Origin of the sequence: Exiguobacterium sp. s127 (assembly GCF_018618695.1) — a bacterium.
Classification (GTDB): domain Bacteria; phylum Bacillota; class Bacilli; order Exiguobacteriales; family Exiguobacteriaceae; genus Exiguobacterium_A; species Exiguobacterium_A oxidotolerans.
This window is the reverse complement of sequence record NZ_JACSMO010000011.1, coordinates 1-57,671: the sequence shown is the minus strand read 5'-3', so window position 1 is coordinate 57,671 and position 57,671 is coordinate 1. Positions and strand designations below refer to the sequence as shown.

General features: G+C 42.8%; 46 protein-coding genes and 3 pseudogenes (1 of these 49 running past the window's edge). 11 read left to right on the top strand and 38 right to left on the bottom strand.

What is annotated here, in order from left to right:
- The 12 genes from KNP98_RS13290 to KNP98_RS13235 all read right to left on the bottom strand — a co-directional run.
- Positions 1 to 494, bottom strand: partial view of a dTMP kinase gene (locus KNP98_RS13290; protein WP_214811827.1) — the 5' portion only. 148 nt of this gene lie to the left of the window's left edge; the window shows 494 of its 642 coding nt (coding positions 1-494); the start codon lies at positions 492 to 494; its stop codon lies off the left edge, out of view.
- Positions 475 to 1,332, bottom strand: coding sequence for a hypothetical protein (locus KNP98_RS13285; RefSeq protein ID WP_214811824.1), 858 nt, complete (start codon positions 1,330 to 1,332; stop codon positions 475 to 477). Before KNP98_RS13285 ends, KNP98_RS13290 begins: the two co-directional genes overlap by 20 nt.
- A complete protein-coding gene (locus KNP98_RS13280; RefSeq protein ID WP_214811821.1) occupies positions 1,313 to 2,086 on the bottom strand; it encodes a hypothetical protein in 774 nt (257 codons plus the stop codon). Before KNP98_RS13280 ends, KNP98_RS13285 begins: the two co-directional genes overlap by 20 nt.
- Positions 2,064 to 3,290, bottom strand: coding sequence for an ATP-grasp domain-containing protein (locus KNP98_RS13275; RefSeq protein ID WP_214811818.1), 1,227 nt, complete (start codon positions 3,288 to 3,290; stop codon positions 2,064 to 2,066). Before KNP98_RS13275 ends, KNP98_RS13280 begins: the two co-directional genes overlap by 23 nt.
- 22 nt (positions 3,291 to 3,312) lie before the next feature.
- Positions 3,313 to 4,512 carry an ATP-grasp domain-containing protein gene (locus KNP98_RS13270; protein ID WP_214811815.1) on the bottom strand — a complete coding sequence of 400 codons (1,200 nt, stop codon included), beginning with the start codon at positions 4,510 to 4,512 and terminating at the stop codon, positions 3,313 to 3,315.
- 36 nt (positions 4,513 to 4,548) lie between these two features.
- A complete protein-coding gene (locus KNP98_RS13265; RefSeq protein ID WP_214811813.1) occupies positions 4,549 to 5,781 on the bottom strand; it encodes a tetratricopeptide repeat-containing glycosyltransferase in 1,233 nt (410 codons plus the stop codon).
- Between the two features lie 108 nt (positions 5,782 to 5,889).
- Positions 5,890 to 6,915 carry an asparagine synthetase A gene (locus tag KNP98_RS13260; RefSeq protein WP_214811811.1) on the bottom strand — a complete coding sequence of 342 codons (1,026 nt, stop codon included), beginning with the start codon at positions 6,913 to 6,915 and terminating at the stop codon, positions 5,890 to 5,892.
- Positions 6,916 to 6,925: 10 nt separating this feature from the next.
- Complete coding sequence (locus KNP98_RS13255; protein WP_188005486.1) at positions 6,926 to 7,816, bottom strand: class I SAM-dependent methyltransferase; 891 nt, start codon at positions 7,814 to 7,816, stop codon at positions 6,926 to 6,928.
- A 15-nt stretch (positions 7,817 to 7,831) separates the two neighbouring features.
- Positions 7,832 to 8,947 carry an alanine--tRNA ligase-related protein gene (locus KNP98_RS13250; protein ID WP_214811809.1) on the bottom strand — a complete coding sequence of 372 codons (1,116 nt, stop codon included), beginning with the start codon at positions 8,945 to 8,947 and terminating at the stop codon, positions 7,832 to 7,834.
- Positions 8,940 to 9,899 (bottom strand): NAD-dependent epimerase/dehydratase family protein, encoded by a 960-nt coding sequence (locus KNP98_RS13245; RefSeq protein ID WP_214811807.1) that lies wholly within the window; start codon positions 9,897 to 9,899, stop codon positions 8,940 to 8,942. The genes KNP98_RS13250 and KNP98_RS13245 overlap by 8 nt, the downstream gene beginning before the upstream one ends.
- Positions 9,896 to 10,984 carry a CDP-glucose 4,6-dehydratase gene (rfbG, locus tag KNP98_RS13240; RefSeq protein ID WP_214811804.1) on the bottom strand — a complete coding sequence of 363 codons (1,089 nt, stop codon included), beginning with the start codon at positions 10,982 to 10,984 and terminating at the stop codon, positions 9,896 to 9,898. The genes KNP98_RS13245 and rfbG overlap by 4 nt, the downstream gene beginning before the upstream one ends.
- A complete protein-coding gene (locus KNP98_RS13235) occupies positions 10,977 to 11,777 on the bottom strand; it encodes a sugar phosphate nucleotidyltransferase (protein WP_214811802.1) in 801 nt (266 codons plus the stop codon). The genes rfbG and KNP98_RS13235 overlap by 8 nt, the downstream gene beginning before the upstream one ends.
- Positions 11,778 to 11,867: 90 nt before the next feature.
- Between KNP98_RS13235 and KNP98_RS13230 the strand changes: the two genes are divergently transcribed.
- The gene (locus tag KNP98_RS13230) at positions 11,868 to 12,746 is read left to right on the top strand and encodes a helix-turn-helix domain-containing protein (protein ID WP_214811800.1); all 879 of its coding nucleotides are present in this window, start codon (positions 11,868 to 11,870) and stop codon (positions 12,744 to 12,746) included.
- Positions 12,747 to 13,369: 623 nt separating this feature from the next.
- Here the strand turns inward: KNP98_RS13230 and KNP98_RS13225 are convergent.
- Complete coding sequence (locus KNP98_RS13225; RefSeq protein ID WP_214811798.1) at positions 13,370 to 13,846, bottom strand: DUF6932 family protein; 477 nt, start codon at positions 13,844 to 13,846, stop codon at positions 13,370 to 13,372.
- A gap of 546 nt (positions 13,847 to 14,392) precedes the next feature.
- On the opposite strand from KNP98_RS13225, the gene KNP98_RS13220 reads away from it, so the two are divergent.
- Both KNP98_RS13220 and KNP98_RS13215 read left to right on the top strand, forming a co-directional pair.
- Positions 14,393 to 16,327: an AAA family ATPase gene (locus tag KNP98_RS13220; protein ID WP_214811796.1), complete on the top strand. Its 1,935-nt coding sequence runs from the start codon at positions 14,393 to 14,395 to the stop codon at positions 16,325 to 16,327.
- Positions 16,324 to 17,628 (top strand): HNH endonuclease family protein, encoded by a 1,305-nt coding sequence (locus tag KNP98_RS13215; RefSeq protein WP_214811794.1) that lies wholly within the window; start codon positions 16,324 to 16,326, stop codon positions 17,626 to 17,628. The genes KNP98_RS13220 and KNP98_RS13215 overlap by 4 nt, the downstream gene beginning before the upstream one ends.
- 67 nt (positions 17,629 to 17,695) lie before the next feature.
- Here the strand turns inward: KNP98_RS13215 and KNP98_RS13210 are convergent, their stop codons facing one another.
- The 9 genes from KNP98_RS13210 to dcm all read right to left on the bottom strand — a co-directional run bounded on the left by KNP98_RS13210 (position 17,696) and on the right by dcm (position 28,567).
- Positions 17,696 to 18,493: a DUF3800 domain-containing protein gene (locus tag KNP98_RS13210; protein WP_214811791.1), complete on the bottom strand. Its 798-nt coding sequence runs from the start codon at positions 18,491 to 18,493 to the stop codon at positions 17,696 to 17,698.
- Positions 18,494 to 18,981: 488 nt separating this feature from the next.
- On the bottom strand, positions 18,982 to 19,470 hold the full coding sequence (locus KNP98_RS13205; protein ID WP_214811789.1) for a hypothetical protein: 489 nt from the start codon (positions 19,468 to 19,470) through the stop codon (positions 18,982 to 18,984).
- Between the two features lie 339 nt (positions 19,471 to 19,809).
- Positions 19,810 to 20,460 carry a hypothetical protein gene (locus KNP98_RS13200; protein WP_188005475.1) on the bottom strand — a complete coding sequence of 217 codons (651 nt, stop codon included), beginning with the start codon at positions 20,458 to 20,460 and terminating at the stop codon, positions 19,810 to 19,812.
- A gap of 761 nt (positions 20,461 to 21,221) precedes the next feature.
- Positions 21,222 to 23,723: a sigma factor-like helix-turn-helix DNA-binding protein gene (locus tag KNP98_RS13195; RefSeq protein WP_214811786.1), complete on the bottom strand. Its 2,502-nt coding sequence runs from the start codon at positions 23,721 to 23,723 to the stop codon at positions 21,222 to 21,224.
- Between the two features lie 48 nt (positions 23,724 to 23,771).
- Positions 23,772 to 24,245 carry a very short patch repair endonuclease gene (locus KNP98_RS13190; RefSeq protein ID WP_251135186.1) on the bottom strand — a complete coding sequence of 158 codons (474 nt, stop codon included), beginning with the start codon at positions 24,243 to 24,245 and terminating at the stop codon, positions 23,772 to 23,774.
- A gap of 86 nt (positions 24,246 to 24,331) precedes the next feature.
- On the bottom strand, positions 24,332 to 25,072 hold the full coding sequence (locus tag KNP98_RS13185; RefSeq protein WP_214811780.1) for an MAE_28990/MAE_18760 family HEPN-like nuclease: 741 nt from the start codon (positions 25,070 to 25,072) through the stop codon (positions 24,332 to 24,334).
- A complete protein-coding gene (locus tag KNP98_RS13180; RefSeq protein ID WP_214811777.1) occupies positions 25,069 to 26,142 on the bottom strand; it encodes a DUF262 domain-containing protein in 1,074 nt (357 codons plus the stop codon). Before KNP98_RS13180 ends, KNP98_RS13185 begins: the two co-directional genes overlap by 4 nt.
- An 18-nt stretch (positions 26,143 to 26,160) precedes the next feature.
- A complete protein-coding gene (locus KNP98_RS13175; protein ID WP_214811774.1) occupies positions 26,161 to 27,201 on the bottom strand; it encodes a DNA cytosine methyltransferase in 1,041 nt (346 codons plus the stop codon).
- 103 nt (positions 27,202 to 27,304) lie between these two features.
- Positions 27,305 to 28,567: a DNA (cytosine-5-)-methyltransferase gene (dcm, locus tag KNP98_RS13170; protein WP_214811772.1), complete on the bottom strand. Its 1,263-nt coding sequence runs from the start codon at positions 28,565 to 28,567 to the stop codon at positions 27,305 to 27,307.
- A gap of 169 nt (positions 28,568 to 28,736) precedes the next feature.
- Between dcm and KNP98_RS13165 the strand changes: the two genes are divergently transcribed.
- The 4 genes and pseudogenes from KNP98_RS13165 (at position 28,737) to KNP98_RS16105 (ending at position 30,615) form a co-directional block, all read left to right on the top strand.
- Positions 28,737 to 29,513 carry a coiled-coil domain-containing protein gene (locus tag KNP98_RS13165; RefSeq protein ID WP_214811769.1) on the top strand — a complete coding sequence of 259 codons (777 nt, stop codon included), beginning with the start codon at positions 28,737 to 28,739 and terminating at the stop codon, positions 29,511 to 29,513.
- A 123-nt stretch (positions 29,514 to 29,636) separates the two neighbouring features.
- Positions 29,637 to 29,867 (top strand): annotated as a pseudogene (locus KNP98_RS16290) (hypothetical protein); the annotation flags it as partial.
- A 7-nt stretch (positions 29,868 to 29,874) separates the two neighbouring features.
- Positions 29,875 to 30,132: pseudogene (locus KNP98_RS16190) on the top strand (hypothetical protein); the annotation flags it as partial.
- 78 nt (positions 30,133 to 30,210) lie between these two features.
- A complete protein-coding gene (locus tag KNP98_RS16105) occupies positions 30,211 to 30,615 on the top strand; it encodes an HNH endonuclease (RefSeq protein ID WP_353048596.1) in 405 nt (134 codons plus the stop codon).
- 97 nt (positions 30,616 to 30,712) lie between these two features.
- On the opposite strand, the gene KNP98_RS13150 is transcribed toward KNP98_RS16105, so the two are convergent.
- The 11 genes from KNP98_RS13150 to KNP98_RS13100 form a co-directional block, all read right to left on the bottom strand.
- Positions 30,713 to 31,450 (bottom strand): site-2 protease family protein, encoded by a 738-nt coding sequence (locus tag KNP98_RS13150; RefSeq protein WP_214811761.1) that lies wholly within the window; start codon positions 31,448 to 31,450, stop codon positions 30,713 to 30,715.
- 214 nt (positions 31,451 to 31,664) lie between these two features.
- Positions 31,665 to 34,238: an SNF2-related protein gene (locus KNP98_RS13145; RefSeq protein ID WP_214811760.1), complete on the bottom strand. Its 2,574-nt coding sequence runs from the start codon at positions 34,236 to 34,238 to the stop codon at positions 31,665 to 31,667.
- Positions 34,222 to 35,436, bottom strand: a complete 1,215-nt coding sequence (locus KNP98_RS13140; RefSeq protein ID WP_214811757.1) for a hypothetical protein — start codon at positions 35,434 to 35,436, stop codon at positions 34,222 to 34,224. The genes KNP98_RS13145 and KNP98_RS13140 overlap by 17 nt, the downstream gene beginning before the upstream one ends.
- 192 nt (positions 35,437 to 35,628) lie before the next feature.
- Complete coding sequence (locus KNP98_RS13135) at positions 35,629 to 36,423, bottom strand: hypothetical protein (protein ID WP_214811755.1); 795 nt, start codon at positions 36,421 to 36,423, stop codon at positions 35,629 to 35,631.
- A complete protein-coding gene (locus KNP98_RS13130; RefSeq protein ID WP_214811753.1) occupies positions 36,420 to 37,196 on the bottom strand; it encodes a ParA family protein in 777 nt (258 codons plus the stop codon). The genes KNP98_RS13135 and KNP98_RS13130 overlap by 4 nt, the downstream gene beginning before the upstream one ends.
- Entirely contained in the window at positions 37,193 to 37,885 is a 693-nt protein-coding gene (locus KNP98_RS13125; RefSeq protein ID WP_214811752.1) for a hypothetical protein, read from the bottom strand. The genes KNP98_RS13130 and KNP98_RS13125 overlap by 4 nt, the downstream gene beginning before the upstream one ends.
- The gene (locus KNP98_RS13120) at positions 37,882 to 38,661 is read right to left on the bottom strand and encodes a ParA family protein (protein WP_214811750.1); all 780 of its coding nucleotides are present in this window, start codon (positions 38,659 to 38,661) and stop codon (positions 37,882 to 37,884) included. Before KNP98_RS13120 ends, KNP98_RS13125 begins: the two co-directional genes overlap by 4 nt.
- A gap of 626 nt (positions 38,662 to 39,287) precedes the next feature.
- On the bottom strand, positions 39,288 to 40,364 hold the full coding sequence (locus KNP98_RS13115; RefSeq protein WP_214811746.1) for a hypothetical protein: 1,077 nt from the start codon (positions 40,362 to 40,364) through the stop codon (positions 39,288 to 39,290).
- A 1,663-nt stretch (positions 40,365 to 42,027) separates the two neighbouring features.
- A complete protein-coding gene (locus tag KNP98_RS13110) occupies positions 42,028 to 42,363 on the bottom strand; it encodes a hypothetical protein (RefSeq protein WP_214811743.1) in 336 nt (111 codons plus the stop codon).
- A gap of 252 nt (positions 42,364 to 42,615) precedes the next feature.
- Positions 42,616 to 44,049, bottom strand: a complete 1,434-nt coding sequence (locus KNP98_RS13105; RefSeq protein ID WP_214811740.1) for a hypothetical protein — start codon at positions 44,047 to 44,049, stop codon at positions 42,616 to 42,618.
- A gap of 1,088 nt (positions 44,050 to 45,137) precedes the next feature.
- Positions 45,138 to 47,129 (bottom strand): hypothetical protein, encoded by a 1,992-nt coding sequence (locus tag KNP98_RS13100; protein WP_214811739.1) that lies wholly within the window; start codon positions 47,127 to 47,129, stop codon positions 45,138 to 45,140.
- A 213-nt stretch (positions 47,130 to 47,342) separates the two neighbouring features.
- Here KNP98_RS13100 and KNP98_RS13095 point away from each other — a divergent pair, with 213 nt between their 5' ends.
- Positions 47,343 to 48,866: a MutH/Sau3AI family endonuclease gene (locus tag KNP98_RS13095; protein WP_214811737.1), complete on the top strand. Its 1,524-nt coding sequence runs from the start codon at positions 47,343 to 47,345 to the stop codon at positions 48,864 to 48,866.
- Positions 48,867 to 48,878: 12 nt separating this feature from the next.
- On the top strand, positions 48,879 to 49,145 hold the full coding sequence (locus tag KNP98_RS13090) for a hypothetical protein (protein ID WP_214811735.1): 267 nt from the start codon (positions 48,879 to 48,881) through the stop codon (positions 49,143 to 49,145).
- Positions 49,146 to 49,228: 83 nt separating this feature from the next.
- On the opposite strand, the gene KNP98_RS16100 is transcribed toward KNP98_RS13090, so the two are convergent.
- Together KNP98_RS16100 and KNP98_RS16095 are read right to left on the bottom strand one after the other, a co-directional pair.
- Positions 49,229 to 49,354: a DinB family protein gene (locus KNP98_RS16100; RefSeq protein WP_353048595.1), complete on the bottom strand. Its 126-nt coding sequence runs from the start codon at positions 49,352 to 49,354 to the stop codon at positions 49,229 to 49,231.
- A 55-nt stretch (positions 49,355 to 49,409) separates the two neighbouring features.
- Positions 49,410 to 49,580 (bottom strand): DinB family protein, encoded by a 171-nt coding sequence (locus tag KNP98_RS16095; RefSeq protein ID WP_251135189.1) that lies wholly within the window; start codon positions 49,578 to 49,580, stop codon positions 49,410 to 49,412.
- 949 nt (positions 49,581 to 50,529) lie between these two features.
- Here KNP98_RS16095 and KNP98_RS13080 point away from each other — a divergent pair.
- Positions 50,530 to 52,476 carry an AAA family ATPase gene (locus tag KNP98_RS13080; protein ID WP_214811733.1) on the top strand — a complete coding sequence of 649 codons (1,947 nt, stop codon included), beginning with the start codon at positions 50,530 to 50,532 and terminating at the stop codon, positions 52,474 to 52,476.
- Position 52,477: 1 nt separating this feature from the next.
- Positions 52,478 to 53,614, top strand: coding sequence for a hypothetical protein (locus KNP98_RS13075; protein ID WP_214811731.1), 1,137 nt, complete (start codon positions 52,478 to 52,480; stop codon positions 53,612 to 53,614).
- A gap of 374 nt (positions 53,615 to 53,988) precedes the next feature.
- Here KNP98_RS13075 and KNP98_RS13070 read toward each other — a convergent pair.
- From KNP98_RS13070 to KNP98_RS13060, 3 genes and pseudogenes are all read right to left on the bottom strand, one after another.
- Positions 53,989 to 55,261 (bottom strand): annotated as a pseudogene (locus KNP98_RS13070) (IS1182 family transposase); the annotation flags it as partial.
- 328 nt (positions 55,262 to 55,589) lie between these two features.
- Entirely contained in the window at positions 55,590 to 55,949 is a 360-nt protein-coding gene (locus KNP98_RS13065; protein ID WP_214811729.1) for a hypothetical protein, read from the bottom strand.
- A gap of 206 nt (positions 55,950 to 56,155) precedes the next feature.
- The gene (locus KNP98_RS13060) at positions 56,156 to 57,172 is read right to left on the bottom strand and encodes a tyrosine-type recombinase/integrase (RefSeq protein WP_214811726.1); all 1,017 of its coding nucleotides are present in this window, start codon (positions 57,170 to 57,172) and stop codon (positions 56,156 to 56,158) included.
- Between the last annotated feature and the right edge of the window lie 499 nt (positions 57,173 to 57,671).

Sequence of the window (57,671 nt, the reverse complement as noted above, 5' to 3'; positions counted from 1 at the left end):
TCCTTCGTTTCCCAGAACTTGAATCCGTCAGTCTGTCTTTCGTTGATTCTTTGGAATGCTATATCAGGAGGGGTATCTAAGAAAACGATAATATCCGACATTTTGACGCCAAGTTTTCGTTGCATGTCATATGTGACGAAAGGGTCAATTCCGAACACCACTTCGTGATATACAATATCACTGACTAAGCTTCTATCGGCAATAATCCACTGATTCTTTTCAATGCTAGGTACAATTGTGCGATCTTGATGTTCTTTCTTATCTAAGGCATAAGATTCTGTGATTTGTTCTTTCGAGTGAAGCCTTCCCTCCCTCACATCTACGATAATTTCTGAATGTTTCGGTAGTAGGAAGGAATGAGGTCCCGTAGAGAGTGCTTTTACATCAGCATCCCAAAAGGATGAGGTGATGTATCTTCTCAAGCTGGATTTACCAGACCCATCAGTTCCTTCCAGACTGATAAATTTTGCTTTTTTATCCTGTTGAGTATACATCAAATCGTCCCTCCCTCGGATAATTTTTCATTAAAATTTCAGTCAACCACTCATTGTCAATATCACCGTTTACGATTTTAGTAAATTTGATTTCTTCACCTTCGAGTACGGATTTTAAGGTATTAATTTTTTTAAAGATCAGCTCAGCGTTTACCGTGTTTGGTGCGAACATTGAATCAGATTCCGAAAGTCTCTCATAGAAAAAATACTTCAGTGATTGACCGAAATGATGTGCCAGATATTCCTTATCTCCCTCATCCACCTTTAACTCCAATCCTTTCAAGAAGAATGATAAGAAGTGGTGAGAACCGTATTTTAGTATCTTATCAATATGACCGAATACAGGATCAGAAATATTTAAATGAATCAATCCAGATATCATCCCTTCCGTAGGGGGGATATTTTGATCTGATTGATTATGAAGCTGAATCAATGATGTACTAATCTCTGGTATCTGAAAATATCGCACTTCATTCAAGTACTTGAATGCTTCCTGTAATCGAAGTTTGAACTTCTCCAGTTCATTTTGACTATGATTTTTCGAATCGATAATGAACCATTTTTTATCCTTATAAGTAATTTGATTGTTTGTGGCGCTAAGCTCTTCAATCAATTTCTCATAGCCCTCCGGGTCTTCAGAAATAAATCTATGAATATATTCAAGCAGGCTATACTTCGTAAGACTTCCACCAGGATTTAGATCATCCAAATCAGCTTGTAGACGAACATGACTTTGGATTAATTCTTCTTGTAATAAATCGGAGCGATTCCGTACGCTAGTATGAGCATACTCGTAATAGAGCTGAATCGTTCTTCCATCAACCATTGAACTCCACATTTTCAAAACCCTCCATTTTTTTCATCTCGATCATGATTTCATGTTGCAATAAGAATATGAACTCTTGCGCCTCGTCCGTGAACGAGGAATCTTTCCCTTCAAAAGGCATGGAGATAATTCTTATGAATTCATCAATCAGAGTATGATCTTTTGTTTTTTTTCTGACCTTCTCCAACTTCTTATAGAACCATTTCTTATTCGGATTCGTTTCACCATGAATGGACATATATGCTAACATCAAATTTTGAAGAACATCCCTTAAAATGAAAAATGCTGATCCATAATCTTCTTCTGTTAGCGAAGCATTGGCATTCTTTAGTTGTTTTGTACCTGAGGTTGAATATCTTAGTGCTAATGAATAGTCGAATCGGCTGAACGATACAGATTGGTGGTAATCAATATTTATTAGTGGACTATAAATCTCCACCGCATACTTTAAGCGATGAAGGAAGTCATAGTCATATTTTTCAAGTTCTGAAGGCTTCTCCTTCAAACGACGAAACATATCACGAAGGAACAATCTGTCGTATATTACAAAATCGAGTGTCATCATTTCAAAATTGATATCCCTGATAATCTCTATCTTTCTTGAGTTATCCAGTTCGGCAATTACGAAAATGTCGAAATCAGAATTACTATTACCTATCCCTTCGATTATCGACCCTGTCACCATGACAGCCTCTAAGTCATACTTGTTTTGTAGATACTCCAGTACTAATGGGATGATTGAGTCAATTCGTTTCAATTTTTTCATAATGATCCATGTAAAATTTACGAATTTTTCTTATCTTATCCTGTAGACCTTCCTGTGTCCTCGATTTGACGACCACTTTACCCACTCGATTCGATGTCGCTTCCGTAATGTCAGGAATAGGTTCTCCAGTCGTCCACTCATGCATCATGGTCACAACACCATCAAGTTTCAGTACATCCTTCTCGGAAGGTAAGAACGTTGATTCCTTTGAAGGCGACGGGAGATAAGTATGTCCATAATAATGAGTGATTTCATCTAGACGAGGAGTTTCCACCGTCTCCCCCACTGAAATTTGTAATAGAACTTCATACAGATCTATATCGAACATCTGCTTGAACGTCTCAGCGATATAATTCCCTGGAATTCGTGAGGCGCATTCCCCGAACACTATGACGTTGGTGAGCGGATCAATGAAGAATTCCATATGGAATACCCCGTTCTCTAAGTTCAAGGTCTGTAAGGTATCCTTTAAATAGATACCGACTTCTTCATATAGAGTGGTATGACTTTCAGGACGTAGCATCGTATCATTGAGTAGCCAACCGTTCCGGATGTTGATACAGGGCTTTTCGTATTTTGATACAGCAAAGAACTTGATTTCCCCATTAGAGACCCAACCATCAGCGTGATACTCTTCCCCACTTATGAAGCGTTCTTCGAACAGCTTCAGGACACCCTTTTTATTAAAATAATTGATTTTATCGGTGTACTCTTCAATATCACGGACGATGAACGTATCCTCCGAGCCACCACCAGCAATCGGTTTTAAGACCAGTGGAAAATCATTAATTTTATGACGCTCATCCATCTCTCTTAGATTAAGAATCCGGAAGCTGTTACTATCTATAGTTTTGGATAGTAGTTTTTTTTGGAGATACTTATTCCTGAACGCCATCGCGGTTAGTGGTGGCATGAAGGGCTTTGACAAATGTTCTCCTAGTAGTGAAGCATTTAGAATGAAATACTCAAAAGTAGAGAAGACACCGTCGAACTTCAACTGACCTTCTCTTGATAATGCTCCTAAAATCAATTCCAGCTTCACATTATTTTGAGTATAGATTCTTGTTTCGTGCGCCTGGCACTCCGGGATTTTATTCGGACGATCCCAATCGTCAATTATTGAAACCAATTCATAGTTCAGTCTTTTGGCAGCATCGGTCACCTCTTTTCGGTATCCAAAGCTAAGAACTTTTTTATGGTACATATTGAAACTCCTCCCTTAAGTATCAAGTTAGTCCTTTGAACTTTAACAGTGCTTCTTCCAGCGTTTTTTCGACATCCTCCACTGACGTCCCCTTTACCATCAGGCTTCCCGTTGATGAAGTCGTGCTCTTAGTAGGGTCAGGCAAATCGCTACCAGGATTCCAATTGTATTCCACACGTTCTACACCAGGTATCTGATATAATTCTTTCTCGTCTGGTAAGATCGCTTTATTTGATGCTAGAGGTGGTAAATCGGTTTCTCCGTAATAAAATGAAGATGCAGCTTCCACTGTCAAAACCTGTTCTCCTAATGCGAACGTCATTGCGATTTCATGTAAGTCCACATCGAACATCGCTTTAATTACTGAAGGAACCGGATAACCTCCCACCCTGGCCCCACATTCTCCAAACACAAACCCTTCTTCGTCACGGAACAGCTCCATGTGAAATACACCGTCGTTCAATTCTAATGTTCGCAACGTACCTTCCACGAACACTCGGGCTTCTTGATATAACGCCTCATTTTCCTCAGGGCGATATGTGATACTACTGTTCATCCATCCATTCTTGGTTTCGATACAAGGCTTCAAGTATCTAGAGACCGTGACGAATTCTAAAACACTCTCTTGCATCCACCCATTGATGTGCCATTCTTCTCCTTTTACATAATCCTCAACTATCAATTGTTGTGGAAGGTTTGTGTTATGTGCATGATGTTGAAGAATTTTCTCTAATCCACTTACATCATGGACCACATGTGTATGCTCCGCACCAGAACCACTTAACGGCTTCACTACTGATGGAAAGCCAACTGCGTCTAGTTCTCTTTTTTTGTTTTGAACGGATATTTTTCTTGAAGATGCCGTTCTATATTCAGACCTGATAAAGTCTTTTTGTAATTGCTTGTCTCTAAAACGGATCAAAGTCATTGGAAAACCTTTGGATTTCGTAAATACACTCGACAAAAACGATGCATTAACGACAAAAGATTCATGTGCCGAATATACCGCATCAAAATTAGTCTCCTCATTCTCGATAAGTGCAGATAACACATCCTCCATACTGGTATTATTTTTCGTAAGAATTCTGGTCTCATTTTGTTTAGGTGAAGGAAGTTGATCTACATCATCCCACGCATCCAGTAATACTACTAGCTTAAATCCCTTATCTTCACAGATGTCTGCTATCTCTTTCCTATAGCCGAACGTTAAAATATTTTTCATTATCGATTAAAACACCTTTCATTTAAAATTGAGATATCACAACAGTTTTTTCTCATCATGAATTTTCTCAGATTGATAGTCTCGGAAAATCCGGTTCCATTTTTCATCCTCTTCGAGAGAATCCAACATGCTCAAACATGAGGCTACATGGCTTTTAAATGTTCTGACCGCACTAATTAATGAGAACTGTTTATCGAATAGACTAGGGGAATCTCCGACCTTATATAAGATGGGATCTAATAAATATGGATTAAGTTGTAATGCAGATTGTAAAAACTCTAAAGCCATTTTTGGAGAAGTTTTTTCTAATAACGAAGCAATATTTATATAAGTATGGGCAGCATTTTTATTAATCTTTAGATTTTTAAGTAATAGTGCCAACGTCTTATCAAGATTTCCTTCTAAATAATGTACTTCTGCTAGAAGCGTAAGCATGGTATCGTCAGAAGTCTGCTCGCTCAATATTTCTTTGACTTCATTCAATCTTTTTTCTGCCAGATATAGCTGTGCTAGGAAAACCTTGCCTAGATACGAGTTATTTCCATCTATTCGAATAGCTTCTAAGAATAATTTTTCCGCTTTTTTTGTTTCGCCGATGACGCTGTATTCGAGTCCTAGAAACAATGTCACGTCTGATAACTCCGATTCTGAGAGTTCCTTCCGAAGGCATTCTTTGTGGAGTTCGCCGCGGTATATCTTTCTTTTGAACTTTGCTCGATTGTAGATTATATTGTCATAATGGTGGATTGATATCCCTGAATCGATGATTTCTCCTCCAAGATTTCTGACGGATGGAAGGATGGACGTGTGGATGTTCACCTGGTTGTATCTTAGTTCACGTTTCTTTCGAATCAATCTTGGAATCTGTCGATTAAACGCCCATCTTCCTAATCCCGTATACTCATATCTAGACAACGTGAATCCTAGCACGTTATCGTGATGCTGATACTTCTCGATTAACGTCTCGATTTTTTCTAAGTCGCTTCTATGTATTCGCTCATCACAATCAAGTATTAAAGACCATTCTGTTCCAGTTTCGTCTAAACAGAGATTCCGTTTTATCGATTCAGAATAATCATTCTTTTTTTCAGGAAATAGTTCATTAAACGGAATCACCTTCGCATTGAATTTTCTAGAGATATTTGAGCATTCCGTGCCATTGCTGCTGTCTACGATGACAAATTCATTCACATACTTTTTCAGATGTTCTAGACAGCCTCTTAACAAGTCCGGTTCATCTTTGACTAGAATACAAGCTGTAATTGACATATTAATAATCTCCTAGAATTTTTTTCTAAAAACGAAAAAACAAATGAATAAACATACGTAACCCAAGAGGAATGTCATTTTCCCCTTGAGCTACACCTACATCATTGATTATGGATTGATTTCCACACCGTTGAATCGTGGAATCATTTGACAATCTCGAATATCATCATGCTTAAATAACCATAAAATAAATCTTTCAATCCCCATGCCGAATCCTGCTGTGTCCATAGGCTTGAGTTTTTTCATGTTCAGATACCATTCATATTCTGCTGCGTCGACATCGAGTGCTTCCATTGACTCGGTCAAGTCTTCGATAGTCGTATGTCGTTGACCAGAACCAACCACTTCTCCAATACCGAACAACAAATCACCACTCAACGCATGTTTTCCATCTGAATCAATCGCTTGATAGAATGGAACAGACTTATACTCCGGATGTGTCAACCAGACGATTCCACCGAAGAGCTTAATCAACTCTTGCTCTCCTTGATTCGTGATTGAATCAAATCCAGCAGGGTGGGTTTCTACGTAACGCGGATCTCGATTCAACAACTCAACCGCCTCTTCTAGAGAAACCTTCGGATACGAGGCATTCAATTCAATCACATCCTCGATGTGTTGGATCGAACCTGCAATCGCTTTGATATCGGAAGCACTATATTTCAATAAATCTTTACATAGATAGTGGACATATTCACTCACCAGACGCATGACATCATTAAGATCACCTTGGATTTCAGCTTCACTATGATAAAATTGACATAAGTGTCGAGCGTCAGCTAACTCTCCTCTGAATGTAGGCATCAAATAATGGACTCCGTTCGGGACGTTTCGGAGTGCATATTCTAAATGGAACTGCATCGAATCGGCTAAATATGTGTCCAAGCCCTCCAAATTAATCTTTACCGGAAGCGAATCACTGCCCAGTCCCATCGGACTAGTAACTGATCCCGTTGTGATGGGTAATGAAACCGATAAGATGTCTTGTTCACGGAAAAAGTTAAAAGTAGAATGAGTGATTTGATTTTGAACACGTAACAAAGTCTTATACCAGTCGCTGTCCATCGCTTCGATATAATGACTTTCTGGCTTCATCCACGATTTGGTTGGAGTAATCTTATTTTCTACTAACATATTCTTCACCTCACAAGTTTTTTTCTGTCCATAAATCTGGACCATCGATATTCCAAGGATCAATCGCACCTTCTTCGATGAACAGCTCTTGTTGCTCTTCGAATACATTCTTACGTAGGATTACGAATAGGAACGAAAGATAACGATGGTTTTCATTGAACGTTTCCATGACTTTATACCATTGCGACTTAAATTCTTGTAGTACATCTTCTTCAATTTCTTGATTCTCGAAACTCTCTTGGATTAACTTGTCTACATAAGAAGATAGGATTTCTTCCGATCGTGCTTGCATTTTCTTACTGTCGTGATAGAACAACTCAAGGCCCGACGAGAGAATCAGTTTCAACCAATAGTTTTCAGTCCATGGCTTGATTTCGAATCCGAGGACAGACTTCAAGTCTTTCAAGAGTTCTGCCGGAACAGGGCTATGATAGAAGAGATTCGTGACAGATAACATTCCGTACGGTTTAAGAACACGTTTATACTCGCTTAATGCTACTTCACGTCCTTCGCTAGGAATGAACGTGTTCGCCCCACCTGTGATGATCAAGTCAAAAGTTTCATCCTCGAACGGAATTTTTTGTGCATCACCGACGATAAAGTTGACTCGTTTTTGTACAAATTCTGGTTCTTTCAAAAGTAGTTCGTTCGATTTTTTTACTGCGTTCTCGTTTACATCGATTCCTGTGATTTCGCAATCGATAAGCTTAGCAATTTCGATAGAAGTGAAACCTGTATTTGATCCAATTTCGAGAATACGTGCTCCCGGTTTAAGGTTCGTGTTCTTTACGATTTCTAAAATAGTTCGTTTTCCACCTGGGCAGCGGTTTACCTCACCGATATACGATAGTAAATCCACATAGTTGAACTTCTTAATTTCTTCGACTAGTAATTGAGCCATTTTATTTAATCTCCTCTAAAAATATATTTGTAAAAGCTTTTCTGCATGTTCAGATGTAAGACCGAAGCTCTCGATGATCTGTTGCTTAAGTCTTTTTCGTTCACATGATGATTTATTTTTTCTGATCAACTTTACGGCCGATTTTTCTAGAGTATCCAGATTAGCGATAAACCTTTTTACTTCGGCCAGAATGAGCTGGTGGTGTGAATGCTTGAAAAATGTTTCTTGCCCTTGGATGCTCAGATAAATACGCTCATACATAGAACTGATGTTTTCTTTCTTATGCTTTTCTAAATCCATGAGTTTTAGGATTAATTTTTTCATCGTAGTCTTAAGCAAATATGCATCTTTCTTATTCCCTAGGCATATGCCCTCATCAAGAAGCTTAAAGACTGCCTTTAATAAAAGGGACAGTACTTTCGCATCTTCAATGCTTATACCTAAGCCTTCGATTTTTTCTATCATCCTTCTATTTCTCGGGATTTGAAATACATCATTTTTATGGCGAAACGAGAGTAATCGATCATATCCAAATCCAGTTTCAACATACTCCATGCCTGTCATTTCATTCTTCACCACAATAACGTTTCCGAGAGAGATGCCCTTCGGTCGAATCTTCTCCTGTCGAACGTCTCGATACACAATCGTCATACCTCGACCTGTGAGTGAATAATCATCTCCATACTTCCAAACGGTTGCATATTCGGGCTTCTCTTCGTTCATATGGACAAGAGTCGAGGGGTTTCCGACTTTATTCCAACATTCGATTAAATCCTGGTCTTTAGAACTGACATAGCACCATAAATTCTCTTTCTTCATTCCAAATCGTTTTTCGAATAGACTGATTATGTCTTCCAGGATGGTATGAAGCGATGTTTTCATGCCTATATGTCCGAACATTTTAAAATAAAGCGGTATTAAGCTGTTGACATCCGAATTGTTTCTGAAACAATCTTGTATCAAAGAAGTATCTTCAATACTAACGCCTTGATTCATTTGATTTTTGAAAAGAGCTACAGTAGAGTTAATCAGAAAAATTGTTGGATCGTTCTGCGGTAACAGCTTTTGATTCTCAATGAACTTGTAACCACGATTCAAATAATATTCACGAATTTCTGCCTCTTCATTCACATATGTAATCAAATTCCTCACCTTTACAATAAGCAATAGTTTTAGTTATACCCTCTTCGAAATTTGTCTTTGGTTCCCACTCTATCCTTTTCCTGATTCTCTCGTTGGAATATGAACCTTGAAAGATTTCATTCTTTCTGTAAGGCAGGGCTCCAAAGATGATTTCTGAATCGGATGAAATCTTACTCGAGATTTTTTGTATCACCTCCTTTAATGTGATTGATTCTCCAGATACTAGATTCACAACCTCGAATGTCTTCACTTGATCTTTCATTAAAAATAGTGCCTCGCTACAATCATCTATATAGACAAAGTCTCTTTTTTGTTCACCCATTGTCATTTCTAGTTTTTCGCCCTTAAGGATTTTATTGATTGCATTCGGAATGAAGAAGCTGTCCTTCTGGCCAGGTCCATACACTAGTGAAATCTTAACGATTGTGATTGGCGTTTCGAACATCCTACTAAACAACTCGCAAAACATCGAAGCAGAGGCTTTGCTCGCTGAATAAAAACTGGTGGGGTTCAATGGCGACTCCTCATCTATGACCTTCCCTAGCGAGACATCGCCGTACTCTTCTGCCGTACTTACTTGTATAAATGTTTTCAATCGAACTTCATTTTTTTTCAAGCTGCATAGAAGGTTCATCATCCCAATCATGTTCACCTTATATACCTCATTGATCTTACTTAAATCCCACGACTCCCTAGTAAGTGCAGAAAGGTTATAGACGACATCAGGTCTGACTTTTCTTATCACATCATTGACTTGTTCACTATCACTGATATCAACGTTAAAGACATGGGCGTCGTCAATGAAATTCACCTTATTCGAGAAGCCGATTGCGTATAACTCATGGCTATCTACAGATTTTTCTTTGAAAAATCGAATTAAATTCACTCCGATGAAACTAGATCCACCCACTATCAAAATTCTTTCCTTTTCCAGACTCATTGATATATTGCACCGATGTCAGCTGTACCAAATATCATCTCTGAATAATCAAGAATTTGTCGACTACAAAAATCATACATATCCTTCTCTTCATAATCGTTGTACCAATCGATTGTCATTTCTACCGCTTGTCGGATTGATAACCGAGGTTCCCAGCCCAACAGGAAGTAAGATTTTGAATAATCCAAGTTCAGAAATGCCGTTTCTGAGTTTTTAGTATCAGCTACCTCATATTGGACATTTTTTAAACGTTCGCTTACAAGGGATACTAATTTTTCTACCGAAACCATCGATTCCTTATTCGGCCCGAAGTTCCAACTGCTGCTGTATCGTGATGGATCATCGAATAATTTATATGCCAGTAATAGATAGCCACTCAATGGTTCTAAGACATGTTGCCATGGCCGAATAGAATCTGGATTTCTAATCTGGAGCCTTTGATTTTCTAAAGCAAACTTCACCGTATCCGGAATGATACGATTTTTCGACCAGTCTCCTCCACCAATAACATTTCCAGCTCTTACTGTCGCAACCCCAGTCCCTTGTTCGGAATAAAAAGTTTCCATATAGGAATGGGTCAGTATTTCTACTGCTGCTTTAGAAGCACTGTAAGGGTCTTTGCCACCCATATGGTCAATCTCCCTGTATCCCCAAATCTGTTCTTTGTTCTCGTAAGTCTTATCACTCGTGACAATAATCGAACTTTTTATGAATTCGTATTTCTTTATACACTCTAGGATATTCAATGTTCCCATCACATTGTCTTCAATGGTTTCATATGGAGTCAGTATAGATTCTTGAACTAGTGGTTGTGCCGCTAGATGGAAGATGATGCTCGGTCTATGTTCTTCGATTATTTTTTCAAGACTGGCTTTTTCTTTGATGTCCATTTCTATACTAGTCATTTTTCGTGAAAGATTAGTCTTGACGAAATTATCCTTTTCATGATTTGGCTTAAGACCAATCCCTACCACCTTCGCCCCTAGGGTGACCAGCCAGAGGCTCAGCCAAGATCCTTTAAATCCTGTATGGCCCGTGACCAAGATTGTCTTTCCTTTATAGAACCCGCGAAAGTCATTAGACATACGAAATATCCTTTCCTTCCTGATTGTTCATCAAGACTTCTAAAAAATCTCTATCTTTTAATGTATCCATCCCTTGCCAAAAGCCTTCATGTTTATAAACAAATAGCTCGTTCATGTATACTAATCTTTCAAGTGGTTTATTTTCCCAAACACAATCCAATGTGTCTTCCGCAATATCTTCTAAAACTTTTTTATGGAGTACAAAATATCCGCCATTAATATATTGCTCCGTCAATATCGCTTTTTCTCTGAAGGAAGTCACAAGATTACCGTTCATATTCAATTGACCATATTGCGATCTTGGATGGACACCTGTCAAAGTAGCCAGTGCACCATGTTCAAGATGGAAGCTTAAAAGTTCTGATAAATTAACATTTGAAATCCCATCACCATAGGTCATCAAAAATAAATCAGTCTCGATATATCGTTCAATTTTTTTCAAGCGGGATCCTGTCATCGTATCTTCACCGGTCTCTACCAACTTGACGTTCCAGTCTTCAATTGAAAAGTTCTGTTTTATGACCTCTACATTCGAATAGCCGCCTTCAAAACTAATGTTCAAATCACTATTTTTCATATTAAAATTAAGAAAATAATCTTTGATCATATCTCCTTTATGACCGAGGCAAATGATAAAGTTTTTGAATCCATGTGAGGCATAGTGCTTCATAATGTGCCAAATAATCGGTTTTCCCTTTACTTCAATCAGACATTTTGGAGGAGAAAATCTATCCCCTTCGAGACGAGTACCTTTTCCTCCGCACAATAAAACAACCGGATAATCTTTGTTCATAATTTTGGCCCCTTCATAGAAATAGTAAAATATGCTCTTACACGTTATAATTTTTGTAAATCAATTTATTCGAAAGTAGGAACTATTGCTGTGCTAAATAAAGAGAGACTAGGGCTCGAGATTAAGAAAATTAGAAAATCTAAAAAGATTACTCAAAAGGAACTATCTGCTGATATATGTAGTCAATCAGAAATAAGTCGTATCGAAACTGGAGATTTTTTCCCTGGAATAGACTTGCTATATTCCATAGCAACCAAACTTACTACTCCACTCACTCACTTTTTCGACATTTTGACATATGAAGAGGTGGAACTAACAAAGGAAATAAAGAGTAAAATCCTTGGCCTTTCATATAAAAAAGAATATTCTGATTTATTGATTTACATCGAAGAATTATTAAACAGTCCTTTTCCAATAAACGGAGACCTTGAGAAGTTCATACTTTGGAAGAAATACGTTGCCGCATATTATCTAGGACGTATTAATGCAGAGACCTGTAGGATCGAGCTGATGTTACTGATACTTAACAAATCAATCGGTTCAGACATCATGTTGAACTTTCACATTCAAAATTCTGCAGCGAACATCATGGCTGAGAACAAGAAATATAATGATAGTTTGGTTTTATATCAGAAAATTTTAGATGAAGTTCCCATAGATATCGATGGAGTATCACTTAAAATTAAAGTTTTATATAACCTTGGGAAGTTATCGTACATCGAAAAGAATTATTCGAATTCTTTGAAATATACAAACGAAGGTATTGAGCTATCCATCGAATCATCTAACATGTCGCTGCTTGGCCAATACTATTATCAAAAAGGTGCTGTATTCGAAGCTCTGAACTACGATGCCGAACAGATTGGTTCGGCATACTCAAAGTCACTTTTCTTTTTTGAATTGTTAAAACTCGATGTTCATAAAAAAATTCTGATTCAAAACAAGGGAACTTACATCTTTAACTCTTAATGCTCAAAAGGTAACTCTGTTTTAAGTGGAGATACAGAAGCATTCGCATGAGTGCTTCTATCTGTTACCGAAGTAGCTGTCGAACTAAACAATAAGGTAATCCCTAGTACAAGAAGGCACACAATATTTAACTTGCTATTTTTCATTTTCTTATATCCCCTAACTATTTTTTCTACTTTTTTAAGATATCAAAAACTATTGCCATAAAATATGTGTTTATGCATATTTTGGTGGATTACACTTTTTTTGTTAGGACTTCAAGACTAGAGTATTAATTATTTAAAAAGTAAATATGATTCAAATGTATTCATCATGTAGCGTTTTTAAGTATAAGCATTCAATTTACACGTAATTGTCGGTTCTTTTTAGTCAGTAAGCTTTTTAAAAGAGTTGTTCATCGTAACCCTTTAGAACTATTTCTTGGTGATGACTATTCAAGCAATAAGAACTTAATTTAAACCATAAGAAATATGACCTTGTTCTCATACCGTCAGATCAATAGCTTCTCAACATCTAACCTAGAGGCATGATATATCCAGGCTGGAAAAAATGACTTATTAGATATCCGTTTTGGCCATAAAAAAAGAACGGTGACTTCTTACGTCATCCGTTCAGTAATCTGCTTATTTTTTTGATTTAGAGTATAGATAGTATAAATTTTTGACTTCTTGATAGTCTTTTTCTCGGAAAGAATTTACGTTCCAGTTTAAACTAGTATCACCAATTTTAACCTGTACTATTCCTTTCTCTACATTACTTGAATCATGAGAAAATAAATGAAGATATGCATCGACCGAGTTCGGAAAATCCGATGAAGCATACTGTATGTCCAAATCCTTTAATCCTTTGACCTTACTTGAAGGGATATCTGATCGTTTAGGATAGACAATCAGACAATCCAAATCTTTCGGATTAATTTTATATGTAACGAACGAACCTCCTATGAATAAAAATTGAGCATCACTCGTTTTTACGAATTGCATCAATCCTTCAAACTCATTTTTAAATTTTTCCCGACAGGAATTAAAACAAAACATTTCGTAGAAGTCATCCAAATTTAATTCATGTATTCCTGCAGATAAAATCCCTTCCTCATTCATTTTCTCTCCACCCCTCATCTGATGTTAAACTTGTCCTGCTAATCAATCGCATTCAATAAATCAACTCTAAGTTAGCAAACAAATTCACACAAAAATATTTGTTTATGCATATTTTGGATTTAAAGTTATAAAATAACAAAATTTGAGGTTTTTTTATTTAATTTTTACAAAATGTTGTTTTTATTGTATGTAACGAAATCGATGATGGGTTCAACAGCTCACGATTCATAATTAATTGAAGTTAATCAAATCATCCGTTTAAAAAATGATATTTAAAAATCTATCCTCAAAATTCTCCATACTTTTTTCATATGTTGCTTCTTGGAATATTTTCAAAAATCAACATCGGATTAAAGTTGATTGAGTATCAGAAATATTTTATTAGTACTTCACTGCTAATCGATTTACTAGTTTGCCTTTTATCTCACAGAAAATCAGATGATTAACTCATAAATTATTACAATCACGAAAGAATCATAATCTACATATACATAATTTAACTATATACTTAATGTTGACTACTTTTTGTAACCAAGGGGTGCTGATGTGAAACTGATTTATCTATTAAAACAAGCGAAAGACTCTAAGAAAATTGAAGAGTTTATTCTTCAAAACTTGCTTACTACATCTCTAGAGCAGGAACATGACTCAGAGAATTATGTACTTTCTTTAAAAGGATTTAATGAAAATATCAACAAGATCGATGATTTCATCTTTAAAGATTATCCCAATATTGAGACTGCTAATGTAATCATAGGAGAAAATAGAATAGGAAAGACGACCCTTCTTAGGATAATCAAAGATTTTTTGAACATCAAAATTCATGATGGATTAAATAATTCGTTTTTAGGTATTTTTTACGACGATTCAAGCAATCCGAGTAAGCTCATGTACTTATCAAATCTAAAAAATCTAAAAATCGATACACGCGATTTTAATAATGGTCCAAATCTAATTCAGATTAACGATGAGAATGTAGAAAAATATTTTTCTGAAAATAGTATCATCTATATTTCCGATGTAATCGACAAACAGGATTTCTTCTATAACCGGCATACTCGATCTGAATTGCTTTTTGATGCTTCTACGAGTCATTCTTTATTAAAAGCATCCCAATCGTCACGAGAAAGTAAGACTATTTCGTTCAGTAGTCCATTATCCGTATACTTTAACGAGGAGATGACTAATCAATTGAACTTCGTCAGAAAGTTTCAACAATCTCATTCCCTTTTGGAATTTCCCCTCCCTCAGAGACTTCACCTCGAATTTAACTTGGACCTACTGATGCATACTCTCGAAGAGAGGTTCAATAGCATGTCTCTTAAGAAGAGTAAGAAACCCGCAGAAAAACTATTGTATATGATTAAAAAAAATATCCAGTATCTACTTCTTAACGACGCAGAGTTCTCAGAAGTAGGTGATGCAATGCTTAACATTTGTTTATTGGATGCGTTTATTTTGAAAGCCTCACTTGTACCAGAAGAGATTGATAATAAAATGATGGAGTTCATGACAAAAATAGAATCTATCTTGAGTATATCCTTGGAAGATTTTAATTCTTTCACGATTACCGAAATTTTGGATGTCTTCAAAAAAATATTCAATCTATCCTTTGATTCAGTATTTCCATACTCATTTGAAGAGGATGTAGAGGTTTTTATAGCAGAACTAATCACACCTTCTAAAGAAAAATACAATTATAATTCATATTACTTGAATCTAGACTCTGATAAAGATTTTGCCGTATTCACCTATTTTTTCGAATGGTTCAACGATATTTCTCACATACCATTCATTCGTTTTGACTGGGGGATGAGTACTGGCGAAACTAAATTGCTGAATCTCTATTCTCTTCTTTACAAATCAAAAATCCAGAGACGAACTAAAACACCACAACAGAACATTTGGATTTTGATAGACGAGGCAGATAGTCATCTTGATCCGAGGTGGCAGTCCGAGTATCTTCATAAACTAATATCAGTTGTTTCAAGGATATTCACAGACAGGGAAAGAATTCAAATCATTCTAACGAGCCACTCTCCCGTCCTATTGTCCGACCTTCCTCACCATAACGTCTGTCATCTTACGATGAACGAGTCTCAAAATAAAGTTCAACGTACATTCAATCAAAACATCTATTCCTTATTCACCGATTCCTTTTCTTTAGAAGCAACAAGCGGCCGATTGTCTTCTAAGATTTTGGAACGAATAGATCGAGAACTCCAAGTTCTTAGCGATACTAAGGAAAGAAGTCATGATTTCCAGAGACGCCTCGGTGAAATAAAAAATATCGTGGACATCATCGGCGAACGCATAATCCGATTCGCTTATCAGGAAAAAATTGATTCTTTATCAATGGCCACTGATTCGAGAAAAGTACAAAAATCCATGGACCTTTTCAAGGCCATGGATAAAAATGAACGCGAGACATTAATAAAATACATCATTGATTCGAACGATGAGGAGGAACCACTCCGTTGATTAAGTTAGTCTATTCAGAAGAAATCGAAATCAGACATCATGAATTTCTTATTCAGAACCTTATTCCGAAACTGACAAAAGCGAAATCGATTACTTTTCCTTGGAAGAAAAAATCGGTAAATGTACTTATAGAACACTTGAAGTACGGAGGCACGAATTTAGAGTTTAAAACAGCGTTCAAAAGACAGCAGCTGTCATTCTATTCCTACATAGAGAGTAACTTAGAAAGAATATCCAAAGGAAAACCTTCAGAACTCTTAAAGATACAAGAAGAGATGTCTTCCCTTTTTCCGCTCATCATGAATATCCTGTCTTCCCGTGAACAAGATGCGACCTTTAGTGATCATGTCTATCAATTGTTCGGGTATGAAGCGTTCAAGACCGACACATTGTTCAATCTCCTAAAAGCAGCCGCTAAGAGACGTAGCGGCAGAGGATCAAGGACACGATTCGGTCTCAAGAATCGTCATTATTTTAGGGAACTGTTATGCGAAGCTTTCCCAAGTAGAGTTCAAGAAATTTGTGATGCTCTCAATGATGACAAGCTCCCTACATCAAAGATGTTCGAGAAGGCATTCTACACAATTCCTGATATCCATATGACTCTTTCTAATGTAGGAAAATCTAGGATTTTTGAATACGGATGGAGCGATTATGCATTGATTATGGAGGGTGGAGTAATCGTATGCCCCTATTGCAACCGACAATTCGTGACACCATTCTTATCGAGCGACGGTCGAATCAGAGCAGATTTCGATCATTTTCTCTCGAAGTCAGCATATCCTCATTTTTCGATGTCGCTCTATAATCTAGTTCCTTCTTGTAAGCAATGTAATCAAGGCTTGAAGGGGGGGGAAAATCTTTCCCCTGTTGGTCTACATCCGTTCGAGCACGACATGCATTCTTATTTTCGTTTCACCGCTATGCCAGGGACAGTCACTAGTACTGCTTCAATTGATATCGAGGTAGATGACCCTGCTATCTCTAACATAGAGGAATTGATAGACACCTTTAAATTAAGACCACTTTATGGATATCATAACGGACATGCTCATGAAATAGTCAAGAAAAGGCAAATGTACCCTGATGACCTTCTTCATAGACTTCTACCCGAATCACCTTTTTCCGATGTGGAGGAATTAAAATCCTTCATAGTAGGATACGTAGTCGATGAAAGTCGCATCAATGAGGAGCCCTTAAGCAAGCTTAGAAGGGATATAGCCATTCAAGTAGGATTCTTGCCAAAAAAAATTAAGCTAGACGCCAGTTTAATGAATAAGCTCAAGCAAGTGATTAAATGATGATACACCTTCCGAATGTACGTGTGAAAATCAGATGGTGTCATTCATGATACCGGTTCTTCGCCATTTACATTTCGATATCTCCTTGCTCGCTCATAAAGATATCTATATAGTTCTTGATTGGAGTATCAATCAGTTGGTTAGCTTTTCCCCATTCGAACAGCTTTATCCTGACTAAAAAATCGTATACGTTCGAAATTTTGAGCAATTCCATTACTAGTTCATTTTTTGCTCGTTTCCTTTTCGAGGTGTTGTTGTTCTCGATGATTGTTCTAACAACACCGAGAATAAGGTCCGTCAACTCGATTCCATACTCTTGTTTTTTAGTCAGATAGCCAACATGACTTAATTTATAGTTCTCGCCACGATATACTGACTGAATATTGAGTTGCTCAAACATTTGCTTACTTAAATCATAGTTTTTTGCTTCGTACGTATTATCGTGCTCGATATATACTTTCGCATCTAAAAGCGTGTGACTCCCATACTTTCTTATCAGTCCATAGACAACCCGCTCTGGAAATTTCGTGTAAATCGTACGGTCTACAATCTCATCAAAATCTGGCTTGATGTCTATTGAATCTTCCTGGATTTTGTTTTGATTATATGAAATGATGTTCATCTTCATTAAATTCTGGTACGCCATTGATTCAGTCAGGATCTTTTCTATATTCTTACGTGTTGATCCATGTCCACTGTAGTCCGTCCAGTGTATGTTGTTCTTTTTTATCAGCTCGTTCAGTCGCTGTAACTCTTTATGTGCATATACTTTTTCAGGAATGAGCAACGCTCCCATCAGGTGGATTTTCTCAGTATTTTTTCCGCTTTCATCAAAAAATATTCTTACAGGAAAGATTTGTTTCATTACCACATCCAGCCCTTTCATTCTTTTTAAGATTTCTAGCTTTACAATTTATAAATCTTTAGGCATAATGTAATGGAAGAATATAAAAAATAATTTGCGTTAATCTATTGGCTGCTCCTATAATTTTGCAGCTTGTTGGTTGTCGCACACGAGCAACCCTATTGGCTACTCCATTTTTGTAGCCAGTGGGGTTTTGTTTTTTTTTATCGATTCATCTTGTTTTAACCAACTTCTATCCATCTCATACGATTGCTATTTGCTGGTTCGGAGCTTATCGAATACTCATATTTATCAAGCATAGGTTAGGGGTAGCTTGGTAAACTAGTCAGTATAGCTCTCCCTCTTCTTGTTACTGAATATTATATGCATTCATACGATAAGGAGGTATGACTAAAAGTAGCCTATATTATCTAATGAGAATCACATAATATTCAAGTTGCATCCTCTCTTTCCATGCGATTCTAAATTTAAATCTCACTATAGACTTTTCATTCTCTATCAACTCTTATACAGCATGACAAAACATGCTGATTGATGGCCATCTTCCATGCAGCCATCCGTGAGTGCCAGCTCTTCAACTCAAGAAACGTATTCCAGGCCATCTCATGGACGCCTGCGAGCGTGTAGTCCTTGTTCAGCCTGACAAGTATCAAATAATCGAACAGTCGCTCATCTTCCGCTTCCGACTCCGGATGGTTCAGACCGTAGAATACCCCTGTCGACGTACTCGTGACCGTCTTCACAGTATACCTCGTTCCATCTTCGCTAGTCGCATCGAAATGCTTCATACTGACCCGTGCAGGTGAAAGATTTGGAAAGCGCGGATTGCTGTGATATGTCTCGATGGCAAAATATTCTCCTATCTCGCCGACCACGTTCCGTGTCCGGATGATTCCTCTTTCCTTCATCTCTTCATACCAAATACCATATAACCTCACCAATTCATCATCATCCATCGTTTTAAGATATCTTGTCACATCATCCATGATTCACCATACCTCTCATCAATTTCCTTATAAAGGGCTCTGCTATAGAACTTCGTAGCCTATGTGCTGTTCTTACGATAGGCAATTCAGTTGGACTCGCATCGGAACCCAGCTCTCAGCTCTAGGCATGTACTCCACCTCTACCTATGACATACATGATTCAACTCTTCTACTAGGAAACGATAATTCTTCTGGTCGATGCTTTATACTCTCTTCTTGAAGTGTGATTCATAGTCTACAATCGTCACCATCTCTCCATCAATCGTCTTCAGCATAATCGCCCTCCCTTTTCCTTAGGCCTCGTCCATAATACTATTTGGTAGATTCGATTCAGTTCCTCGAGAGCCTTAATATCTCAATTGCTGCCTTCATGCGTAAATCAGGATCATTTGAATTCAACGTATCAAGTAATACGTCCTTCGCCTTTCGAACTATCTCCTCGTCGAACATTCCGTCATTCGTATTCAATTCAATTTTCCCTTCGATGATGGCGAACGGATCATTCATGTCTTCCTTAAGGAGTGGCGCCAATCTAGTCTCGTCCAACCTCCCAGAGAATTTAGTCATTGTGCCACGGTTCTTGACGAAGTCCACGACCTTCTGATCCAAACTTGACTTCGCGACCGTTGCCCTCCACTCGACGGGACGACGATGACACATGCCAATCTTCTGGTCGTCATACTCTTTCAGGTATTGATAAGGACCCGCGATTCCGACATACACGATCGAACCATCCGGGACGAGGATGATATCCCCCGGTTCCACGACGTTGACGAACATGTTGACCACCCCTGTATAGGCTCCGAGTCGCTGACCGTCATATCGGTATTCCCGTTCGAGCTCCCGTCGTATATCATTCTTGTCAGCATTCTCAAGATTCCCGATGCCCGGCCATCCGATACAAACGAATCCTTCGTCGAGGAACTGTTTCCCCCGGTCGAACCCATGCGGTTTGTTCTTGATCTGGAATACTTGTCTCATTGACATCACTCCTTCTTCTGACTTTCTTTTTTGACTTCATGAACTTAGTCTACCAGAAATCATTCTAAACAACAATATCCTAAAACCCTTAAGCTGTTGTAAGGCTTTTAGGTATTTGAAGACAACCTTTTCTTTGAAGTACGACTTACTTCGGATTTATGGTAGTCAGTCAGGAAACTCAAAAAGGACCGAATTGTTTATCCGGTCCTTTTTCATATATGTGTCACCAAGTAGCGCCTCATGACTCACATCCTCTACTTCCGCCGACTTCGCTCTAGGACGCAACTTACTCGTCTCAGTGGAAATCAAACGAATGATAACAAAGAAACTCATCCACTGTCGACGTCTAACAGGTAAGTACTTTTCGACGTCCGTTTAGGGACCGAATCAAGAAAACTCACACCGATACGTCGAATCGTGTAATCATCGCGAACAAGTAGGACTTGATTGGGTCAAGAGACTGAAGAGGCATGCTTCCACGAAACTATTTTACCGAGGACTAACATCTTAGTTCTTCAGGAATCGCACCCTCGGAATCTGATAATCGAACGAACTACATCGAACACAATAGATGGACGGTAGAGAAAATTCCTCGCATCGACACGCTCGGTTATCGTTCTTTGACGTATAAAAAAAATTATAAGTAGATTGTATGACGCCTGGAGCACAGCACAGAACAGACTGAGAACCTTTGATTCTTAATCCTAATTTTTGTTAAAGACATCCCGTTCATCGTTTGAAGAGAGAATGGACGGTACCTTTCACTTCTCTTCTATACCGTAAATCGTATCCAAGAAGCTTTGTTTTCCAAGATAGACACGTTCCATCTCAGGCGTGTAGTACATATTCGATGAATTGATTTTCTCTATTACTTTCGCTCGCTCGAATACGATACCATATGTATGTTCTATGGATTTCCGTAAGTCGTCAATTTGTATTCCATCCACACTTAAGTGACCAATGAAATCAACCTGATTCCGTCTTTCTCGCGCCTGATAAAATACATCTCCAGAAGGTACCGGGATGAAGCGGACCTTAGCATCACTCCGACAGATTCGCTCATAGAAGATATCATCGAACCACAGGTTCAGGAGGGGATGCTCTATCTCATCACGTATGTTCTTCATCGTATAGTATCGTCCATCTGAGAAGTGGCTGACGACCCTGCTTCGGAAGTCGGCAACATCCCTCTTCCTGATACCTGCTCGTTCGAGGACCAAGATGTTCATGTAAACCTCTTCCTCGATACAGAACAGGTCGAGACTTTCCTGGAGATTAAGAAGCGCATTCCAGAAAGACCGAGTGTTTTGCGCAGGAGAATCGTCGCGTCGGAAATAATCCTCGGACAACAAGACCCGCCGGAAATACTTCTCACCACTCCCTAACTCTTTCCGGATGACGAGCCCCCATCTCAAATCATATCCGACAATCGACAGGTTCCGCTTGTTCAAGTAGCGATGTCGGAAGTCATCGACCTCAGCTCCGTGTGCATCGTCCAGTTCTTGCAAGGTATAGACGTCTTTAGTCAGTATCGAGCGGATGAACTCCTCTTCATTCACTGATAGCTCAGGTATGTCATGAGCGAGATCATTCTGCGAAGTTATGTAGTCAGACAGCTCCGCCTGTATCAGGCTTCGTGTGGAGGGAATCGACAAACCATAGATTTCCTCTAGGCGTAGGAGGAACGTCTCGAGTTGTATCGGACCCATCTCATCTATAAGGTCTATCAGCCAATCCAGCTTTTTCGTCACCTCCACACCGAACTCAGGCATCCGACGCATTTGTATCGACTCAATCTTGAGATTATCCTTCATGATGTTATGAAGTTCATGATGATTCCTGATATCTAGTGATTCAAAGTATTCCAGGTTTCTATCGTAGATGAGACGTGTATTGTATATACCTGGATTCAAAACAAAAAGCTCCTCGATAGCCACACGTTCCTCGAAGATAGTGTCGAGATCCAGATATCTGATCTGGTGTCCAGCTGATTTCAGGCAACCTTCCGTCCTGTGAGACAGTCCCTCGAAAGCACGTTCTGATATACTATATACCTCCAGCAGCTCCTTTCTACCATATAACTCATCTTCGATAAATGCGAGATAGCGTTGGTAGTGAATTGACACGTGCTCCGTCTCTCGTCCCCTCAAGGCATAATATTTTTCTACGAGTCCCGCCTTCGAGAGTATCGAGGCCTCGCCATTTAGATCCTCATAGAGCCCCTCACTCAAGAGCATGCGCTTCCTCTCTTCTAGTCGGAGCAATGAGTAGACTGCGCGCTTCTCGATGACACCCTTCGGACATTTCTCGAACATGAAGTGGAAAACTTCCCGCGTCTGAAGCAGAACCCGTTCAAAGAAATGGGCATCGAGATCATAGTTTTCATAGAGATATCTCACTCTTCTCGCCTCGACGACATGTGTGAGTGGGATGCTGACGAGTGACTTCATGAGGACCTGACGGACCCTCTCACGCGTGATTCCGTTCGCCTCTCCTATCTCTTGCAATGTCATGCCACTCAATCGCTGCTGTAGCATCGTCCTATGTATTTCAGGAATGATTTCTAGTGCCTCCATCAAACACTTCGTTCTTTTGACGACCCGGTCATCCATAATTTCAAGCATCTCGTTCTGTACTAGGGATTCAAGCCCGATTCGCGCCTCATCGTCCGTCAGCCCTGTCCTCGTTGCCCAGCCGTGGACGGTAGATTGGTCTGTCATGTCGTCGTAGAGAATCGTCAAGTCCCTCTCAATTTTCTTTAGCTGCCGGACACCGATTTTTCTCGAACGCCCCCCCTGCTTCTCCTCGACTAAACTCCACCCACCACCGTCTGCCTTATAAGAGCGGATTAGCTTTGCGAAGGTCACTTGACGTTCCCCACCACCGGTCATCTGTCTGAACATATCGTAATCCAATCCCTCCAACCTTCCATAATTCAGCCCAGATGGTATCAAGAGATTCCGAACGATTTGCTCACTTACTCCACCATCTGCCAAGGCGAGCCTATAGAGTGACTTCCCCTCCATCAAAAATATGATTTCCTCTGAAGTCGCTTCTTTCAATAGTTCTAGGATAGTGCGTCTCGTGTTCGCTCGTACTCTCGCTATGGCTTCCTCGTCATCACTCATGAAGTCCTCGAGATTATATCCTTCCTCCATCACCTTTAAAACCGATGACATGCTTAACTTGCTCGCTTTCGCATCTGCAAGATCAAGGAGCCCAAGCATTCGCATATCCGCAATCATTCCATCATCCTGTGACATCTTTCATATCTTCCCTTCCATCTCTTTACCCCCATTATATACCAATCTTCAATCACACGGGTCGCTCATGTCTACTTCTTCCTCGAGGTATGTTTCGAGGCGTGACTCCTGATTGTCTGCACCGTTACCGCGCAATGAACGATATGTTTTATCAATCTCATCCACCACCCGATTGAAGTCTCCGTTCACCTCGTGCTCCCAATAGCGAAGCACGGTCCAACCCTGACACAGATAATGTTCCGTCTGCTCCTTGTCCCTCTCTCGGTTCCGTTTGATTTTGTTGCGCCAGAACTCGACATTGCTCTTCGGCTCCTTATAGTGGACAGGACATCCATGCCAGAAGCATGAGTCGAGAAAGACGACAAGACGCTGTGCCGGGAAGGTGATGTCTGGCGTCCCTAAGAGCTTCCGATAATTCTTCCGGTAGCGTAACCCCCGATGCCACAATGCGTGCCTCACCTTGACTTCCATCTTCGTATCCGTACCCCTGACCTTGCTGAGGTTCTTGTTCTTGATCGCCATCATATTTCTCCCCTCTGTACATTTCAATATATTCAGCTTTTCCTTTTATCGGTCATCGGGAAACCAAAAAAGGCACCTCCGCATTATTATGCAGGGGCACCTTCTTCACTGGCAAATCTATAATCTTCATTCTGTATATAGTCAGAGACAGTGTCATGAAGAGTATTTAAGTAATCGATTATATCCTCTTTAAATCTGATTAAATCTTCTAAAGTAGAGTCTCTTGCTCCGTCTATAAAAGAAATATTTCCATGCGCCATTTTATTTCTTTTATCTTTTACTAAATTCATACCATTACCTAACTTATTCCCCATGTGATTTCCAGAAATATCAATCCCATGATTTTCAAATATTTTTTTTATTTGCCGCAAATCAATATTTCCACTTAAATCGATATCTTTTTCTGTTAATTCAATCGACTTATTCTCAATGACGTAATTAATCATTTCAACTGCTTTTTCTTTATGCTGATCAAAATTAGTAGTTGTATATTTCAATTTTTTGTAAGAAACATCAATCCATTTATCTTGAAGTTCTTTTGAAATATCGCCATAGGTCATTTCTTGAATCGTTATCTCATCATAGACTTTTTGAAATAATGATCTTATGGTTGATTCGATGAGATTATATAGCATTAACATTGAATTAGCTTTTAGTATTATTAAAAAGTCAGAATGATTTTTGCTATCATCAACGAGCATTTTTTTAAATCTAATATTACCGGACTCTTTATCAACAAATTTATATAAATTGTCTATACAAGAAAAAAAGTACTCAACTTCGCTCACTCTTTTTTCATACTCAAAGTCAGGAGTTGTTATACTCATTGATTTTCAGCTCTCTCCATATTTAATAAACTATCTCTAACGTATTCCACTCTAGCTTTTAACTTAGTCCTTGAATTACTAGCATCAGAGGTTGTCAATCTTTTAAATTCTTCTGATTCCAACCAAGGAAGTACGTCTTTAGGTTTAAGATTCGGATTTAGTTCTAAAGCTAAACTTATTCCTACAGCTAAAGCCTCAAATCTTACTCGCGGAGTTATGTTGCCACTACCTGTTTTCCTAAAACCATAAGGGAAGTACTTCATCGCAAAATCTATCATCTTTGTATATTTTATAGACATTTCGTACATATCAAAATCGTCCATTTTAGAAATAATATATTCATCAATAAACCCGGATACAGAATGTTTGAAGTTCATATAATTTTCAGAGTAGGCAAAAAAACGTAACACAAACTCTACATACCCACCTCGCTCAATGCTCCTTTTACCAATCGGTGCAATTTCCTCAAGATTTGGATCATTTGCAAATGATTCTATCATGTTCATAAATTCACCGGAGTAAGTCCCTCTACGAACTTCAGAATCTAAAGCTCTCAATCCAGATGTATTCAATCTATTGAATAGCTCTTTACGGATTTCTTCACTTGTATTCGTTTGCATGACAATAATTCTCAATGACTTAGACTCTAATTTCCTTTGTTGAGCGGGAGGCAAATCTTTAAATTTAAAACCATTTATTGAATCAAGCTTTTTTAACGAGGTCAACTCCAATTTATTACCTAAAAAAGCTGCTATAGTACTTATACGTTGAACACCGTCTACTATCTCTAATCTTCCATCTTCAGTTTCTGATAAAAATACTAAAGGTATAGGCAAACCAAGTAAAATGGACTCAATCAATCTCGTTTTAGCATCCTCAGACCATACAAAATTTCTTTGATAGTCAGGAACAAAGTATGTTTCATCTTTAAATTTATCAACTATGAACTGTATGGGGAAATCTCTGATATCGTAATCTACTTTTGACTGAAGTTCTAGTATTTGCTTTTCAGCATTTTTTTTCATTGCGGGAGTTATCTTAATCTCAGTGTTTTCAGTCTTGTTTTCCAAAATTTTTGCTCCTCTAATTTAATTATTTAATGTTAACAAGTGAGTAATTATAGATTCTCCTATTACTTCACCTAATTTTACTGGCACTGCATTACCGATTTGAATTCCTAATTTTTTACCGCTAAATTTAGATGACACGTCATAAAATTTATAGTCAATCGGGAAAGTTTGAAGTAAAGCACCCTCTCTATATGACAAAGCTCTATTTTGATCTGGATGTCCAAATCTACCATTGCCATATCCATAAAACTTGGTAGTTATTGTAGGAGCAGGTTTATCCCATCGCATTCTTCCATATACAGCGTCATAGCTTTTTCCACTGTCTTTTTTGTGACATTCTAATCTGATATCTTCGTCCCAATCACGCCAAGTTCCTCCAGGAACAGATTGCATAATCCGATTTATATTTTTCTCATTTAACTTAACTGATCGATGTAATAAATCTCCTCGGTTAATTTCGCCGCTATTTAAAAATGGTAAATTCCCAATAATATCTCTTACCGTCAAGTAGCTTTCTTCTGTATATTTTTTAGGAATCAAAGATATTTTTGAAAATTTTGAAGCGAGTAAAATCAATCTATGCCTTGTCTGAGGCACACCATAATCAGGAGAAAAGACTTTCTCCCATGTGTATTCGTAACCATTTTGACTTAGTGCTTCCAAAAAACTTTCAAATACCTTTTCTTTAGAGAGCTGTGGAACATTTTCCATCGCTACTATGTGAGGTTGTACATCTGCTATAAGCTTAGAAAAATAACCAATCAAATCAACATTCTTTCTATTTTTACCATTTTTTTGATTATATGTCGAGAAAGGTTGACAAGGAGCACAGCCCATAAGGATTTTCACATCCGTATCCGCTGGATATAAATCTAGTATTTCTTGAGCGGTCACTTTAGTAACGTCTTTGTTAATAAAGCATGCATCATTATTACTCTCGTACGCGAACTGGCTTTCACTATCAATATCAATTCCTGCAATTACTTTAATTCCAGAATTTGATACCCCTTTCGTCAAGCCTCCGATTCCACAAAATAAATCAATTGCTGCTACTTTCAAAATAAAACCCTCCAATAAAAAATATAAGCATAGTTCTTCTAGATGTTGAATGTAGTAAAGAAATGCACCCGAAAAAGGGTGCATAAAAGTACAATCGAATATTTTATTTGATAAAAAAAGATTCTTGTTCTGGTACTTTTAAGGGATGAAGAAATTCAATCTGTTCAAGACGCTGACCCATCCGTTCAATGAGACCGACGACTAGTGCGTTCCCCATACAGAAGTAACGCATCCGGTCACTCATCGTGTTCGTCCAGTTATCCGGGAATCCGTTCAGCCGCTCACACTCAAGCGGCGTCAGGAAACGCCGACGTCCGTTGACCTCGACCACGTGAGAACTCCGATTGGTCGTCCCTTCGCTCGTCAGCATCGTCCGGCCAGGCTTGTCGAGATCGTCTATCTCCGACATGCCACCCTCGGCATAGATGTATTTGTGTCCGTCGGCCGATGTCCGCTCGATTTTCTTCGCACCTCGGAGGAAGTTGAACTTCTCGATAGCCGTATCTTTCAGGTAGAACTTTTCTGGCACCGTGTCCTCTGGTTGTAGGATATCACGAAGCGGGGTAGGTTTCTCGAAGACCGGCTCGGTATGGATGGAGTAGAAACGCCCTTCGTGCATATACCCCGAGTTATGGAAATTCGCAGAGAACGTGTCCGAAATCTCGACGATATCGTCCGGCAACATGCCGACGAGGCGACGATTCTTCACGACCTCCGACTTGACCGGGAAGACGGGTGCGAAGAAGCCCTTCTCGAACAGTATGTCGTCCGCCTCATAGGACTCAAGCTCTTTCGAGAAGCCAGAATCATCCCGAGTGGCGAAGATGAACACGCGTCTCCGACGTTGGGCCATACCATACTCTGCTGCATTCAGGACACGCCATTCGACCTTGTAGCCAAGATCACGGAACGTCGCGAGCATGACTGCAAAATCACGTCCTCGTTGTTTCGCCGGCGACTTCAAGAGTCGATCGACGTTCTCGAGAAGGACGTAACGTGGGGTAGTCGCCTCAATGATACGCTTGATTTCCCAGAAGAGTACCCCCTTCTTACCTTGTATCCCCTTCTCACCCGAGAGGCTCCGCGCGACGGAATAGTCCTGGCACGGGAAACCTCCGACGACGAGCTGGGCATCGAGGTTCTTGAATGCCTCGTCCGTCACAGTCGTGATGTCCTCGTTAGAGTGGATACCTTCCTTGAAGTTCGATGCGTAGCAATCGAATGCGTCCTGCGCCTTACGCGAAGGTTCCCACTGGTTCCCCCACACGACCTTGAAAAGGTCTGGATTCGCCTGTTCGAGACCGGTACGGAAACCTCCTACCCCCGCGAACAACTCGATTGTATTTAATCTATTTTTTGTTCCCATGAAATACGAACATCCTTTCGCTATCTATCAGTTTCTCAATTATAGCAGAAAATATTCGCTTTGAACAGATCGAAATTTCGCGTCCTCGCAAGAATCTTTTTCGCCTCTACGCCATGTTATAATGAGGCCATCGAAGCACTAAAATAACTATACATATGGAGAGATGATCATGGAGCCGCAGAATAATGATACGAACGAAATGAAGAACAAGTCCTTCCGCCTGTCGGAAGAGGTGACACGCAGGATTTCTGAGCTGGTACGCGAACGCCAGCTGACGACGAACCAGCTCTTCGAGGAGTTCGTCACATTGAGCGAGAATCGCTCGCACGATCCCTTGCTGACGGAGGAGGACGAGCAGCTCTCTTTGTTACTTCGCCAGATTGGGAACCTTTTCGAGGAACGTTCCCTACGCCTGAAGCGTCAAGCGACAGACATAGAATCCGTCCGTTCGCGTCATGAGGAGGCCGTCTCCCGACTTGAGGCTGAGGTCACGGAAGAACATGCTCGGATTGAGGAGGAAGGACGACTCGCGAGTGAACAGCTCGCGGAACAGGAGAAGATGCTCCTCGCATCCATGGAGAAGGCGGAGACGGAAAGACGAAATGCCGTCGACGCGCTAGCACGTCTTGAGAAGGAGCATGCCGAAACGGTCAAGTCATTGCGTAAGGAGGTCTTCCACCTCGAGGAACAGGTCCGCCGTGGCGACGAGGAGAAGGAGCAGCTGCAACGACAACTCCACAGCCTGACCGAGGTCACGGACGATTACAAGGCCCGCTCACGGAACGTCGAGCGTCTCGAGGAGGAGAACCGGGAACTGATGATGCAGGTAAGGCTTCTCGAGCACGAGAAGGAGCGTCATGCATCAGCCGTCGCGGAACGCATCGAGTTGGCGGTACTACGGGATCGCGAAAGACGGAACAGCGATGATACGGAGGATGACAAATGAGCCACGTCATCCCACGAGACCTCATACCTGGTAAGGTCTATCCTGCCGGGACCGAGTCGTCGCACTTCGCGAACGAGCCTCTGAGAAGCCTTTTTCCGCTTCGGGGAAGGACTACGCGGTCTCGGGAACCAAGGCGGCATTCGTCGCGCCATGGTCGAGGGCAAGGCAGCTCTCGGCAGAGAGGAGGCATTCACAATCCTACTCGATACTGGCAAGCAGGCCGAATGGCAGAACCATCATGATCCTGCGAACGGCATCCTCGTCTACTATGGCGACAATCAGATGCCCGGGAAGGACTTCCGCGACACGAAGCAACGCGGGAACAAGACATTCCTGAAGTGGCCGGGCTTATGATTCGAAGGCGAGTCATCATGCTCCATTCTTCTACTTCGAGCGTGTCGGCCGTGACGTGCGGTACGTCGGTCTCGCCCTCCCCCATGTCGACGGCATGATGCTCGACGAGGCGCTCTATCGAAAGACGTTCCATCATCTGGAATCCGGTGACACATACGAGAACCTGGTCGCCCGCTTCACCGTCCTCCCCATCTGGATACCCGGGGAATGGTTGCTCGACCTGAAGCTCGGCATGGAAAAGAGCGTACATGAGCCCACCGCCTGGTGCACGTTCCGCCGGAATCGTGCGAATCCGGGGACGACGAGCCTTGTGTCACCCTCACCATCCTCCTCCGAAGAGCTCATGTCTCTACGGACTCGAAACCATGAGGGCATGCGGATGACGCGTTATCGCATCTCCCAGTCCCGTTTCCGCGATGCACTACTGAGACGGAGCGCATGTTGTGAGCTCTGCGAGCTCGACGTACGCGAGTTGTTCGTCGCAAGCCATATCCTCCCCTGGGCATTATCGGACGCATCGCAGAAGGATGACCCGGACAACGGTCTCGTCCTCTGCGTGATGCATGACGGCCTCTTCGACAAGGGGTTCACCTCCTTCGCATCAGATGGCCGGCTACTCGTGACGCCACACCTGGACGAGGAAAACCGACGTCTCGCGGGATTACGGGAAGACATGTCCATCGAGAACTGGACCGGACGGGAGGACTATATGCGTCGCCATCGCATCCGCTTCGATGAGGCACATTGATGGCTTCAAAGGACGTCTCCAGTCATCCGAAACCCACATGGATGAATGAACGAAAAAGGGATGGACCTGGTCCATCCCTTTTTTCATGTATATCGTCCTATTTTTTCATCCTGAGCGAGAAACCCGGTGTCAATCTGATGACGCGATAGAGGACAAAGATCCCCATCAACAGGATAGGATACGTCGTCCTGATTTCCCGGGCCAGGAAGAACAGCATCGGAACAGCGATGAGAAGCGCCAGCATACAGTAGCTGATCAGGAATAGGACCTGCTCGTTCCTCCTTATCGACGGGGACCATCCTTCGATAAGGAGGAAGAGAATCTGTCCCCCATCGAGCATGAGGAGAGGAAGACAGTTCGCCAAGCCGATGAACAGGCTCGCCGCCGCCAGCAACTCAATCATCGAACCGAACGTGGGTGGTCCGTCCGCCAGAAAGATGGACAGGCTGTCGTACAGGAAACGCAAGGGATCCTCTAACCAAGGAGCAATCAGTCGGTCCAAACCGGATACGAACGAGCTGCTCGGATCAATCACTTGAAGAAGAGACAGACAACCGACCGGGACGAGGATGATGCTGGTGAGCAATCCGGTCGCGATGAAGACGATGCGTCTCAATCGAGTGATCGTGGAACCCGAGGGCATGACATATCCTCCGAGCGGAATCATGCAGATTTGATAGGTGACGCCACGATGAGACTTCCTGACGAGGACGGGACCGAACCCTATCGAGAACGTGGAGACATCGATACCCGAAATCCTCGCTCCGATGACATGTCCGAGCTCATGGAGCGTCGTGGCAAGTAGAAAAGTGAAAAGTAACATTGTGTAGGACATCTTCCTACTCCTTACGAAGGATTCGATGAGCTCAAGCCTCTTCGGAAGAAAGCCAATCGAGCTCATCGGACTCTTGATATATCCAAATAAATGACGCTTTCCGAAACATGGAAAAGGGAGCAGGGTTCCGTGATACGTCGAGAAACCCTACCCCCTCCAATCCGATTTATCAGGTCTTTGACTTTTGCAGAGACCACACTTACAATCGCAAGACTCAGTCGAACAGCGAAACGATTTCGTCATAGTCGACGGTCGGGTCAGGACGGAGTTCACCATTCTCGATCGCGTCGAGCATGCGCTGTTCCTTCATCTTGAGACGGTCATAGATTTTCTCGTCGACCATTCCATGTGCCTCCGGCTGTCCCTGCATCATCATGTAGTGATAACGCGTGTACTGTCCTTGCGGCAAACCGAGTCGATGGATACGATCCCGCGATTGCAGCATGTGTGTCAGGTTGAAGGAATACTCCAGATAGACCGCGTCATGACAGACGTGATGGAGAGAGACCGATTCGGCGAGGGTATGTGGATTCGTGATGATGACGTCGAGCTCACCCGCCTGGAACGACTTGATGATACGCTCGCGCTCCTCGAGTGGTGTGCTTCCATAGATGGCCTCGGCCTTGATGCCACGTGCAAGAAGCTCTGTATGGAACTGATCAATCGTATGGATGAATATACACCAGACGACGGACGTTTTCCCTTCATCGTATAGATCGGAGACGAGCTCCACTGCTGCACGGAACTTCCGTGTCTTCGGCACACGACGTAGAAGCTCGACCTCCGACCAATCGAGCACGACCGGAGTGGTGTCCGATTGTTTCGTGAAGGATAATCCTGTGGCTTCCTCTTCCCCATACATCTCCTGGAAGTCGAGCGCCCGTAACAGGAGTTCGGGGCAGGTGGACGCCTGAAGGAGTCGGATGTACATGCTGAACGCGTTACCCATGTACTTACGATGGATCAGGTCGATGATGGCCTGTTCGGCATCGTTCGCCTCCACGTGGTATTGGATGTCCGGTTCTGCCTGTGGCACCTGTAGTTCGTGCTTCGTCGTCCGCCAGAAGAATGGCAACAGCTTGGCATTGATTTCCTCAATCCTTGTCGAGGTGGGATTCTTCAATTCACTTGGTTTGAAGTTGAAGAAACTCTTATAGTCCTCGGCGTATAGGATGTTGAGGAAGTTATAGACGTCCTCATAGGTGTTCGGTATCGGTGTACCGGTCAGGACGTACTTGTAGGACGTCAGCGTCGAAAGACGTTTCGCGATTTGGGCGCGCTTGCTCTTCATGCCCTTGATTTTATGGACCTCGTCGAAGACGAGCATCGTGCGGCCATCGATGACGTCACTCAGTACACCCTCGAATCGACCAAGTGACTCATAGTTGACGAGGACGAGGTCGAACGAATCTCCACCGAGACGGAGTTGTCGGATGGGTTCGTCCGTGTCATGGATGTTGAGTAGCCGAAGCTCTCGCTTCGTCCCGAAGTTCTCGACGTATTCGTCCTTCCAGGCGAGGAAGGTGTTCTTCGGACCAATCATGATGATTTTGTTCACCCGATCAATCTCCTGTGAGGAGAGATAGGCGAATGCCCCGTATACCATCGAGGTCTTCCCCGCGCCTGGTACGGAGAAGTTGGCGGCACGATGCATCTCCGCCATGTAGAAGGCGGACTGCATCTGTTTATCGCGGAGCTCACGATGGAGCTCACGATCGACGATTGACGCGAAGCGGGCGTACTTGTCCTCGATACGATCATCTTGCGTCTTCAAAAGCATCGCATAGTTCGAGCGTTCCTCGATGAGATAGGTCTGTCGGTCGAGATATTCGGCCAGCGCACGTGTCACTACGACATCGAAGTCTCGTCGTCGACCTAATTTCTCGAAGAGCTCGATGATTTTCCGCATCTCCACGTATGTCAATTCCTCGCGAAAATGAGGATACCCCTTCTCCACGTGATAATAAGGCTTCAGCTTCGTCTTGATGGTGAGCTCGTTCGCTTTTATTTTCCCTGGCGCTACGTTGTCGTGTATCACGAACCGGCCATCGTCCACCGTCAGGATCATCGCGTCCTCCTGCAGCATCTCCTTGTCCAATATGATCGTCCCCTTGTCGTATGTCAGTATCTTCTTGATGATGAGTTCCTCGATATGTTTGACGTAGATGTTCTCCTCACGCATGCGGTCCGCCCAGAGCAGGTCGAACTCGCGGCGCGCACGAGGAATCTTCTCGATGTCGAAGGGCGAGGAGAGCCATGTCGTCGTGATGTCGAAGGACTCGAAGTTGTTCTGGATGGCGGCGCTCGTCTCATTGTTCGATCCTGTGAAATAGATGATGTTACCGGCACCGTCCTCGACGAGGCCGAACTTCGAATGGAAGAGCCCGGACGACTTGAACCCGATGCGGATGTCGACGACACCACTCGCAATCAGATGCGCGAGGTTGCAGTAGTCCATCATCTCCTGGTCATCGAGCCGTTCGTCGAGTCGTTCGAGTAGACTTTCTACGGTCTGTTCCCGTAGGGCATAGCCCTGCCTTATCAGTCCTACGTCCTCCTCGCTCAATTCCTCTGAGACGATGAGGCGCATCCGTCCACCATTCTGGACGAGTCCCTTGACGCCCTGACCATAGGAGGCCAGTGCCTTCGAGCTGAAGTACCCGCTGACCCGGTCATAGGAAACCGCCCTTCCGAGGACGGGCGTATAGAAGTCCTTGCCGATTTGATGCTCCGTCGTGTAATAGGATGGGCGTAGCACCAGGTCACGGAAGTCAGAGTCGTGATTCATAGGCCTCTAGTTCCTTCCGAATCTGCTCGACGAGACGGGAGAACTCCTTCTTCGATCCGACGTCCATCCGAGCAATCTGGTCCGCATCGACGTTGTCGAGCGTCCGGATGACCGTGTTCAATGAATCGATCGGCTTCATCTTGACACGGGTCAACACCGTCTCGTCCACTCGCTTGCTGACGATAGAGCTTGCTTCCTCGCGTACGTTCTTGAGGTTCTCGTTCAACTTCTTGACCGTATTCACCGTCACGCTGACTTCTTCCTGATATGCTTCGTAGACGTCCTCGACGATTTCGTCATATTCATCCAGGAACTGTTCACGATTTCCCGCTTGGATGATTTCTTTGCCGATGCGTCGGATGTATCTCGTCAGGTCCCCATCCTTCGAGAGAGTCATCGAAGTGAACAGCGCACTCTTGACACGATCATGTTCCTCCTCGTCCTTCTCCTTGTTCAGGATGAGCATGATTTCCTGAAGCGGACCATCGAGTTCCATGTCGCGTGCGACGTAATATTTTCCTTCTGCGTTGATGAACGTAAGGAACTCGACCATGAGGTTCGCCTTCTTGAGCATCTTCTTGACGTCTCCCTCGGTCTTGTTCGTGTTCGAGGCATATTCCTTCACCGTGAAGTATTTGTTCTTTTCGATGTCGTTGTAGACCTCGACCAGGTTGTCGATGGCGTTGTAGTCGACCGGCCGCTCCTCACCATGTTGCAGGTTGAGCTCGAGTCGCTTGATGTCGATGGCGGAGAGACCTTCCGATGGGTCAAGGATGACCGCCTCGAAGAACGTCGTCTTCCCTTCACGCTTTAATTGACGAAGACACGTGTAACGACGATTCCCGTCGACGACCGTCCCGTCGTTCAGGACGACGCCGGGCAGACGCTGTCCGAAGAGATCAATGTTCTTCTTCGTCTTGTCGAGTGCCAACTTATTGGACTCGACGATGAATTGTTCGACGAGATCATTGTAATCCTCCTTCGAGAGGGTCTGGATGTCCTTGCCTTCCGACTCATAACGGTTCATCGAGCTGATGATACGTCCGTTCTGACGGTTATAGAGTAAGTGTTCGAGTGGAATCTGGTATACCGGATAGCTACGTGTTTTTCCTTTGATCGTCAGCTTGCGCGTCCCGTCCGTCAAAGAGATGCTTTTTCCGATTTCTTTCTGTAGGTCGATCGTGTTTTCGAAGTTCATGTCGTGTGATTCCTCCCAAATGTCATGTGCATCCTCGTATGAGCATGCGTTCTCATATCTAAATTTTACACATTTATAGAAAATAAAGACAATCTGTTTTAGAAAATAAGTAAGGGAAATTAGAATGCTCTTACTTGTTTTGTATTTTCAGATGGATACAGGCATCCGGTGGCCGGATGCCTGTTCCAAATACTAGTCTCGACGCAGATATTGTTCCAGTGCGAGACGGATGATGTCCTCCGGTCTCGTCCCTTCCTCTTTCGCCCGATTCTGTAGGTTCTTCAACAACGGATCGTCGGCGTTCCCGAAATCGATTTGTATCTTGGCGGTACGGCGTGGAGGCAGCTGGTCCATGACGCGCTCATCCTTGCGCTCGTTGAGCATCCGTTTGACCTCGCGTAGTTCTTCCCGTGTCATCTCATAGACGGTCTTCTCACCATCTCCGATAGGATATGTACGTCCATCGAGCATTGCCGCTCGTGGGTCTTCCGGCCAGGATAACAATTCCGCGAGCTTCGATGACGTGAGGTCCTCCGAGATCGCCTGCGTGAGCAGTTCCTCACCGAAGACGTTCCAGAAAGAGACGAACCGGCTGACTTGCGACTGCGACATTCCGATTTTCTCGAGGAACTCGAGCCATCCGCCCTCCTCCTTCCGGAATTCCGTACGCGTGTCCTCGTTGCGGAACAACTCATGGGCATGGGCGAGGACACGGCACTTCTCGACGAAGCTCGTCGCATGGATGGCATCGATATGATTATAGTACTGTACCAACTCGTCCATGTTCCCCGGAAGGTTCTTCGAGATGACGCGCGAGAGCGCGGTCGCCGACAAGGACTGATAAGGGTTCTTGACCGTCGTCGACGCTGAGAACTTCTTCACGGCATCGATTTTCTCTTCCCTTGCGTCAGGTTTCGGTCCTGTCGCCGGTAGCGTCCCGTTCGCCTGGAAACTCGAGAACGTCGGTGCATTCTTTTTGCGACTCATAAGGCGAATACCTCCTCAGCGAGCTTGAGGTAGGCGTCAGTAGCGGGTCCCTTGTGATCGATGACCGGACGTGACTCACGCTGGAGGGACTGGACCTTGACCATGTAAGGGATCGTCGTCAGCACCGGGATGCCGACCTCACGTCCGAGGTCGACGAGCTCCTCGACCGTCGTCAGATCACCTTTCGAGCGCGATCCGACCATCGTCGGGACGAATGCCGCGATATGGATGTCCTCCTTATAGCGTTTCATCTCTTCTAGTTCCTCCGGTGCCGTGTAGACGGCATCCATCGAGAACTTCTGCATCTGTACCGGCATGACGATGATGTCCTGAGCGACCAGTGCACAACGTGCGTATGGGTTCAGGGCAGACGTCGAACCTGGGCAGTCGATGAGACAGACGTCGAACAGTTCCTCGACGCGTGCCAACTCCTCGCTGAGTCTGTATTCGTAGCCCATCTGGCTCGTCAACCCTGTCGGCGAGGCCGAGCGGCGTGTCGGTATGAGATGGATGGTCCCGGTCTCATACTCGCAATTGACGATGACTTGCTCGATTGGTGAATAGAACGGATCATTCTCCTCGAGTAGGCAATCGAGCAAGACCTTCCCTGGGTAGTCCTCGGTCAGGCCGAGGCCGTTCGACGTCGAGGCCTGGTCATCCGCATCGATGACGAGAACCCGTAGGCCGTCCCTCGCGTAGGCATGCGCAAGGTTGATCGTCGTCGTCGACTTCCCTACCCCGCCCTTACGGTTGTACAATGCGATTTTTTTCATCGGTCTTCGTCCCCTTCCATGGCATCTGCTTCTGGCCTGTCTTCTATGATTTCACGTACGAGTGTCTCCTCGATCATCTGTGAGAGCAGCTCACTGATGCTGAGACCACGTGCGCTCGCGATTCGTTGTATCTTTTCGGACGTCTCGGATGGGACGCGTGCCGATACGACGGTCGACGTCGCATCCTTCTGTCGGAAGGCACTGACCTTCACCCCTGACGTACTGGATCGGTTCGCCCGGATTTCACGGACGGTCGCCTGTTCGATCGGCTTCCGGCCATCCGTCACGGGAAGTCCGTTCAGTACGACGTCCTCCGGGTCCTCGACGTACATCAACTCGAATATCTTCGAGGCTGGTAGGCTGCCGAGCGATTCCTCGAGAGGCTGTAAAGTGTCGTATGCCTTAACGTAGCGGGAGGCCAGGGAGTTCGACATGCTGACGACCTCGAGGAAGCTCCGCCATTCTTGGTTGTCATGCATCTCCGACTTCGCGATCGAGAGACGTTTACCGATTTCGAAGACAGAGATGGTCTGCACCTTCGCGAGCTCCTGGATCTCGAGGGCCAGGTTCTCGAGGTCACGCGAGACCGGGAGCTTCTGGACGACGGACCCGATGTCCGTCAACCCACTCCGGTAAGGATGCTGCTCCTGCGGCTTGACCTTATGGATTTGTCTGTTACGTGCCTTCATCCTGGGTTCCCTCCCTCTGTCATGAGTCTCGCAAGTTCCCTGAACGGGAGTGCGAGCTCGATACCTTCCTTCGACTTATATTGAAGGACGCTCTTTCCGTTGTCTGCCGCCTTCTCGATGAACGCTGCACGACGGACGGAAGGTAGTATGTCGAGTCCCTCCGACTCTGCGAGCGTGCGCATCGACTCGGCATATTCACGGTCACCTTTGAGGCCAGCATCGATTGCGACCGGCATGATTCCGGTCAGTTCGAGCGAGGCATTGTAGAACTTCTTCACCTGACGAATCGTCCGGATGGTGCTGCCGAGCTGGTCATATACCAACTTCTTCGGCATGAAGGGCACTACGACATGGTCCGCACAGGATAGAACGACCTTTGAAAGCTCATTTATTGAGGGCACAGAGTCGAGTATGATCCAATCGAACTCCTCGGCTAATGGTTCCAACATGTCTTTTAATAAGAAGAGCTTGTCCTGCTCCGATATCAGATTGATGAGTCGGGCGTTCCGTTCGTTGGAGGGAAGGAGACTGACATTATGCTTCTCGTCGTCGAACAGGATGTCCTCGATGGCGAGTCCTCTCGCATGGACGTCAAAGAGCGTCATGTATTTGATTGTATCTGACTCCTTGAGCATCAGCTTGCTAAGGGAACCTTGTGGATCGAGGTCCACGAGCAGTGTGCGTTGTCCAAGTTCACCGAGAGCATGGCCCATGTTGAGGGAACAGGTGGTCTTCCCGGAACCTCCCTTTGATATGTAGAACGTCAGAATGTTCATCATCTCTCCCCTTTCTGTTTCCATCATCACATACAAGTCGATTGAAGACAATAATTTTATAGTTCGTTGTCGTTTTTAAGTGATATTTATTTGTATATAAAGTTATTATCATGTATACGTTTCGATGTCGAAATGTATACAATGTTTTTTGTCGTTCTTTTCGTACTTCAATCAATAGAGCGAACTTTATTTTTACAAGATGATGACATGAGGGCTTACCAGATTATCTTCATTACAAATATTCAAGGAGATTAAAGAGATTAAAAAAGAATTAAAAGGAATTGGAAAACGAGAATCGATCATAGAGCATTGGATGCCAACGTTTCTTGCTGATATCGACATCTGATAAAGAGACAGGATGATTTGAGGAAGTTCTCTTTCGTTTGAATTATGTGCTCCTGATACTCGTTTTCGTTCTGAACGAGTCGTTTCTTTGTATTCATTACCTTTTTTAGTGTCACAGGTATTTGTTTTTTTTCCTGAACGGTATGACACATTCGAAAAACCGCCAGGATGGACGTCCCGGATGCGTCCGTATCCTTTTTCGAGCCCGATGACGCCGATATGGGAGATGTTTTTACTCGTTTTCACCATCTTTTTCAGAAAAGAGCATGACAAATAGACCATCATGCGATGGCCAATTTTTCCGAGAGTCGTCTCAGACGCTCATTGAGATAGAGGACTGGGGACTGGAAGAAGAGACTGTAGACGTCCGTCTCCTGTAGGCGTTCCCCGTAGCGGAGGAAGTCGTTCCGGATCGAACGCAGGACCTCGTCACAGGCATCGAACCCGTACGTGTCGCTGAGCGACTTGAGGGAAGCCTGCGGCACCTCGAGCAGGTCGAAGTCGACGAAGTCACGGGCAACCTCACGAAGGTCGAACCAACCGATGAGCGTGCTCGCGCGTTCCGCCTCGCGGATGCGTCTGCTGTCGACCTTCTCCCCAATCTTCATCTGGAACATGAGTGGACGTGTGACGGTATGTATGCGTCGCTTGAGCGAGATGTTACCCTTGACGGCCGACAGGAAGTCCTTCGTGTCCTCGACGAGCTGTACGTCGAAGATGCGTGAGAGCTGGTCGAGCATGCCCTTCACCGCAAGACGATGGCCACAGTAGCGAGGGAGGAAGCCCTTCACCTCGTCATAGGTGAGGATGGCCTTCTCCTGAGACTGGACATGGATGTCGCGTTCCACCTGTACGAGGGCACGCAATGCCACGCGAAGGATGTTGACGTGATTGATTTCCATGAGATGACGGATCATCCCGCACCAGATGGAGGTATATCCCGTCTTCGAACCGAAGCTGCCTGATTCCTCCGTGAGGTCACGATAGTTGGAGAGGTAGTCGACGAGCTCGATCGATAGGACGCCGGTGAAATGGAAGTCATACCGGATGAGCCCCGCCTCCTCGAACAGACGTAGGTTGTCGTGCAATGAACGGACGGAGGTCCGGGCATGGTCCGCGAGCGCCTCGCTCTCGACGAGGGACAACATGCCCTTGTCGTCACAATGCGAGAGCAACGTGAGAAGATGGCGGATCCGCGACTTCGTCCATTTCAGAGCGAGGAATGGTCCGGGGATGTTATAGTGATGCTGCTCATACATAAAGCCTTCTTCTCGTTTCGTCCAACGTGTCAGACCGCTCATGGCGATCAGCACCTTGTTCGCGACCAATACGTGTCTGTTCTGCTGATTCATCGACATTGCCTACACCTCCCCTACTCTGTGAACTATTAAGATTAGTATCCTGTCCAGGGGGAGAACTGTCAAAACGCGTCTCTGGTACGGTCAAAGACGACCAACATGTCAGAAACGTTGATATGAAGCCGTTTCCATAAGTCAAAAAGATGTCATTTCGGTACGGTCGAAAACGACCAAAATCCAAGGAATCCCGATATGAAGCCATCCATGGCCTCTCTTAGCTATTATTTTCATGATTTTCTGACTGCCGGATGTCGCCCCGGTACGGTGGCTGGCGACCAGAACGTCAAAAGTGTCGTTCCGGTACGGTGGAAGACGACCGGAACAAGGAAAAGTGTCGTTCCGGTACGGTGGAAGACGACAAATCTTGTTGTGGAACGATTAAAAAAAAATTTAAGAAATCTGAAGAATTCTTTAAAATGTCGTTCTGGTACGGGGATTCGCGACCATTCTTTCTAAAATGTCGTTCCGGTACGGTGACAGGCGACCAAAACAATAAAAGTGTCATTTCGGTACGGTCAAAAACGACAGAAATCATCTCTAATCGATGAATATATGTCGTTCTGGTACGGGATTGGACGACCATAATCAAAAATTGATCGTTTTACGACATAATTCGACATCTACATTGATTCCAATCCGATATCTCTAATCTAAGATCCACAATGTATATCTAGACTAATATTCTATAAAGGGAACGTATGTTCTAAAAGTATTTTTATCTCGATGACTGTCTTCAATCCAACGACCATGATTGTCCATCGAAATTGGTAAGTAGAGTACGGTACATGACGACCAAAACTGTCCGATTCCCTCCTATTAGTTTGTTCCGTCTGTGATTACGACCGATATCACCCTAACACATCATCAATCCAAATGTGATTCTTCACGAGAGAATGGAAGGTCGTCTGTTCGGATGCTACACGAATGGGAATCAGTCGATAGTACGATACCGGATATGGAAAAGATGTTCGACCTGAGCTCAGATGGCATATTCTTGTTGATGTTGGCATTGTTCCTACTCTACTGCGTCACCTTTTACTCCGCCTTGGTGATCGAATCGTGAAAACTATCATTAGGTCTAAAAGAAATGAGGACATCGGAAAAGAAGCATACAGAAAGTCCAGCTACATGGAGAGATGGAGCCTTGGCCGTCGGTGTGGATTTGGAGAAGTATGAGAGACATATGAGTGACTTCATCGAATGATATCCATACCGATGGATAATCTGACTAGCATGGAATGGCTGACCACGGAGATGGATGAGGATGAAAAAAATAGAATAAGGATGGAATTTCTGACGAAGTTCGATCAGGTAATGATTGACGAAGAATGAAGACGTAAGCAACGGATGAATCAAGAGATTGAAGGTATATTCGAAGGCTTCAAGGAAAACAGGTACGTAGGCTTTACGGATGGATAAGCAGTGAGACGGACATGAAACGATAGGATACATGGGAATAGAAGAAGAGCGTACGGATAAAAAACCGTACGCTCTTCTTCTGTTAGAAAGTAAGACATTAACCTCTCCATAGATATAACTAAAACTGATAAGAGAATACATCAACCTTTTATAAGAGAAAAATAACAACAGGAACATCTCATGTAAATGCTCGTCCCCCTGTAGTCGGGTTAGTGATTAGCGTTTCTGCGAATAAACGCTCTTCTTAAAGTGAGGAGAAGTCGAAGAGAAGAGTATACTCGAATGTATTAAGAGGATCTTCTTCTCCTGTGCGGGGGACGCGCGTGACAGAAATCCCCTTCAAGCGGAAGTAGCGGATGAGGGGTTCACCGAAGCTCTCATGTAACAGAGGAAACTCTTCATCGAAATCCACTGTCGCGGAGTGGATATCTTGTTCTTTGAGTCGTCTGAAGCGGAACGTGAGTCGGTTGATGACTTGGATTGCTGCACGGTTCTTCTGTAGTCCTTCAATCATCTGGATTTCTTCTTCAGAGAGTTTCTCCTTGTAGGGAAGGGCAGTGAGGTGTTCTGGATTGATCATGTGGGGACTCCTCCTTATAAGGTAGTAGTGCCTGACGTAACCGATGACGGTCGAGCTAATGCTTGCTCCTGTTTAGCAGATGATTACAAGAGGGCGGATATATCCTTTTAAGACTAAGTAGTCGATGATTCCATGGATGTACTGACTAGGAAGATGAAGTTCAATCCACTTGAAATCGACAATAACCTGTGTATCTTTTGGCAGATACATATCGCGACTTTTATCACGATGGCCCGACATAGGAATGGTTCCTCAAAGCAGGAGCACGTTGCTCCGATCGTCGAGTTCCCACCTCTCGAGCGGATGGAAGTAGAGGAAGTAGTAATCTCCTGAACGATGCCAGTCCTGGATGATGAAGTCGAGATCCTTGATCCGATCGAGGTTCGTCTCGAGCTCCTTCAGATTCTCGGCCTTCCGACTCTTGTTGAAGCGGATGGAATGGGTGAACTGTCGCCAGTGCCGCTTCGCCGGCATCTCCTCCTTGAGCTGGAAGGAGTTGAGACGTTCCTTCTGCAGGACGAACGACAGATGATAGGCGAACGTCCCCTTCAGTCGTTCGATTTGTTCCCCATAGATGCTGATGATTTGTTGCTTGAGCAAATCGTCGTAGACCTCCTCCGAGACGGTCACGGTGATCTGCGTGTCACGCTGTATGGCAGACGCCCCACTGATTTTGACGGAGGAGAACAGACCGAAGATTGAGAGGTCCCCCTCCTCGTTACGGACCGCGACCCGATAGTATCCCAGCTTGACGAGACGCTGCGTCGTAAGGGCATAGCTTTTCCCGCTGTCGTTACCGTAAATCTTCTTGACGAGCTTCGAAATCGGGAACACGATTTTCCGGTTCGTCTGGAAAGACAAATCGCGGTAGGACAGTATCTCGTTGAACGCCTCGAAATCACGTGAATCGAGGTCGGGCACTTTCCCGTCGAGTTCTGCGAGGAACTCATTACTGACGAGGACAGATAGATTGTTCGGCACGCCCTGCTTGTATTTCGGCACGACGGCAGAGTAATCGTGTAGGTCGAGCGAGAGGTCCGTCAACGTCCCCTCCCCTTGATTAAACTTCTCTGTCGTGTTCTTCATGCGATCGGCCAGACCGAAGAACGGGACGGTGATTGAGGTGGACGTCGCGACGTGTGCCTTCGGTTGCACTCGCTTCAGACCCTTCGCGACTTCCCCGATGACCATCAGGATGTCGGTCCGCATGGTACTCGTCCGCTGGTTCTTCGTCTTCTGTCCCCAATGCGGATACGTATGGATGAGGAGGTTATTGTTCTCGGCCCATTCCTCGAGCTCGCGTATATGTTCCTGCATGAGTTCTTCGACACTGTCGACAGAGAACTTTCGTTGGAAGCCTTCCTTGCCTGAAATTTCCCAGAACTCGAGATACATCTTATGCAATCCCCTAAGCTCTTTCATCGGCCCTTTATTCTCGACATAGTTTCGGATGGCCGACCTGACCCATCTTCTCTTCAGTTTCTTGAACGAGTAGTAGCGTAGCTTCGTATAGACGTCCTCTTCGTTCTGGAACTCATAACATTCCTCATATAGCTGATTGACATATGCCTCGACGTCGACGATGTCGATCGAGGCGAGTTGTTCGGTGACGTCGTTCTCTAGCAGCGTCTTTGCTGCCTGAGAAACGACGAGCTGTCGGTGTTGGACGGATGATGAACTGTCCATGGTACATCGCCCCCTTTTTCAATGTATCTAGCATATCATGTCATGCGATGCACGGGGAAATCAGATAGAAAAGTATGCGCCGGCGCATACTTTTCCGGAAGAAACATTTATAGGGAGGCATCAAAAACCATCGCTGCCCTGCCACATCGATATTTCATATTGAGTTTGTTGAACCATTATGAAGATAAAATCTTAGGAATCAAGAATCATGCAGCTCGACACACGTTCATCATCTCTTGATACAATCATCGAGTATGTAATCCTATGTCTACTCCTTCAAAAAAGTATGCGCCGGCGCATACTTTTTTGTTCCTAAAATCAAAACTACTGAATAGAGAGAGGAGGTCGTTAAGAGATGTCATAGATGTCGAAATAAACGATTCGATGGGGTGACGATGGAAAGGGGATAGTTGGTCTGGCTGGACGTCATGGTCAGCTGGCGATAAGAATCAAATCCGAATGGCTCCTTCAACAACGTGGATTACCACCATGCATGATGCGGACGGAAAAAGTATGCGCCGACGCATACTTTTTCTTATTTCACATACCATAATAATGATGTACATTTTATTTATCACGGGGGATTATAAGAGCTTTTATCAAGGGTAGGAGTATGTCGTCAATCCTTTTCACGAATCGAGCAAGACGAAGAAAGGACGTTCATCTCCATCACTGTGACTAATCAATTGAGGCGAGGGCCGTCGGAGGAGTGACAAGCACTAACCAAAAGAAGATAGGTGGTCCTACCGAGAAATGTTTCACGTGAAACAGGATGGCGCATATCGTTGAGTCTCTGAATTCTCTAAAGTTGAAATGATGTGAGAATGGACCGGACAGATGGATTGATACATAGAATTAGGAAGATGAACGGAATGTCGTTCAAGAGAGTCTACGTGACAATCCTTGAACAAGTAAATCTCCAATCGCCTCATAAAAAAAGACGTAGTCCTCACGGGCATGATCGATGTGTTCGTTAACTCTAGGGGCAGGCGAAGAGTGGAGGGTGTCATGAAGGTATATACATGCGAGAACGAGGAGGATGAGAGTGAGAATGAAAAAAGTATGCGCCGGCGCATACTTTTTTGTGTTCAACTCCCATATACATATCGGAAAAAAGAATCCTTGTCAGAGAAGAGTCGTGCGAGTTCTTCTGATACGTATATCTCGGTGTTCTTAAGGGTTCGAAGCGCTTGCTCCTTCGCGAGGAGGAAACCATATCGTTCCTCCAGGCGATGGAGGTAGTCATCAATCGCCTCGCCATCCTCGACATGTGAGGACAGGAAGTACTCGACCGAATGACGGGTTTGTCTCCGGTTCCGATAGTAGACGGTGCCTCCGGGAACGTACAGTGTACGAAGCAAGGGGCTCCTGCGCAACAAGCTCTCGAAGAAGGTGGAATCAAAACCTAATCGATAGACCGCATGTCCTCGCCCCAAGCCCGCTGCCATCGAGGAACTGATGAACTCCTCATAAGGTAACATCTCGAGAAGCCATGAGACATACCCTTCAAGTTCTGAAAGGGACAAGCCGGAATCGGACAACCTGGACACACGGAGGTAGACGTCTGGCTCCACCTCGACGTACGAGACGTCATCGAGTAGAAGGGAACGGAGATGATGTTCCCAATGAGCCCGTCGATGACCGCTGGAGGAAGCTGCTCTCTCGACCAGATCGTGGACGGAGATGAACTCGGGATGAAGTCTTATTAATCCCTCGATGAATTCACGTCTCGTCCTCACCCGGACGGCAATCTCTTCACGAGAGAGGACGTGAAGTTCATCAGAAGGATGTTTCCGTCCAAGTATGTGCCTCAGCTCCATCGGTGACTGGATGTCGAGGGTGCGGATCTCAGGGGATAATAGATCATAGATGATCCGGGGCGTGAACACACCGCGTAATCCCTTCAACTTATCTGATAGTAAACCCGAGAGTATGTCCCTAGCATAGGGCACCCTCAGACGGCGGACGTATCCTTCGGCACGAAGAAGGTAGGTGGAGGACCGGACGGCGTCCTTAACCCGCTCCTTCGTAATCCCCAAGGTGTCCATGTGTCCATGCGGATTGACGACGATCGACATCCGCTTCGCATCCCTCCCGATGACCATTTCGTCGATAGGGGAGTGACGATCCTCCGTCAAAGAGAGCAGGATGTTCTCGACATCGTAATGTCGGACCATGCTAGTGGAGGGACAGACATAAGCGTTACGCACGCGAAGGAAACGTGACAATTGACCGGCATCCAGGATGTCAACGAAATCCATGGAGAGCGTATTCTGCACCCCACGCCCATGGAGGAGCTCGAGATAACGGTCGACGCGATCAGGGACGGCGAAGACCGTCTGGAACAAGGTCCGGTTTAGCGAATATGTCGCGAACGTTCTACCAAAAAGGTGGTTCTCTAAAATCTTATCGTTCGGCAATCCCTTCACGAGGGAGCGTAACGTCTCGAGGGAAATGGTGCCAGACTGTTCTCCTTCGTCCAGATATCGAAGAAGTCCATCTTCGACGTCATTCTGGTAGATGACGGAATCGAGTGGATAGAGTTCATCGTCCCTTCCTTCACCTGGGAAAAGAATGACGTTGAGCCCATCCTGTACATCATCCGCCAGGAACGTCTGGTTCTCATCGAACAGGCCGAGCTCCTCGATGGCACCGATGATGTTCCGATAGAGAGTAGATGATCCTTCGCCACGTGTCTGTTCACGAAACTCGAGGAACGACATCGAAGAGAAATCGGCGAGCATGAAGCCTCGTCTCAGGAGTAACGACTCGATCACGGTGTAGGGGATGGGATGCACCTGGGATATCGTCAGGTGATAGAGATTCGCCCGGCTGCATAGCTCACGGCAATTCTCTGCACCGAGGTCATCGACCATCCGAAAGAGGACCTTGGATTTCTCAGGAGACAAGGGGATGTGGCTACGGATGACTGGATCCAACACGTCATCAAGCCTGACGCCAATCTCGCATAGAGAACGGAGTGCCGTATAGCCGCTGACGCCTAGCGACTCGATCTCACGATGCATCAATCCGAGCAGTTCGTATGCACTCCATCCTTCAGGTTGTCCTATGGTGTTCATGTTTACCCTCCTCATCAGAAAGAAGTATCGAGAAATGAAACATCCTATGCATTGATTATAATTCGTAGACGAAAGGACGACCATATCAATCCGAGTACGATGACAGGATTTTCAAGACACTAGCGTTACTTTTCTCATATAAAGTCATATAATGGATGTATAGGACTAATGGGGAGGGTTTGTACCTTCCATCGATGAAAGGATGTCATAAGAATGAACCAGAATAAGAACGATTTACTTTTCCACGAACTCGTAGGGATGGACCTAGAGGAGATATCGAGAGCATACGGACTGAATCCAGATCTCAACAAGAGCAAGGCACGTCTGACGAACGTGGCGAGTCGCATGTTGGAGTCGGTGAAGGACCAGGTGGAGCATCTCCGAGCAGAATCCGGAAAACTAGAGCTCTCAATCCGTACGATCAACCTGACCGAGAAGGGACGACCGAAGGAGCTGATGTCCCTGGACACCATCGACTTCCTGGAATGGGTCGAAAAGCCTTGGCAGGAGAGTCAGGTATATCGTCGATTCAAGGAGACGGTGTTCGTCCTGTTGACGTTTCGGACGGACAAACAAGGACGTACAATCTTCATCGGGGATAAGTTGTGGTCGATGTCGGAGAAGGAGTTGGAAGGTTCCGTCAAACGGTTCTGGAGACAGGTGAGGGATACGACCGAGGAAGGCATCGTCATCACGCCGGTCCAGCAGAAGAGCAAGATGGTCATGAAGAACAACCTTCCGAAGCAGGACGAGAACCGGGTCCTCCATGCGAAAACGAAGGCATCGAACGCCGCGGACCTATGCTCGCTACCGGACGGACGCGCCATCACGAAGCAAGGATATTGGTTCAACGCCAGCTACATCTCTGACTTGGTGAAGGACATCCATGAACGGAAGACAATCATCTGCACGAAGAAGGAAGGGAGTCGGACGGACTTAAAGGCGAGGCATGTGGCAGCAATCCAGTCCGACCTGATAGAGGACGGCTATCCCATCGAGGATTTCGTGGACATCATCTGTCAGACAGTACCGTCGTATGACAAGCAACGGCTGACGGCAGCTGATGCGGAGCTGCTCGGTTATAGGGTCGATGATCAACTCGCGGTCCGACTTCGTTATCCGAACTCGACGGCGTACCTCGAGCAACTCATCTTCTCGAACGACTATGTCCGCACCGAGCAGCATCGGGTCCTCCGCAAGGACATTGCCGGACGACTGTTGAAGAACCTGGAGCGACATGCGCGGCTGATCCTCCTCGACAAAGGATTCTACATCACGGACCGCTGTCTCTCACGCGCCGGCGTCTCGGAGAAGGACATCTCGGATTATCGAGAGACGATCGAATCGTATGTAGCCAAAGATGAGTTCTTCACGCTCGTATCGTTGCGTAAGGACGGCTTCACTCATCCACTCGAAGAAATCGGTTTCGAGGACCTGTTCTATGAGAGCATCCTTCTACGTGTCGGTGTACTCAAGAGTCTACGCATCGGGAAGTCGAACGTTTTCATCAAGGCACTCAAGAAGCCAGATGCGGATTCGTTCATGGAATGGTTGATGGGGGAGGACGGAATCATATCGATGGAAGAACTTCAATCGAAAGCATCAGCGCTGCTCGCCATCGGGATGACAGAGGATGATTTAATCACCATCGTGAATCGTAGTAATCATCATTATTCTAGAGAGTTCGAAAAGGTCTATTGCAGTCACGCTGCGTACCTGGATAGTATCTATGAGTAAGGGGGATTGGTCATGAAACAAATGATGAATGATGTCTTGTCGAGTGACGGGAATGAATTCGAGCTTGGGGAAATCGAAGCAGTTGGAGAGTCTGTCTATGAAATGACGGAATATGTAGTCAAGAGACTTACTCCACATTTCGGACATCGATTGGAATTTGATTTTGTCGATGTCTCCAATGAATGGACATTCACAGCCGAGGACGAGGAAGAAGGTTCTCATACCATCCGATTCGCTCCCGAAGGAATACATGCGGACAAATTCGGCATCGAAGAATGAGGTTGTCAGATTCTAAAGATAAATGCATACTTTTTTCTGTCATTTCCAGTGTCATCGACTCAGGATGAAAGTTATTTTTGACCTCATTGATTTTCTTGCTTCATGTCTACATACCAGAACAATGAATAATCCATCATAATCGAGGTCTCATACAGCTGTCTGAGCATGGTCATGATGTTACCACGATGGTAGCTCCCTTGGTTCGCTATGTATAAAAGTATTTCTTCGATGGAGGTATTTCGATGAGGAAACGATAAGAAGCTGCTAACTGTCTGAACGACTCCTGCAACCTGTGCCTTTTAGGACCTTCAGCCATATCGTATCCACAACATGGATATGACTGAACGACTTTGCGATGCTGGAATAAGAACGTTTTACTTCCTTGATTAGGGTGTCAGCTGGTAAAGAAGCAATATGTTCTAATATTGCCTGCATCGCCATTCCAATCTGTCCTCGATTCATATTATGAAGAAGGATATATGACAGCCGATTGTCATACATTCCTCATAAAGATCCACAATTTTTTTGCTTCATTCCTTAGGGCGTCCTACAAATAGAGGGGACTTATAGTCACGATACCTGACCAGAGTCCGAGTAGGATTGAAAAGAACTTACGTTGGAGCTGATATTACCGGATATCATCGACTTACTGGAACGGGTAGAGAAAACTTGGTAGAGTCAGGTACATCATTGGTTCCAGGAGATGATGTAAGTCTTGTTGACGTTCAATACAGACAAGCAGGGGCATACGATTTTCATTGGAGACGAAAATTATGGTAGATGACAGAGGAGGAAACGGGAAGCGTAGTCAAGCGTTTCTGGAGACGACAGAGTAAGAGCTTATCATCACGCCTGTCCAGCAGAAAAGCGGGGTGGTCAAGAAGATGGACTTTTCAAAGTAGGGACATTAATTCAATGCTATCTAAATCATGGAGCTGATAAAGGACATCCAGGTACGATTATGCTATCAAAATTTCGTTGACATCATCAACTAGATGGTACCGTACTAAGATAAACGACGCAGTCGAGGTCGACTTGCTCTATTACAGTTCGATGACTAACTAACGGTCAGCGTTCCCAAGACCCAGTAAAATCGATACTCCACACGTACTACACCATTGGCCGATTGTTAAAGAAACTGGAGCGCGTTATGTTCTCCTGATTTTCCTCAACAAAAGGTATTACATCATCAATTTCTGTCTATCATACGCAGTTTTGTCAGAGAAAAATATCGTGGTTTACCGGAAAGTAATTGAGTCGTATGTAGCTATAGAACTTCTTCATATTCGACTCGTTATGAAAAAGTGACTTCATTTGTCCGCTCGAAGAAAATTTGTTTTATGGTAATTGTAAAATTTGATAAAATTTTTATGAGGTGATGTAAATGGAAAAAGAATTAATATATCTATATATGAGTAATATTAATAATATTTTTATTGAGCAAGGTGTTAATTTTAGTATGGATTATAATGTAATTTACAACCCGAAAAATAACAAACTAAATATTATAAAAAAAAATAATGAAATCAAATTTATTGAAAACAATGTTGTTTCGAATATAAATCTTATAATTGGTAAAAATGGAAGCGGGAAATCTACCATAGTAAACATCTTAGGTATGAATGAAATCGATAAGTTGAATTACTTAAAAGAAAGTCCTTCAAACAAATGGTTTACTATATATCGACTAAATAACAATCAATTTATAGTTGAAGGAAACCATAATTATATACCTCGAGTACAAATTTCTCCAAGTCAAAAAGAAGATAAGTATAGATATGCTGAATTTAATATAAATAAAAAAGGAGAAGTAATTTTTTCTACACATAGAACAGAAGAAGAACAGTTACAGTCTTTAAATTATTTTTATTACATAAACTCGCACTCTGAAGAATGGTTTAGTACTTATAATATGGATTTATTGAATAATATCGACAATGGGTTTAGAAGGAATTATATAACCTCACCAAACATGGCTGATATTTTTAATTTATTATCAGATGACTCGATTTATAAAGAAGAAGATTTTCTTGCAAAAAATGTACAGATGCGAGTCTCGAGAATATCACTTATTGATAAATCAGATGATCAGAAAAGTGAATTCATTTTTTCGAAATTAAAGTCAATACAAGGAATAACTGAAGAATATAATTCATTATTAAATTATAAGAAAAACTTCAATGAAAAACAAAAATTTATTATATCGTTTTTCGAAGAAGTACTTTCTTATGAATTAGAGTCGAATAAAGAGGCAAGTGAACTAATCAGTGAAAACAAGAAATTTACTAATACATATAATAAATTAATAAATGAAGATATTAATTTCCAAATAATAAAAGAATGGTATTTAAATTTATTGGGAGATCATACTTTTCAAGTGATGAGAAAAAAACCAAATTTTGAATATCATCGTTATAAGAAAATTATTAATCTTTTAGACAATATCAACGAAGAGTATTTTCAATCAGATGAGATTATTTACGAACTAAGAGAAAGTACAAACGTAGAAAGTGTAAGAAAATTAGTTCATGAACTAGATGAACTGAAAAATCAAAAAGATAATTTTCCATTAGAAATTCGTTTTAAACATTTAAGCAGTGGAGAGTTACAATATTTAAAGCATTTCTCAACGATAATTACCACTTTAAAATCTATTAAAGATAAACCTAGAATAAAACATATTATACTTTTACTTGACGAACCTGATATGAATTTTCATCCAGAATGGTCGAGAAGGTATATCAATAATTTAATGAATACCTTAAATAAGCATGTCGAAGGATTTACTGTTCAAGTAATCATCACTTCACACTCACCGTTCATGGCTTCCGATTTACCAAAAGAATCAATCATGTGTATTGATATAAATAGTTCTAATAATCAACGGATAATCACTGAAGCAAATTTTGGTCTTATGAGTAATCATTATGATTTGATAAAAAATACATTTTTTATGGATAATTCAATAGGCGAATACGCAAATAACTACTTTAATGGAATTGTGAATACAGTAAAATTTATTACTAATGAAATCAATCAATTTAATAATTCAAATGATTTAAGAGAGGGGGAAAAAAGAGAAAAAGTTACTTATATATTAGACAGTATCGAAGAAGTTCGGAAGAAAATTAATCTTATTGACGATACAATCATACAAAGAAAAATAACAAACTATCTAAATAACAACACTATTAGAACCTTTACAGATAATCAATCTGCTATTAATGAACTAAGGGAATGGCATTTAAGAGAGCTGAATAACACAGGTGATCAATCTGAACTAAGGGAATTGTATTTAAAAGAGCTGAAGAAGTTAGAGGAGGAACTATAAATTGATAAATTTGGATATTCAAAAGTTATTCGCTTTCAAAGACGATTATGCTGAAGATATGTATCCTCTAATTACTGCAAGTATTATTGATAGCGCTTTAAAAAATTCAAATTTCAATGGATTAAAGTTTTTAATAGATATTTCTTCAGATTTAGAAAGCTTAATTTTAGACATTTTAAAAACTCCCATTGAAGATTTGCTTACAAAATATAAAATAATTAATGAATATTTTTCATTATCTATGCTTATTTATAAGCACAGATATCGAATAGAAAATGATTGTAAGCCTTTGCATACAATAGAACGAACTGAGTGGAGAAGAAAGTACATCGAAAACATACGAATACAGTCTCAATTTTTGATCAACATTGACGATGCTGAAGTTCAAAGATGCGTTACTAATACTAGCGAATTAAATAAACTAGTTTCTAAAATAAAAAACGCTTTAATTGAGTTGAATAAGGAATTAGACTCTATAATAGGTTATTCGATAATAAGTGAAGATAAGGAATCGAATGAAGAAGCAAGAATGAGAGACAAAATTATGATTCGATTAGATACTGAGGTATGTCCATATTGTAATAGAAATTATATTTCTAAATTTACAAAAAATAAAAAGGAATATTCTACTGGAGATCTTGATCATTATTATCCAAAACAATATTTTGCGTTACTGTCACTCAATTTATTTAACTTCGTTCCATCATGTCAAATCTGTAACTCAAAATTTAAGTCCAATATATATGCTGAACCTATTAATCCTTTTCAAAAAGTAGTTAATTATGACGAATTGTATTTTTCTTATAGCATAAAATCAAATTCCACACTAAAAGTATTTATTGGAGAATCTTTAGATTTCGAGTTAGAAATGAGGGGTTCGAAAGAATACGATAGTCATATTGATTTATTTAGGATAAAAGAACTTTATAATAGTCATAAAATAACAATTAGCGAAGTTTTATATAAGAAAACCGCGTACAGTGATTCTTACATAAATTCTATAAATAATTTATTTGATGAGATGAAGCTAACACCAAGTGAAAGAGATTTATTTTTATATGGGATAGAAATGGATGAGAGCAAATTTCATAAAAGACCATTATCCAAGCTAATTTACGATTTAGTAGTTCGAAATTAAAAAAAAGAAGTTATTTTGTATCCTGTCATTCTTTCATACTATATTGTAAAACGATAGAAGAATATTAGATGTATTTGCTCTTACTTAACGTACTTTGCGTAATCTCGTTCTTGTGTAGCATTGATATTGATGATGCCGACCTTGATCAGAGTGAAAGGGTGGTCGGGCTTTCTCGTTTAGCTTCCTGATTGTCCGGTCCGCCATGGTATAGGCAAGAATCTCACTGCTTCCTAAAAATCTACCGTCGGCGAGAGATAGAGTTTCTTCTCGAAGAGATGGAATTCATAGATTGTAGACAAACCCTCACTTCGTAAGTGAAATGAGGGTTTGTTGTATGTACTCCCTATTAAAACGTAGTGAAGAAATGGATTCCCGGGGGATTCCCAGGACCAATTCTCAAGCTTTTTGAGGTTCAAGGCAATGAAAGTAAGCATCGCTTGAAGCGTCGTTTTTTTTCAGACCTAGATAGCGGCTCCAACGCATGCCATGCTTCTCTTTGGTGTCCGTGAAGACACGCTCAATTGTTTCCTGAGGCTTTTGCAACACACGATTCACTACTGTATGTCTGAGATGCTCCACTTCATCCATCTCCTCTTGGCAGAGATGGCGATGGATGACTTTTCTGCGGTCGCGACTCTGAGTACATTGGGAGAGAAGAGGACATGTCTCACACACAAAAGGATTCGAGACATATTCATGGTACCCGTCTCGCGTCGTCGTTCGATAACGGAGAACTTGATTGTTTTAACATAAATAACAGTCATAATGTTCGTCATAATAAAAGTCTTTTGTTTTTAACATTCCTTTCACCCCTCTGGGGCGTGTAGGGGAAGATGGATAAAATGCCTTGTTTGAGAAGATGATGGCCGATGGGAAAAGTTTTATAGGCAGAGTCGGCGACGACTGCGAATGGTTGTCCGAAATGGTGCGTGACAGCTTGAAGAAGTGCTGGAAAGACGATACTATCGTGGACACTTCCGGGCGCTACAATCATCCCGAGGACGAAGCCATGCAATCACAGACAGTATGGCACGAATAAGTGAATTATTTTTCACGCTCCCCCTTCACGTAATAGCCACTCTCCGGATCTGTCGCACTCTCCTTCGTCTCGTGTTCTTCAGCTTTCTTCATCTTGGGGGTGAAGGGCTTATTTTGGTGCGAAATCCGCTCCTCGTTGACTTCTTGATCTAGTTCTTTTTTGTACTGTTGTGCGGTGAGTCGAACGAACTTCTTCTTATTACTTCCGCTTGTTCGCGTTTGCTTTGATGTGGGTGGAGTCAATGAAGAGGACCGACGGGTCCAGGAACCCGGATTCGACTCCTTGCGTGAGGATTTGATAAAAAATACTCTCAAAGACGTCTGTATCTGAAAACGCCGGACGTAGTTTTTGGCCGAACGTAGAGAAGTGCAACAACTTCTCATCCATACCAAGACCTAAAAACCAACGATATGCCATGTTGGTCTCAATCTCTTTTATAACATGAATTCCGAATACATATTGAAAAAGCTACCTTGCTTAACAGAACGTGGTCGACACTTGGTTTCACTATACAACTTCTCTATGGCACGATAAATGAAGTCGACATCAATGATTGCATCGATTTTTGGGACAAGATAAGCTTGCGCGTTCAGTTGTTCTATTATGATGGTGACATCTCCTACTAATAATAAAAAGTTTTCCTCCTTCTTCTTTTCTACTTTTTTATGTCCCGAAAAAGGACCAAAGAAGCGTGTTTTTTCCTAGAAATCAATTCCCAGAGAAAAACACGCAGTAGCGACCCTATGGAGAAGATAGTCTCAGGAATAATCGATACTAACAAAAAGCACAATCCTTTTCGTTAGAAAAAAATTGCACTCTGTATTCAGTCTAAAATAATTATTAATTATTTTGATTAATAATTTAATGCTTATCAAATAATATATATTTATAAATTAGCTAAATAAATGAGAAAATAGAGATAAAACTTATTTAAAATCATATACTGCCTAATTCAATAAAAGTAGGTAGCCAACGTTCTTTTTTATATATGCCTTTAAAATTGTAAGTAGGCTTTAGATTCAAAACTTTTCCATCCAAAAAATAATATTTTTCATGAGATACTTTTAGAGTGATAACTTTATCAACGAAAATCAACTCTTCTAAAGCTTGTGCAAATTCTTCAGACATACCTTCCCAAATTATAATACTTTGGTTTCCTGGAAAATAAAATCTGTATGATCCGTTGACTGAAATTTTTTGATTATTAAGTAGTCTTTCGATTTCAGCAAAAGTTACATTTTTCTTATAAAAGTTCATTAAATTCATAATTGATGATTTTAAGTGTTCATTACTCATTATTGTTTTTCTCCTTTGGCAAGCGAATTAGTACTCTAAGTTATATCTTCGTTTCTCGTACTTTCTTTTGAACAATTATACAATTTGAAAAAGATTTAAGGTATTAATCTTGAAAAATAGAAATGAAGTAATTTTATTCATGTGTTTTCATTAAATATTATAGTAAAAATCGGATAATAATGATTTTTTTCATTATTATCCGATTTTTACTCAAAAGGAAGACTTGATATAGAACCCTTTTTTAAATCTTGTAAGTAATTATTGGTTGTATTAATTGATTCGTGCCCCGAGATATTCATGACTTCGTACAGGGAGAGGTTATTTACTAATAATTTTGTAATGAAAGAACGTCGAAACCAATGGGGTGAAGTGTTTTGTGACGTCAATTGGGAAGAGGCCGATTGAGCAATAAGTCTTAATGCTTCATATGAAATAGAAACATCTTTAGCTTTTATATTGAAACAAAGATAAGGATTTCTTACATCTTCGATTTGCATTAACTCTTTTAGACGCTGTATAAGGTGAATTGATTTTTGAGTCAAAGGAATACGACGCCATTTTTCGCGTTTTCCTTTAAATTCGATATAGTTCATGGAGTGAGTTTCATGAACATGACTGAACTGGAGTGCTAGTAATTCAGAAGCACGCATCCCTGTCGTTAACAATAGATAGCCCATCGTCTCGTTCCGCAGCTGCAACAGCTCGCGGTTCTTTTTCTGCTTCACCGTGTGGCGGAAGGCGAGGGCGATTGCCTCCATCTCGTCGAAGTCGATCTCGCGGCGGAGCGGCTCCGGCTTCATCTGGTCCTTCACCTGCAGCGACAGGTCTCGCGCGTGATAGTCGTTGACGTGCAGGAAGCGAAGGAAGCGCCGCAGCATGGCGTTGCGCCGCTTGACCGTCCGCGGCGCGTACTGGTCGTGGACGTCCTTCAGGTACTCGTGCAGGTTGAGGATCGTCAGCCGCTTGACGCCCTCGGTCTTCGTCACGAAGAAGCGCAGGACATAGTCGAGGTCCTGCTTGTAGGCCCGCTTCGTGTGCGGGCTTTTTTGGCTATAGATCGGGAACAGCTCCGTCGCCCAGAACAGCTCGAAGATCTCGAGGTCGCTCAGCGCCTCCATGTTCAGGTGGTCGTCCGCGAGCACGGCCAGCAGCTTCTCCCGGCTGTCCGCGAACGCCAGCGCCGCCTCTTCCCTCGTCACCAATCCTCGTGTGTCGTTCTCCATCCCCTTCTCCTCCATCCTCGTCGGTCGTCGACGCTTCCTCTTTCGGGCCGTCTGCTGCGTCATATGCCGTGAAATCCGTCATTTATCTTGTATTACATTGAATTATGACTGATATATGTACGTTTTAATCCATTTAATCCATGTTATAAGATGTCATATTTTGAATGTATATAAATATTATAACATACAAATACTTGTGATAATGTCTAATTATCACAAGTAAATTAAAATAGGGAATAAAGTTGACATAACACGATTATGAGTATTCTGTGGTCCTGAATGGGGTGGTGACGTCTTGTGGCGCACGAGCAACACCTCATGATGGATTGAGAGATCATGAAATATTCTTCGTCTCATATTAATAAGTATTCTCCTTTAAATGAGACAATTCGTCCATGATGACAAGTTCACCTAAGGTGACGAAGGCGAGGGAGGATGAGGTGCGCCAATTCCGAAAGGGGGTGCAGTGGAGCGGTCCTGACGACGTCTTACCGAGGGA

Excerpts from the sequence above, each read along its gene's own strand:
- KNP98_RS13260 (WP_214811811.1), bottom strand. The coding sequence starts at position 6,915 with ATGTTAGTAGAAAATAAGATTACTCCAACCAAATCGTGGATGAAGCCA.
- KNP98_RS13185 (WP_214811780.1), bottom strand. The coding sequence starts at position 25,072 with ATGAGTATAACAACTCCTGACTTTGAGTATGAAAAAAGAGTGAGCGAA.
- KNP98_RS13135 (WP_214811755.1), bottom strand. The coding sequence starts at position 36,423 with ATGAGTCGCAAAAAGAATGCACCGACGTTCTCGAGTTTCCAGGCGAAC.
- KNP98_RS13090 (WP_214811735.1), top strand. The coding sequence starts at position 48,879 with ATGAAACAAATGATGAATGATGTCTTGTCGAGTGACGGGAATGAATTC.
- KNP98_RS13065 (WP_214811729.1), bottom strand. The coding sequence starts at position 55,949 with ATGAGTAATGAACACTTAAAATCATCAATTATGAATTTAATGAACTTT.
- KNP98_RS13190 (WP_251135186.1), bottom strand. The coding sequence starts at position 24,245 with ATGGCGATCAAGAACAAGAACCTCAGCAAGGTCAGGGGTACGGATACG.
- KNP98_RS16105 (WP_353048596.1), top strand. The coding sequence starts at position 30,211 with ATGTCTCTACGGACTCGAAACCATGAGGGCATGCGGATGACGCGTTAT.
- KNP98_RS13120 (WP_214811750.1), bottom strand. The coding sequence starts at position 38,661 with ATGAACATTCTGACGTTCTACATATCAAAGGGAGGTTCCGGGAAGACC.
- KNP98_RS13285 (WP_214811824.1), bottom strand. The coding sequence starts at position 1,332 with ATGTGGAGTTCAATGGTTGATGGAAGAACGATTCAGCTCTATTACGAG.
- KNP98_RS13200 (WP_188005475.1), bottom strand. The coding sequence starts at position 20,460 with ATGAGACAAGTATTCCAGATCAAGAACAAACCGCATGGGTTCGACCGG.
- KNP98_RS13225 (WP_214811798.1), bottom strand. The coding sequence starts at position 13,846 with ATGAATGAGGAAGGGATTTTATCTGCAGGAATACATGAATTAAATTTG.
- KNP98_RS13275 (WP_214811818.1), bottom strand. The coding sequence starts at position 3,290 with ATGTACCATAAAAAAGTTCTTAGCTTTGGATACCGAAAAGAGGTGACC.
- KNP98_RS13150 (WP_214811761.1), bottom strand. The coding sequence starts at position 31,450 with ATGTCCTACACAATGTTACTTTTCACTTTTCTACTTGCCACGACGCTC.
- KNP98_RS13110 (WP_214811743.1), bottom strand. The coding sequence starts at position 42,363 with ATGATCAATCCAGAACACCTCACTGCCCTTCCCTACAAGGAGAAACTC.
- KNP98_RS13100 (WP_214811739.1), bottom strand. The coding sequence starts at position 47,129 with ATGAACACCATAGGACAACCTGAAGGATGGAGTGCATACGAACTGCTC.
- KNP98_RS13105 (WP_214811740.1), bottom strand. The coding sequence starts at position 44,049 with ATGGACAGTTCATCATCCGTCCAACACCGACAGCTCGTCGTTTCTCAG.
- KNP98_RS13195 (WP_214811786.1), bottom strand. The coding sequence starts at position 23,723 with ATGTCACAGGATGATGGAATGATTGCGGATATGCGAATGCTTGGGCTC.
- KNP98_RS16095 (WP_251135189.1), bottom strand. The coding sequence starts at position 49,580 with ATGCAGGCAATATTAGAACATATTGCTTCTTTACCAGCTGACACCCTA.
- KNP98_RS13235 (WP_214811802.1), bottom strand. The coding sequence starts at position 11,777 with ATGAACAAAGATTATCCGGTTGTTTTATTGTGCGGAGGAAAAGGTACT.
- KNP98_RS13280 (WP_214811821.1), bottom strand. The coding sequence starts at position 2,086 with ATGAAAAAATTGAAACGAATTGACTCAATCATCCCATTAGTACTGGAG.
- KNP98_RS13255 (WP_188005486.1), bottom strand. The coding sequence starts at position 7,816 with ATGGCTCAATTACTAGTCGAAGAAATTAAGAAGTTCAACTATGTGGAT.
- KNP98_RS13145 (WP_214811760.1), bottom strand. The coding sequence starts at position 34,238 with ATGAATCACGACTCTGACTTCCGTGACCTGGTGCTACGCCCATCCTAT.
- KNP98_RS13265 (WP_214811813.1), bottom strand. The coding sequence starts at position 5,781 with ATGTCAATTACAGCTTGTATTCTAGTCAAAGATGAACCGGACTTGTTA.
- KNP98_RS13115 (WP_214811746.1), bottom strand. The coding sequence starts at position 40,364 with ATGTCGATGAATCAGCAGAACAGACACGTATTGGTCGCGAACAAGGTG.
- KNP98_RS13125 (WP_214811752.1), bottom strand. The coding sequence starts at position 37,885 with ATGAAGGCACGTAACAGACAAATCCATAAGGTCAAGCCGCAGGAGCAG.
- KNP98_RS13080 (WP_214811733.1), top strand. The coding sequence starts at position 50,530 with ATGGAAAAAGAATTAATATATCTATATATGAGTAATATTAATAATATT.
- KNP98_RS13210 (WP_214811791.1), bottom strand. The coding sequence starts at position 18,493 with ATGAAACAAATCTTTCCTGTAAGAATATTTTTTGATGAAAGCGGAAAA.
- KNP98_RS13095 (WP_214811737.1), top strand. The coding sequence starts at position 47,343 with ATGAACCAGAATAAGAACGATTTACTTTTCCACGAACTCGTAGGGATG.
- KNP98_RS13060 (WP_214811726.1), bottom strand. The coding sequence starts at position 57,172 with ATGGAGAACGACACACGAGGATTGGTGACGAGGGAAGAGGCGGCGCTG.
- KNP98_RS13130 (WP_214811753.1), bottom strand. The coding sequence starts at position 37,196 with ATGAAAAAAATCGCATTGTACAACCGTAAGGGCGGGGTAGGGAAGTCG.
- KNP98_RS13140 (WP_214811757.1), bottom strand. The coding sequence starts at position 35,436 with ATGAACTTCGAAAACACGATCGACCTACAGAAAGAAATCGGAAAAAGC.
- dcm (WP_214811772.1), bottom strand. The coding sequence starts at position 28,567 with ATGGGAACAAAAAATAGATTAAATACAATCGAGTTGTTCGCGGGGGTA.
- KNP98_RS13245 (WP_214811807.1), bottom strand. The coding sequence starts at position 9,899 with ATGAGTCTGGAAAAGGAAAGAATTTTGATAGTGGGTGGATCTAGTTTC.
- KNP98_RS13165 (WP_214811769.1), top strand. The coding sequence starts at position 28,737 with ATGGAGCCGCAGAATAATGATACGAACGAAATGAAGAACAAGTCCTTC.
- rfbG (WP_214811804.1), bottom strand. The coding sequence starts at position 10,984 with ATGTCTAATGACTTTCGCGGGTTCTATAAAGGAAAGACAATCTTGGTC.
- KNP98_RS13270 (WP_214811815.1), bottom strand. The coding sequence starts at position 4,512 with ATGAAAAATATTTTAACGTTCGGCTATAGGAAAGAGATAGCAGACATC.